This is a genomic window from Kocuria sabuli (assembly GCF_040981185.1).
Taxonomy (GTDB): Bacteria; Actinomycetota; Actinomycetes; order Actinomycetales; family Micrococcaceae; genus Kocuria; species Kocuria sabuli.
Window position 1 is genome coordinate 1 of sequence record NZ_JAVHZE010000018.1, and the last position, 57671, is coordinate 57671.

Sequence of the window (57671 nt, forward strand, 5' to 3'; positions counted from 1 at the left end):
GTCGAGGCGATGACCATGGGCGACCGGGTCGCGGTGCTCAAGGACGGGCACCTGATGCAGGTCGACACCCCGCGCAACCTCTACGACCGCCCCGCCACGGAGTTCGTGGCCGGGTTCATCGGCTCCCCGGCCATGAACCTCTTCCGGGTGCCCGTGGCCGGGAACACCGCGAGCTTCGGCACGATGCGCATCGACCTCACCGACACCCAGCGCGCGGCGATCACCGGCACCCACGTCACCATCGGGATCCGCCCGGAGGACCTCGCCCCGGCACCGGAGGGCACCGGGCTGCCGATCGTGGCCGACGTGGTCGAGGAGCTCGGTGCCGACGCGTTCGTCTACGGCCACCTGGCCCCGGTCACCGCCGCCAACACCATCGTGCAGGTCGACCCCACCGCCGAGGACGCCGCCCAGGACGATGGCCCCGGCGCCCACGAGATCGTGGTCCGCGTCGAGGGCCGCACCCCGCCCCGGCCCGAGTCCACGATCTGGGTCGCCCCCACCCTGGAGCACATCCACCTCTTCGACACCGGCACCGGCACCCGCCTGCCCGACTGACCGCCACCCGCACACCCCTACGCGCCACGGCGTCCTCCCCGGGGACGCCGTGGCGCCGCAGGCCCCGATCACCGGATCGGGGCCTGCGGCGCGCCGACGGCCGACCCGGCGCCCAGGTGTGACTCTTGACACACCGAAAGCCGGTCGATACGTTGGAAAGCGCATTCCCACTGCGTCCGAGGAGACTCCCGTGCATGCCCAGACCGCTCCCGCTCCATCCTCCGGCCTCGCCCGCGAGGCCTCCGTCCGCGTCTGCCTGGTCGGCATCGGCGGCTTCGGCGAGCGGCACCTGGAGAACATCCGCCGGCTCGAGGAGGAGGGCGGCGTCCGCCTCGTGGCGGCCGTCGACCGGCGCGCCGACGACGACGGGGCGCTCGGGCCCGAGGTGCCGATGTTCGGCGACCTCGAGCAGCTGCGGGCGGCGGGCCTCGACGTCGACGTGGTGGTGGTCTCCACCCCGATCGACACCCACTTCGAACTCGCCCTGACGGCCCTGGACCTGGGGGCCGACGTCCTGCTCGAGAAGCCGCCGGTGGCGAACCTCGAACAGTTCGGCCGCCTGCTCGCGGCCGCCGAGGACGCGGGCCGCCTGGTCCAGGTGGGGTTCCAGAGCCTGGGCTCCCATGCGCTGGAGCTCATCGACCGGCTGCTCGAGAGCGGGGAGATCGGGCGGCTGCGCGCGGTGGGCGCCACGGGGCTGTGGTCCCGGGACACCGACTACTTCACCCGGTCCCCCTGGGCCGGCCGGCGCCGCATCGGCGGCGTGGACGTGGTGGACGGGGTGGTCACGAACCCGCTCGCCCACGCCGTCATGACCGCCCTGCACATCGCCGGCGCCCGGACCGCCGAGGACGTCGCGCAGCTGCGCACCGAGCTGTACCGCGCCAACGCGATCGAGTCCGACGACACCTCGGTCGTGCAGGTCCGCACGGCGTCCGGCGTCCCCGTCACCTGCGCCCTGACGCTGTGCGCGGCCCAGCAGCAGGACCCCTTCATCACGATCGACGGCACGGAGGGGCAGGCCGTCCTCCACTACACCCGGGACGAGCTGGTCGTCTCGGGGCCCGAGGGCACGCGGACGATCACCTCGGGGCGCACGAACCTGCTGGAGAACCTGATCGACGCCCGTCGCCACGGCACCGCGCTGCTCTGCCCCCTGGCCGCCACGGGGGCGTTCATGCGGGTGCTCGACGCCGTGCGCACCGCCCCGGACCCCGTGCCGATCGCCCCGGAGCACGTGCGGTGGCACGAGGAGGGCGGTGCGCGGCGCGCCGTCCTGCCCGGGGTCGAGGACTGGGCGGCCCGCGCCGTCAAGGCCCAGGCGGGCTTCGCCGGGCTCGGCGCGCCGTGGGCGGCGCCCGCCCCGGCCGGGGAGCGCTTCGTCGTGGCGGGCCACGAGGTCGCCCGGGTCCGCACGGGCGAGGAGGTCGCCCCGACCTCCTCGCCGCGCCCCTTCCTGCACCCCGTGCGGACCCTCGGCGGCGTCACCGTCACCGACCAGCAGCCGTTGGACCACGTCTGGCACCTCGGCGTCTCGACCGCGCTCCAGGACGTCGACGGCCTCAACTTCTGGGGTGGGCGCACCTACACCCGCGAGGACCAGCGCTACGTGTGGCGGGACGACCACGGCCACGTCGCCCGCGTGGCGGCCCGGGCCACGGACGCCCGGCTGGACGAGGAGCTGTCCTGGATCGGCCCGGACGGCGCGGCGGTCCTGACCGAGCAGCGCCGCTGGACGTTCCGCCCGGTGGCCGAGCACGCCTGGGAGCTCGGCCTGCGCTTCGGCCTCTCCCCCGCCGGCGACCGCCCCGTGCAGCTCGGCAGCCCCGGGTCGAACGGGCGCGCCGGCGGCGGCTACGGCGGGTTCTTCTGGCGCCTGCCGGCCTGCGCGGACGCGGACGTGTTCACGGCCGACGCCGCCGGCGAGGACGCGGTGCACGGCAGCGTGTCCTCGTGGCTGGCCTTCTCGGCCGAGTTCTCCGGGCGCCCCGCCACGCTCGTCCTCCGCCACGGCGGGTCCTCGGCGGACCCGTGGTTCGTCCGCGTCTCGGGCTATCCGGGGGTGGGCCTCTCCCTGGCCTGGGACTCCCCGGTGACCACGTCGCCGGAGGCGCCGGTCGAGCGGGCGGTGCACGTGCTCGTCGTCGACGGCCGGCTCGACGCCGCCCGGGTGGAGGCCCTGCTGGACGGCGCGTCCGAGAGCCGCGGGACGTGAGCTCCCCGGTCGCCGACCGGGCGGAGAAGCGCCGCCGGGTCCTGCTGGTGCTGGAGGAGCACGGCGCCGACGCCGTGCTCCTGGAGAGCCACACGGCGGTGTCCTGGTATCTCGACGGCGCCCGCGTGCACGTCTCGCTCGCCGGCCCGCCGGTGGCGGGGGTGCTGGTGCACCAGGACGGGGACGAGGTGGTGACCTCCTCCAGCGAGGCGGCCCGGCTGGTGGCCGAGGAGCTGCCCGGGGACGTCCGGCTGCACGAGCTGCCGTGGCACGCGTCCCCCGCCGCCCCGGAGAGCTGGTTCCCCGGCGCCCGCTCGATGGCGGTGCTCGCCGAGGACTGCCTCGCGGTCCCCCTCCGGGCGGCCCGGGCCTCCCTGCTCCCGGGGGAGGCGCTGCGCTACGAGGCCCTGTGCCGGGTCGCCGCGGCCGTGCTCACGGACGTCCTGAGCCGGGCGACCCCGCGCACCACCGAGCGGGAGGTCGCCGCCGAGCTCGCCGCCGGGCTGGTGCTGCGCGGCGCGGAGCCGCTCGTGCTCCTGTGCAGCGGTGAGGAGCGCCTGGCGTACCGCCACCCCCTGCCGACCGCCGGACCCCTGGGGCGGCGGGCGATGGCCGTCGTCTGCGCCCGCCGCGGCGGCCTGATCGCCAACGTGACCCGCTGGGTGCGCTTCGGCCCGGCCCCCGCGGAGGAGACCGACGCGGAGGCACGGATCGCGGAGGTCGAGGCCGACGTGCTCGACGTGCTGCGTCCCGGGCTGCCCCTCGCGGACGTGCTGCCGGTGCTCCAGCAGGCCTATCCGCGCCACGGCTTCGACGCCGGCGAGTGGACCCGGCACCACCAGGGCGGCCCGGCCGGGTACGCGGGCCGCGACCCGCGGCTCGCCCCCGGGGTCCCCGACCGGGTGCACGAGCACCAGGCGTTCGCGTGGAACCCGTCCGCGCCCGGCGCGAAGATCGAGGACACGGTGCTGCTCGGCGCCGACGGCCCCCGGCCGCTGTCGGTGGACCCCCGGTGGCCCGTGCAGCGGGTGCGCGGCCGGGACCGGCCGGCCGTGCTCGAGCGCTGACCGACGCGCGGTCCCGGCCGGCACCGTGCACCGCTTCGCGACCGCCCGGGGTGCTCAGCCGCCGGTGACCCGGGAGCGGCGTCCTCCGGCCGCGAGCTGGCCCGCCAGGGCGACGACCGCGGCCGCGACCATGACGGTGGCCAGGGGCGCCGCGGTGCCGCCCCCGTCGATGCCCACCATGCCCGCGGCCCCGTTCAGGACCTGCACGAACCGGGCGGCGACGAGAGCCTCGACGGTCGGGGCCGGGACGGTCGCGGCTGAGGCCCGGGCGGGGCGGGCCCGGCAGGTGCTGGGCCGGGGCGCCGGCCCGGGGCACGTCCGCCGCCGCGGAGGCGGCCGGTCTGCAGCGCAGCGATCTCAGCGCGGCGCTGCGGAGCCTGGTCCAGAGGGGCACGGCCGAGCGCCGCCCCGACCCCGTGGACCGGCGCTGCCACAGCCTGCACCCCACAGCCTGCACCCCACTGCCGCGTCCGCGGAGAACCTGACCCGACTGCGCGCCCTCTGGACCAGGGTGCTACAGGAGGGCGTGGCATGTCGAGCAGGCCGACCGCCGTCACCGGGGGCAGCCGGGACACCGCCCGACGCCGGGGCCCGGCGTCAGACCAGGGCCTCCTGCGCGGCGGGCAGCGACTGCTGCTGCAGCGCCAGGCCCAGTCCGGGGCGGTCGAGGAGCTCCAGCCGGGAGCCCGTGACGCGCACCGGGGACGGCTCGGCGAGGATGCCGAGGTCGGCGAACCCGGCGTCCTCCACGATCTCCACCATGGTGGGCTCCGCGAGGGTCAGCGCCAGCTGCCCGGAGAGCTCCGGCAGGAGGTGGGGTGCGATCCCCACGTTGTGCGTGCGGGCCAGCTCCACGATCCGCCGGAAGGGCGTGATGCCGCCGACCCGCACGATGTTCGGCTGGACGATGTCCACGGCCCCGGCGGCGATGAAGTCCCGGAACCGGTAGACGTTGTGCAGGTTCTCGCCGAGCGCGATCGGGACCCGGCTGAACCGGCGCAGCTGGCGGTAGCCCTCGAGGTCGTCCGCGCGCAGCGGCTCCTCGAGCCACGACGGGGCGAACGGCTCCAGCGCGTCCAGGGCGCGGCGGGCGGTGGGCAGGTCCCAGCGCTGGTTGGCGTCGATCATCAGGCCCCGGTCGGGCCCGAGCAGCTCGCGCACGGCGGCCACGCGCTCGACGTCCTCGCGCAGGTCCGGGCGGCCGACCTTGATCTTGACCGCGCCGAAGCCCGCGGCGATCCAGCGGCGCACCTGCTCCTGCAGCTCGTCGAGCCCGTAGTGCAGGTTCACGCCGGACCCGTAGACGGCCACGTCCTGCTGGCGCCGGCCCAGCAGGTCGGCGACCGGCAGGCCGGCGCGCCGGGCCCGCAGGTCCCACAGGGCGAGGTCGATCCCGGCGAGGGCGATACCGGTCAGGCCCGTGCCGCCCTCGTGCAGGAACTTCCACGCGTCGTCCCACAGCACCTCGGGGTGCTCCGGGCGGCCCCGGACGAAGCCCGCGAGGTCGTCGTCGAGCAGCGCCTGCACGGCCCGGGCCCCGATGGTCGGGGTCCAGGAGAAGCCGGTGCCGGTGGCGCCGTCGTCGGCCACGACCGTGACGGCGATCAGGTGGTTGCGCGGGGCCTCCGGGCCCCAGCTGCGCAGCAGCCGGGCCGTGATCAGCTCCGTGTGCACGGCGGCGATGCTCATGCGGTGTCCTTTCCGTGCTGTCCGGCGCCCGCGAGCTGCCCGGGCGCCGGGTCGCCGGCGCCCTCCCGGAGCTCGGTGCGCCAGCTGCGCGCCGGCTCCCAGCCCAGGACCTCGCGGGCCTTGTCGATGCTGAAGGCGGGCGCCGTCCCGGTCAGCCCCGCGGCGAGCTCCTCGCTGCCGGGGACGAACTGCGGGATGAGCTCCGCCAGCGGGCGCCGCGCCAGGGCGTCGGCCGCGCCCACGAAGAAGGTGTCCCCGTTGCGGATCCCACCCATCCGCTCGAGCAGGGCCTCGAGGAAGGCGGTGACGTCCCGGGCGTCCACGTAGTTGAACAGCGCGGGGGCGGCGAGCGCGGGGTCGTCCAGGCGTTCCAGTACGGTGTGGCCCTGCTGGGTGGGCGCGCCCGCCCACTCCTCGGGGGCGATCACGTAGCAGGGGCGGAAGGACGCGTAGCGCACGGCCTCGCCCCGGGCGGCGGCGAACATCTGCGCGACCTGCTCCGCCACGTGCTTGGACAGCCCGTAGGCGTGCCACGGCCGCGGCGGCGTCCGCTCGGTCAGCGGGAAGGAGGGCGGCAGCCAGCCCGCCGGGGAGCCGTAGCCCAGCACCGTGGGGCTGCTGGCCATCACGATCCGCCGGGCACCGGCCTCGGTGGCGGCGCCGGCCACGTTGTGCGCGATCACCGCGTTGGTCTGCAGGATGACGTGCTCGGGGGCGCTGAAGGGCACCGCGATGGCCGCGAGGTTGACCACCGCCTCCGGGGCCGCGGAGCGCATCAGCGCGAGCGTGGCCTCCGGGTCGGTGAGCTCCGCGGCCCGGTGCTCGACGGCGGGGTGCTCGGCGGTCCGCTGGGCGTCCGCGGGCAGGGCGCGGTCGACGCTGACGACGTCGTAGCCGGCCTCCGCCAGCCCGGCGACGACGCTGCGCCCGAGCCGCCCGGACCCGCCGGTGACGACCACCCGGGTCATGCCGGGACCTCGCTGCGCTGCTCCGCGGCGGCCGTGCCGAGGTCGAGGTCGGCGATCCGCACGGGCGCGCCGGTCTCGAGGGACCGGTTGCCCGCGATGCCCACGGCGACGGCCGCCACGCCGTCGCGGTAGCCGGAGGGCCGGCCGTAGGGGTCCTCGCCGGGACCCCGGAAGACGTCGGCGAGCAGGAGGCGGTCCCCGCCCCCGTGGCTGCCGGCGCCGCGGCGGATGGGCACCTCCTCCGCAGCGCCCCAGTGCCGCTGGACGACCAGCCGCTCGCCGTGCCGCCGGGCCCCGCCCTGGTCCGCACCGGCGGTGACCGAGGGGTCCACCGGGGTCCCGCCGCTGGTGGGCAGCACGGCCGCTCGCTCCACGACCTCCAGCTCGGCCCGGCCCTCGGTCCCGTTGACGGCCACCCGGTAGCCCTCCCAGGGCGCGTGGGCGTTGAGGGAGTAGGACAGGGTGGCCCCGCGCGCGTAGTCGACCACGAGCGCGAGGTTGTCCTCGATGGTGATCCCGTCGGAGAACACGTCCTGGTCCCGGCGGTAGCCGTCGTGGTGCTGGTGGTCGAGGTAGAGCCGGCTCAGCCGCTCGTCGGCGCGCAGGTCCAGGGCGAAGGGGTCCCCGGCGGGGCCGTCGGGCCGGGGGGCGCCCGCGCGCGCCCGGGCCTCGGCGTTGTCCCGGCCGTAGAACCGGAGCCCGCCGGAGGCGAAGACCCGCTCCGGGGTGTCGCCCAGCCACCAGTTGACCAGGTCGAAGTGGTGGGAGGACTTGTGCACCAGCAGCCCGCCGGAGTTCTGCTTCTGCCGGTGCCAGCGGCGGAAGTAGTCGGCGCCGTGGACGGTGTCCAGCACCCAGCTGAAGTCCACGGACGTGACGGTGCCGATCGTCCCGGACTGCACGACGTCCTTGAGCGCGGTGTTGCGCGGGGAGTAGCGGTAGTTGAAGGTCACCACCACGTGCCGGCCGGTCTCCTCGACCGCCGCGGTGACGCGGCGGCAGCCCTCGGCGTCGATGGTCAGGGGCTTCTCCACGACGGCGTCCGCACCGGCGCGCAGGGTCTCGCAGATGTAGTCGGCATGGGTGGCGTCGGGAGTGGTGATGACGACCCGGTCGATCGCCTGCTCGCGGATCGTGCGGGTGAGCGCCGCGGGGTCGAAGACCTGCGCCTGCACCCCCCAGGTCTCCTGGACCAGCTGCCGGTAATGCTCCGCGCGCCCGGGGTTGCTGTCGCCCACGGCCACCAGCTCGGCGACGTCGGCGTGGTCGTCCAGCAGGGAGCGGACGTACATCTCGCACCGGTGGCCGGTGCCCACCACGAGGTACCGGGTCCGGCCTGCCGGCGGTGCCGTGCCGTCCGTGCCGGCGGGATCTGGGCTGCGCATCGAGTGCTCCTTGTCCTGGGGGTGGGGATCTCTGGTGAGGGGCTCCGTGCCGGCGGGTCTGCGCCCGCCGGCACGGAGCCCGGCCGGGCTACTTGATGCCCGTGGTGGCGATGCCCTTGACGAGGAACTTCTGCCCCACGAGGAAGGCGATGAACACCGGCAGCAGGGACACGATCGACATCGCGAACAGCGAGCCCCACGAGGACTCCCCCGTGGCGTCCACGAAGGCGCGCAGCGCCACCGGGACGGTGAACATGTTCGGGTCGGTCAGGTAGATCAGGGCGCTGAAGAAGTCGTTCCAGGTCCAGATGAACGTGAAGATCGTGGTGGTCGCCAGGGCCGGGACCATCATCGGCAGGATGATCTGCCCGAAGATCCGGGCGTGGCCGGCGCCGTCGATGCGGGCCGCCTCGTCCATGTCCCGCGGGATGCCGCGGATGAACTGCACCATGAGGAAGACGAAGAACGCGTCCGTGGCGAGCAGCTTCGGGACGATCAGCGGCCAGAAGGTGTTCACCCAGCCGATCTGGGAGAACATGATGTACTGGGGCACGATCACCACGTGGAACGGCAGCATGATCGTGAGGAGCATCAGCGCGAAGGCCGGCTTCTTGAAGCGGAACTCGAGCCGTGCGAAGGCGTAGGCGGCCATCGAGCAGGAGACCAGGTTACCCACGATGCACCCGAGGACCACGATCGCGGAGTTCAGCAGGTAGACGCTGAACGGGCTGGACAGGGCGTTCCACCCGCCCGTGTAGTTCGCGCTCTCGAAGGTCTCGAGCAGGATGCCCGGCTCCCGGAAGATGATGTCGTTGGGGCGCAGGGAGCTGGCCAGCATCCACAGCAGCGGATAGATCATCACGCCGCCCGTGAGGATCAGCGCCAGGTGCTTGAACAGGGAGCGGACCCTCCCCCGGACGCCGGGGCCGCGGGGCTTCCGCCGCGGCGCGTTCTGCGCGCCCTCGTGCTGCGCCGGGACGAGGTCCTGATCGGCGGCCCGGGCGGGGCTGTCGGTGATTGTCGGATTAGTCATCGTAGAACACCCAATACTTAGACGCGATGAAGTTGAGAGCGGTGAACGCCCCGATGATGACGAGCAGCAGCCAGGCCATGGCCGCGGCGTAGCCCATGTCGAACTGGCCGAAGCCCGTCTGGTACAGGTACAGCGTGAAGAACATCGTCGAGTCGGACGGGCCTCCACGGCCGCCGGAGACGATGAACGCCTGCGTGAAGGACTGGAACGCCTGGATGATCTGGAGCACCAGGTTGAAGAAGATGATGGGGCTCAGCAGGGGCAGCGTGATCCGGAGGAACTGCGTGATCTTGCCGGCGCCGTCGATGGAGGCCGCCTCGTAGTACATGGCGGGGATCTGCCGCAGGCCCGCGAGGAAGATGATCATCGGCGCCCCGAAGGTCCACACGTGCAGCAGGATGATGCTGCCGAGCGCGGTGCGGGGGTCCGAGATCCACCCGATGCCCTCGATGCCGACGAGGGCCAGCACCTGGTTGACCAGCCCGCTGGTCCCGAAGAGCTGCTTCCACAGGATCGCGATCGCCACGGAGGCGCCGAGCAGGGACGGCAGGTAGAAGATGGAGCGGTAGAACGCGAGGCCGCGCAGGCCCCGGTCGAGGACCATCGCGATCGCCAGGGCGAGTGCGAGCTGCAGCGGGACGCCCACGAACACGTAGGTGAAGGTCACCTTCAGGGAGTTGTGCAGCCGCTGGTCCTCGATCATCCGGGAGAAGTTCTCCAGGCCGATCCAATCGGGGGCCCGCATGAGGTTGTAGTCGGTGAACGAGAGGTAGAGCGACATCAGCATCGGGCCGAGCGTGATGACCACGAGCCCCACGATCCAGGGCGCCAGGAAGATCAGCGCCGCCTTGTTGTCCCGCCGGTCGGCGCGGGGCCGCTTCCGGCCGGCCGCGGGCTTGGCGCGGTCCCCCGGCAGCCCCTCCCGGGTGACCTCCTCGACGACGCTCATGCCGGGACCGCCTCTCGGCGCAGCCGCGGCCGGAAGGCCCGGCGCGGGTCGGTGTCGATGTGCCTCGTTGTCATCGGTCTCTCCTCGGGACGAGTGGGAAAGCGTTTTCCACATCTGCGTTGCCCCCCAGGCTAGTGATCGCAGGATGTGAGGTCAACCACAATTGTGCGGGGATCTCAGTGTGTCGTCGTGCTCCGTGGGCGGCGGGTCGCGCCCACGGTCAGGACGGGGCGGGCCCGAGCCGCCGGAGGGCCTCGGCCGCGGCCAGCGGCGCGTAGTGAGACGCCCGGGCCTGCGCGGCGTCCACGGACGGGGCGGCCTCCACGAGGGACGCGGCGGAGCCCACGCCGGCGGCGAGCAGCTGCCCGGCGGACAGGGACAGCCGGCCCGCCACCGCCGCCACGGGGATCCCCCGGGCGGCGGCGAGCGCCGCCGCGGCCAGCGGCGCCTTGCCCTGCAGGGACTGCTCGTCCAGGGATCCCTCCCCGACGAGCAGCAGGTCGGCGTCCCGCAGGTGCTCCTCGAGCCCCACGAGCGCGGCCACGAGGTCGAAGCCGCGCTCCAGCACGGCAGGGGTCAGTGCCAGGAAGCCGGACGGGAAGCCGCCGGCCGCCCCGGCGCCGGGGCGCAGGAAGGGACGGGACCCGGCCGTGCCGGCCAGCAGACCGGCCCAGCGCCGCAGCGCGGCGTCGAGCTCGTCCCGGGCCCGGGCGTCGGCGCCCTTCTGCCCCGCGAAGACGTGGGCGGCGCCGTCCGGCCCGTGCAACGGGTTCCGGACGTCCACCGCCAGCCGCAGCCGGACCGACCGCAGCCGCGGGTCCAGCGCGGAGGTGTCCAGCCGGGCGGCCTGCAGCAGGCCCGCCCCGCCGAGGGGCACGGGCACGCCGTCGGCGTCGAGCACCTCCAGTCCCAGCGCCCGCAGGGCACCGGAGCCCCCGTCGGTCATGGCCGAGCCGCCCAGCCCGACGACGACGTCCGTCGCCCCGGCGTCCAGTGCCGCCCGGATCAGCTGGCCGCAGCCGTAGCTGTGCGCCGCACGGGCCGTCGTGGGGCTCGGCCGGACCTGGTCGAGCCCGCTGGCCTGCGCGGACTCGACCACCGCGGTGGTGGCTCCGCTCCCGGAACGGAACAGCGCCCAGCGCGCCCGTACCCGGCCCTCGACGGCGCCGCGGACCGGTGTCCGGCGCAGCTGCGCGCCGGCCGCCACGGCGGCGTCCACCGTGCCCTCGCCGCCGTCGGCCAGCGGGACCGTGACGACCCGGGCGGCGGGCCAGTGCCGCCGGACCCCGGCCGCGAGGGCGCCGGCCGCCTCGGCGGCCGTGAGCGAGCCCTTGAACTTGTCGGGCGCCACGACCACCCGGGGGCGGTCGCCGAGCCCCCGGGTCCCCATCTCAGGCGGGGGCACGGGCGGGCTCGCCCGTCAGGGACGGGAGCACGAGGGACTCCCAGCGCTCCTTCATCACGGCGAGCGTGACGTCGGCCTCCTGGTCGAAGATCTCCTGGTTGAAGATCTCGACCTCCACCGGGCCCGTGTAGCCCGCCGCGGCGACCCAGCGCCCGATCGTGGCGAAGTCGATCACCCCGTCGCCCATCATCCCGCGGGAGAGCAGGGCGTCGGCGGCGATCGGCAGGTTGAAGTCGCACACCTGGTAGGACGCCAGCCGGCCCTCGGCCCCGGCGCGGGCGATCTGCGCCTCCAGCTCCGGGTCCCACCAGACGTGGAAGGTGTCGACCACCACGCCCACGGCCTCCGTGGGGTGCGGGGCGGCGTAGTCGAGCGCCTGCTTCAGGGTGGACAGCACGGCCCGGTCGGCCGCGTACATCGGGTGCAGCGCCTCGAGCACGAGGCGCACCCCGTGCTCCCGGGCGAAGGGCACGAGCTCGGCCAGGCGCTCGGCCACGCGCGCCCGGGCTGCGACGAGGTCCTTGTCGTCCCGGTCGCCCGTTCCGCCGAGCACGTGGGCGGCGGCGGGCAGCCCGCCGACGACCATGATCAGCTCGCCGGTGCCCAGGGCCTCGGCCTCGCGGATCGCGGCCCGGTTGTCCTCGAGGACCGCCCGCTGCCCCTCCTCGTCGGCCGCCGTGAGGAAGCCGCCCCGGCACAGGCTGGAGACCTGCAGGCCGGCGCGGGAGATGATCCGCGCCGCGCTCTCCAGCCCGGCCTCGGCCACGCGGTCGCGCCACACGCCGATGTGCCCGAGCCCGGCCCGGGCCGTGGCGTCGACGGCCTGCTGCAGGGTGAGGTGGCGGGTGGTGCCCGTGTTCAGCGACAGCTGGAAGTCCGCGCTCACGCCGCGCCCCCGGTGCTGCCGGCCGGCACCAGGGCGGGCGCCCCGAGTCCGGCGACGTCCAGGAAGGCGCTCATCCGCCGCGCCGCCAGCTCGGGGTCGAGCAGCAGCCCGGCCCCGTCGGCCAGCTCGAAGACCCGCACGAGGTGCGGCACCGAGCGCCCGGAGTGCAGCCCGCCGACCATCTGGTAGCCGGGCTGGTGCCCGTTGAGCCAGGACAGGAAGGCGATGCCGGACTTGTAGTAGAAGGTCGGGGCACCGAAGACGTGGCGCCCGAGGGCCTCCGTGGACTCGAGGATCGCGCGCGCCCGGTCCGGCTGCCCGGCGTCGTAGGCCTGCAGCGCGGTGGACGCGGCCGGGTAGATGCCCGCGAAGATGCCCAGCAGGGCGTCGGAGTGGCGGGTGCCGTCGCCGTGGACGAGCTCGGGGTAGTTGAAGTCGTCCCCGGTGTAGAGGCGGACCCCGTCCGGCAGCGCCGCCCGCAGCCGCGTCTCGTGCTCGGCGTCCAGGAGGGAGACCTTGACGCCGTCCACCTTCTCCGGGCGGGACCGGATGAGCTCGAGGAACGTCTCCGTGGCGGTGCCGACGTCGTCGCTGCCCCAGTACCCGCCCAGGGCGGGGTCGAACATCGTGCCCAGCCAGTGCAGGACCACGGGGTGGCGGACCTCGTCCAGCAGGCCCGTGTAGACCCGCAGGTAGTCCTCCGCACCCCGGGCGGCCCGCACGAGGGCGCGGGAGGCCATCAGGACCACCTTGGCCCCGGCACCCTCGACGACGGCGAGCTGCTCGCGGTAGGCGGCCTCGACGGCCTGCAGCCCCGCCTCGCCCGGCGCGATCCCCGCCGGGTCCAGCTGGTCCGTGCCGGCCCCGCAGGCGATGAGGTCGCGGACCGTGCGGCCCGCCAGGGCCGGGGCCCCGGCGCTCAGCACGGAGGCGGCCTCGGCGGTCGAGCGGCGGATCAGCTCCTGGGTGGCGGCCCAGTCCAGGCCCATGCCGCGCTGGGCGGTGTCCATGGCGTCGGCCACGCCCAGCCCGTAGGACCAGACGTCGTGGCGGAAGCCCAGTGTCGCGTCCCAGTCCAGCCGCGCCGGCGCCCCGGGGGTGTTGTCCCCGAGGGCGTGCGGGACGACGTGGGCCGCCGCGTAGGCCTTGCGCGAGCTGATCGGGGCCTGGGGCCGGGTCCAGGCCCCCGGCCCGGAGAGCACGTGCTCGGCCAGGGAGCCGCTGCCGTCCGGCAGGAGCACGGCGCTCATCGGACGGCCTCGGCGATCTCGGGGGCCGCGGTGGTCGTCGCGGACCCGGCGGCCGGCTCCGCCGCCCGGGCGAGGTCGAGCTCCGGGATGTCGACGGTGCGGCGCTCGGCGGAGGACTGCAGACCGAGCTCCGCCAGCTGCACGCCGCGGGCGGCGGAGAGCAGGCCGAAGCGGTGCTCGCGCCCGGCGACGACGTCGGCCAGGAACTCCTCCCACTGCGCCTTGAAGCCGTTGTCCAGCTCGGCGTTGGCGGGCACCTCCAGCCACTGGTCGCGGAAGGACTCGGTGACCGGCAGGTCCGGGTTCCACACCGGCTTGGGCGTGTGGGCGCGCTGCTGGGCCACGCACTTGTTCAGCCCGGCGACCGCCGAGCCGTGGGTGCCGTCCACCTGGAACTCCACGAGCTCGTCGCGGTACACGCGCACGGCCCAGGAGGAGTTGATCTGCGCGATCACGGGGTCGCCCTCGGGCGTCTCGAGCTCGAAGACGCCGTAGGCGGCGTCGTCGGCGGTGGCCGGGTACTCGTGACCCTGCTCGTCCCAGCGGGCCGGGATGTGCGTGACGGCCTTCGAGGTGACCGACTTCACCGGTCCGACGAGACCCTCCAGGACGTAGTTCCAGTGGCAGTACATGTCCGTGGTCATGGACCCGCCGTCCTCGCGCCGGTAGTTCCACGAGGGGCGCTGGGCCTCCTGGTGCTCGCCCTCGAAGACCCAGTAGCCGAACTCGCCGCGCACGGAGAGGATCCGGCCGAAGAAGCCCTCGTCGACCAGCCGGCGCAGCTTCACCAGCCCCGGCAGGTAGAGCTTGTCGTGGACGACCCCGGCGGTGACCCCGCACTCCTGGCCGATGCGCGCGAGCTCCACGGCCTCCTGGAGGGTCTCGGCGGTCGGCTTCTCGGTGAAGACGTGCTTGCCGGCGAGCATGGCCTTCTTCAGCGTGGCCGCCCGCAGGCTGGTCATGGAGGCGTCGAAGACGATGTCCACGGTGGGGTCCGCGATGAGGGCGTCGAGGTCGGTGCTCCACTGCTCCACCCCGTGCCGGCGGGCCAGCTCCTCGACCTTGGCGGCGTTGCGGCCGACGAGGATGGGCTCCACGACGACGCGGCTGCCGTCGGGCAGCGTGATCCCGCCCTGGTCCCGGATGGGCAGGATCGAGCGCAGCAGGTGCTGCCGGTAGCCCATGCGGCCGGTGATGCCGTTCATGGCGATGCGAAGGACTCGAGGTTGGGACATCGTCCACTCCAAGGGGTTGAGAAAATTTGCAGGAAAGCGCTTTCCACTCTAGAGTTGCCTCAGTGTGACTGTCAACACTTTTCCGGTCCCGGCTCCTTGGCGGACAGGACGAGAGACCCGCCGTCAGCGGCGGGGAGGAAGCGGGACCGAACGATGAGCGCAGTGACCCTGTCGCAGGTGGCGCGGGAGGCCGGGGTGTCCCTGGCCACGGCCTCCCGGGTGCTCAACGGGTCGGACCGCCGGCCGGCGGAGGGGATCGCGGAGCGCGTGCGCCTCGCCGCGGAGACCCTCGGCTACGTGGCCAACGCGCAGGCCCAGGCGCTGGCCCGCTCCACCACCGGGCTCGTCGGCCTCGTGGTCCACGACATCGCCGACCCCTACTTCTCGTCGATCGCCAAGGGCGTCCAGCGCCGGTCCCGCACCCACCGGCACCAGCTGCTGCTGGCGGCGACCAGCGGCACCGACCAGCTCGACGCCGTCTCCGCCTTCGCCGCCCACCGCACCGACGCGATCATCATGGCCGGCTCACGCCGGGAGGACATCGACCCCCGGCTGCTCGCGGAGCTCGAGCGCTACCAGAAGAACGGCGGCCGCGTGGTGACCATCGGCCAGGACTGGCTCGAGGGCGCCGGTGCGGTGACCATCGACAACCGCAGCGCGGGGGCGGAGCTGACCGCCACGCTGGTCGAGGCCGGACGGACCCGGTTCGCCTTCCTGGGCGGACCCGACGACCTCACCACCGCGGTCGAGCGCCGCGCCGGCTTCCGGGCGGCCGTCGCCCGGGCCGGGCTGACGCCCGAGGCGGAGACCGTGCAGAGCTTCGACAGCCAGGGCGGCTACGAGTCGGTCCGGGACCTGGTGGCGCGCGTCGGTCTCGGCCGCCTGCGCGGGCTCACCCTCGTCGCCGCCAACGACATCATGGCGCTCGGCGCGATCGCCGCCCTGCGGCACGCCGGCCTGCACGTGCCGGACGACCTCTGGGTGGCCGGCTTCGACGACATCCCGAACCTGCGGGACTTCTCCCCCGGCCTGACCACGGTCCGCTTCCCCCTGGAGGAGATCGGGGAGACCGCGGCGGACATCGCGCTCAGCGGCGACCGCCCCCGGGTGGAGCACGTCGTCGGGGAGTTCGTCCGGCGCGAGAGCGCCTGAGCCGCTCCTCGCCCCCGGACCGGGGGTGCCGCGGCAGAGGGCCGCAGGTGCCGCCCGGCCGCACCATGCCCTGTGTGCATCAAACCATGCCTATTAGGGCTTGGACAAGCATCACGCATAGTTCCTACGCTCAGAGCCGAGAAGTTTCCGTGTGATCCGTCTCACGAACCAAGGGACGTGGTCCCACTTCAGCTCAGCGCTCTACAAGGAGAGAACATGCTCGCATCCGCTCGCATCCGCCGATCCATGCTGGTGACCAGTACTGCGATCGTCTCGGTGATCTCGCTGTCCGCCTGCGGCAACATCACGAACGGAGGAGGAGCCGGCGACGGCTCCGACTTCCCGACGGGTCCGGTCACCCTCAACGTCGGCCAGGCCGCCGGGGGCAGCACGGACCTGATCGCCCGCGCCGTGGCCTCCGGGGTCTCCGAGGACCTGGGCGTGGCCGTGCCGGTGGTCAACAAGCCGGGCGCCAACGGGGCCCTGGCCACCCAGGAGGTGATCGGCCAGCCCGCCGACGGCCACAGCCTCATTCTGCTCAACGCCTCCCTGCTCACCGTCACGCCCCTGGCCGTCGGGGAGAACGAGGCCGTGGACATGGAGGACCTCGACATCATCGCGGGCCTGTCCCGCGACGACTACGTGCTGATCACGCACGCGGACACCGAGTACGAGACCGTGGAGGACGTCGTGTCGGCCGACGGCGAGATCACCTACGGCACCGCCGGGGTGGGCACCGCCAGCCAGCTCGCCCAGGCCGCGCTGTTCGCCCAGGCGGACGTCCAGGGCCGTGACATTCCCTTCGACAGCGGCGCGCCCGCGATGGCCGCCGTGCTCGGCAAGCAGGTCGAGCTGGCCACGGTGCAGCTGGGCGAGGCGATGCCGCAGATCGAGGCGGGCACGCTGCGTCCCATCGTGGTGTTCTCCGAGGAGCGCAACGAGTACCTCCCGGACACCCCGACCGCTGTCGAGGCCGGCTACGACGTCCCGGTGTCCCAGTACCGTGCCATCGCCGCTCCTGCCGGCACTCCCGAGCCCGCGAAGGAGCGACTGCGGGAAGCCCTGGAGGCCACGTTCGAGACCGAGGAGTACCAGCGGTTCAACGAGCAGAACATGCTCACCCCCGAGGAGATCTCCGGCGAGCAGGTCAAGGAGGACTGGGCCGAGTACGCCGAGCGGTACCGGACCATGGCCGAGACCTACGACATCGACCTGGGCGGGGGGAACTAGTGTCCAGCTCCTTCGACAGTGCCCCGGCGCGCTCCGGGTCGACGCCGGCCGAGCGCCAGGACACGGACATGACGCCGGCCGAGCACCGGGACGAGGACACCCTCCCCGACGCGGTGCTCGCCGCGGAGGACGGCTACATCCCCGACGAGGACGCTCCTCGCGCCGGCCCCCTCGCCAACGTGGGAGCCGCCGTGGTGGTGATCGCCTTCGGCGCGTTCGGCATCATCAGCTCCCTCTCCCTGGGCATCGGCTCCGCGGCAGGTCCGTCCGCGGGCACCTGGCCCTTCGCGATCTCGGTGGTCATCACGCTGCTGGGCATCACGCTGCTGTTCACCGGACGCCGGCTGCAGGACGCGGAGAAGTTCACCCGGCAGAGCGCGGCCGTGATCGTGGGCGTCGTCTCGCTGGTCGGAGCCACGTTCCTGCTGCCGGTCATCGGTTTCGAGATCCCGTCGTTCCTGCTCCTGCTCGTGTGGATGAAGTTCCTCGGCGGGGAGTCCTGGCGGCTGTCGATCGTCATCGGCGCACTCATCACCGCGGCCTTCTACGCCATCTTCCTGCTGGCGCTCCGCGTGCCCCTTCCTCACCTCTTCTAAGGAACATCCCATGGACAACCTGACTCCGGTTCTGGAGGGCTTCGGCGTGGTGCTGGATCCTGGGAACCTGCTGTTCTGTCTGATCGGCGTGGTGGTGGGCATGGTCATCGGCGTGCTGCCCGGCCTCGGCCCGGCCGCCACGATCGCCATCCTCCTGCCGATCTCCTACGGCATGGAACCGGTCACAGCGATCATCATGCTGGCCGGGATCTTCTACGGCGCCCTCTACGGAGGAACCATCACGGCGGTCCTGCTCCGTCTTCCCGGGGAGGCGTCGTCCGCGGTGACCGTCCTGGACGGGTACGCGATGGCCAGACAGGGACGGGCCGGCACGGCACTGGGCATCGCCGCCGTCTCCTCCTTCATCGGCGGCACCGTGTCGATCATCGCGCTGAGCTTCGTGGCCCCCGTGGTGGCCGGGTTCGCGCTGGACTTCGGACCACCCGAGTACGCCGCACTAACCCTCCTGGGCATCCTGCTGGTGGCGACCATCAGCAGCGGTCACATCGTCAAGGCGCTCATCGCCGCCTGCCTCGGACTGCTGCTGGCCACGGTGGGCCGCGACGCCTTCACCGGAGCTCCTCGTTTCACGTTCGACAACCTCAGCCTGGCCGACGGCCTGCAGTTCATTCCCATCGCCATGGGCGTCTTCGGTCTGGGCGAGATCCTCTACAACCTCGAACAGCGCCACAAGGCCACCTCGGCACCGGCCAACGTCAAGAACGTGTGGCCCTCGCGCCACGACTTCAAGGAGGCCTCCGGGGCGATCGGCCGCGGAAGCGTTCTCGGCTTCTTCCTGGGCATCCTGCCCGGCGGTGGCGCGACGATCTCCTCGATGGCCTCCTACGGCATCGAGAAGCGCCGAGCCAAGGACCCGTCCCGGTTCGGCCGGGGCGCCATCGAGGGCGTCGCCGGGCCGGAGACGGCCAACAACGCCGCCGCCACCTCGTCCTTCATCCCGTTGCTGACGCTGGGCATCCCCGCCAACGCCACGATGGCGGTGATGTTCGGTGCGCTGCTCATCCAGGGGATCACACCGGGGCCCCAGCTCGTCGACGAGCGCCCTGAGCTGTTCTGGGGCGTGGTGAACTCGATGTACATCGGCAACATCCTGCTGCTCATCATGAGCATTCCCCTGGTGGGGCTGTTCGTGAAGATCCTGCAGGTGCGCCCCTCGATCCTGGCCCCCATCACGGTGCTGATCACCTTCATGGGCGCCTACACGATCAACAACAGCATCTTCGACATCCTGCTGGTCATCCTGTTCGGCGTCCTCGGCTATGGCATGAAGAAGTTCGGGTTCGAGCCGGGCCCGCTCGTGCTCGCGTTCGTGCTGGGATCCCTGCTCGAGGAGAGCATGCGCCGGTCGCTGCTCGTCTTCGGCGGTGACGTCACCGGGTTCCTGGACCGGCCCATCGCCGCGACACTGCTCACGGTGTTCCTCGTCGTCGCGCTCCTGCCCGCCGCCAAGGCCCTGTTCAAGAAGTTCCGATCCCCCAAGACCGCCTCTGACGAGGCGCGCACCAAGGAGAACGTGGAATCATGACCATTCTCGTCGGATACGTCCCCACCCCCGAAGGAGAAGCCGCCCTGACGGCCGGACTCGAAGAGGCACGGCTGCGGAGCACCGGCCTCGTCATCCTCAACTCGCCACGGCAGGGAGCGACGGTCGACGCGGCGCTGGCGACCGATGAGGAGATCGAGGAAATTCTCGATCGGGCTCGTACCGCCGGGGTCGAGGCCACGGTCCGCCGCTCCGAGCACGGCGCGGACCTGGCCGAGGAGTTCCTGCGGCTGGCCGAGGAGACGGAGGCGTCCCTGGTGGTCATCGGACTCCGCCGCCGCTCCCAGGTCGGCAAGTTCATCATGGGCAGCCACGCCCAGCGCATCCTGCTGCAGATGGACCGGCCGGTGCTGGCCGTCAAGGTCTCCGAGAAGCACTGACCCCCGGAAGAGGCCCTCCGGCCGCTGCGCCCCTCGCAGCGGCCGGAGGGCCTCTTCGTCGTCGAGTAGCATGCAGAGGCAGGACAGGCACAGCGGGAGGTCATCGTGTTCACCCTGGACCAGGCCCGCAGTTTCATCGCCGTCGCGGAAGAGCTGCACTTCGGCCGCGCCGCGGCACGGCTCAACATGACGCAGCCTCCTCTGAGCCGGCAGATCCAGAAGCTGGAGAAGTCGGTGGGGGTGGAGCTGCTGGAGCGGGACAACCGCCGTGTGGCACTCACCGCCGCCGGCCGGGCGTTCCTGGCCGAGGCCCGCAAGCTGGTGGTCGCCGCCGACCGGGCCCCCCTCCTCGCTCGGCGCATCGCCGCCGGGCGATCGGGGGTGCTGCGGATCGGCTTCACCGCCGCCTCCGGGTTCAGTCTCCTGGGCCACCTGCTCAGCGAGATCGAGCAGGTGCTGCCGGACGTCGACGTCGACCTCCAGGAACTGGTGACCGGCGAGCAGGTGCAGGCGCTCGAGAACGGCGACCTCGACCTCGGGCTCGCCCGGCCGCCCTTCGACACCGAGCTCTTCGAGTCGCAGTTGCTGCTGGCCGAGGACCTGTACGTGGCCGCTCCGGCCGACCACCCCCTGAGCACCCTCAAGCGGGCGGTCACCTCGGCCGACCTCAAGGACCTGCCGCTGATCATGCACTCCCCCATCAAGGCGCGGTACTTCTACGACCACGTGGTGCGCATCGTGGAGGTGGAGCACAGCAACGTGGTCCACACCGTCAGCCAGGTGCTCACCATGGTGGCGCTCGTGGCCGCCGGGCGCGGGATCGCCTTCGTCCCGGAGTCGGCCCGCCTCCTCGGCATCGACGGTGTCGCCTATCTCCGGCTGGCAGGCGGATCCGCGGGCGCCGTCGAGCTGCATGCGCTCTGGGACCGTTCCTCCCGGAACCCCGCCCTGCATCATCTGCTCGAGCTGCTCCGCACCCAGTCCTACTGACCCGCCGGATCAATACCTTCACAGCATCACCTCATATAAAAATGGGCTTGGACGGCATCGAAAGTCGTCCCTAGGGTGAGACGTGATTCACAGGCAGACCGCCTCATCACGACCCCATGAAAAGGACGACGACCGTGGCCACACACACGCCCCAGGAACTGGCGGACAAGCTCAAGGACGGCCTGCTGTCCTTCCCCGTCACCGCGTTCGACCAGGACCTGCTCTTCGACGAGACCGCCTACCGCGAGCACCTGGCCTGGCAGGCCTCCTACCCCGTGGCCGGCCTGTTCGCCGCGGGTGGGACCGGAGAGGGCTTCTCCCTCACCCCCGAGGAGACCGCCACCGTGGTGCGCGCCGCGGTCGACGAGGTCGGGGAGACCGTCCCCGTGCTCGCCCCGGCGGCCGGCAACACCGCCCAGGCCGTGCGCAACGCCCACGACGCGGCCGCCGCCGGCGCGGAGGGCCTGCTGCTGCTGCCCCCGTACCTCACCGAGTGCGACCAGGACGGTCTGCTCGCCCACGCCTCGGCGGTCTGCGCGGCCACCGACCTCGGGGTGATCGCCTACAACCGGGCCAACGCCATCTACTCCGCCGAGACCATCGCCCGCCTCGCCGAGCGCCACGAGAACTTCATCGGCTTCAAGGACGGCATCGGCGACATCGAGCACCTCACCAAGGTCTACGCCCGCAACGGGGACCGGCTGTTCTACCTCGGCGGGCTCCCGACCGCCGAGACCTTCGCCCTGCCCCTGCTGCAGCTGGGCATGAGCACCTACTCCTCGGCCATGTACAACTTCGTCCCCGAGTTCGCCCTGGAGTTCTACCGCGACGTCCGGGCCCAGGACCGGGCGGCCGTGACCGAGAAGCTCAACAGCTTCGTGCTGCCCTACCTGGAGATCCGGGACCGGGCGAAGGGCTACGGGGTCTCGATCATCAAGGGCGGGCTGCGGGCCGTGGGGCGCGACGCCGGCGGCGTGCGCCCCCCGCTGCAGGACCTCACCGAGCAGGACCTCGCCGACCTCAAGGATCTCATCGAGGCCCTCCCCGCCGGAGCCCCGGCGGACGCCCTGCAGCGCGCCTGACGCGCCGCCGACCAGCAGAGACAGCATCCACAGACAGCGAAGGAAACCCATGTCCGTGAGCACCCAGACCACCGCCCTCTCCGGCCACTCGATCGTCGCCGGCCGCGAGGTCGCCGGCAACGGCGGCACCACCCGCGGCATCGACCCCGCGACCAACGCCGAGCTCGAGCCCGCGTACTCCCTGCTCGACGAGGCCCAGCTCGCCGAGGCCACCGCGGCCGCCGAAGAGGCCTTCGCCTCCTTCAGCAGCCTCGACCCCGAGACCCACGCCGGTTTCCTCGAGAGGATCGCCGCGAACATCGAGGCCGTCGGCACCGAGCTCGTCGACCGGGCCTCCACCGAGACGGGCCTGCCGAAGCCGCGCCTGCAGGGGGAACTGGCCCGCACCACTGGGCAGCTGCGACTGTTCGCCCGCGTCGTGCGCCAGGGCGACCACCGCGGCGTGCGGATCGAGCCGGCCCTGCCCGAGCGCACCCCGCTGCCCCGCCCGGACCTGCGCCAGCGCAAGGTCCCCCTCGGCCCGGTGGCCGTCTTCGGCGCCAGCAACTTCCCCTTCGCGTTCTCCACCGCGGGCGGGGACACCGCCTCCGCGCTGGCCGCCGGCTGCCCCGTGATCTTCAAGGCCCACAACGCCCACCCGGGCACCGGCGAGATCGTCGGCCGGGCCCTCACCGACGCCGTGGCCGAGTCCGGCCTGCACCCCGGGGTGTTCTCCCTGATCTACGGCCCCGGCGCGAGCATCGGCCAGGCACTGGCCAAGGACCCCGCCGTCAAGGCCGTCGGCTTCACCGGCTCCCGCGGCGCCGGCACGGCGCTGATGGCCACGGCCGCCGCCCGGCCGGAGCCGATCCCGGTCTACGCGGAGATGAGCTCCATCAACCCCGTGTTCCTCTTCGACTCCGCCCTGCGCGGCGACGCCGAGGAGTTCGCCCGCGCCTACGTCACCTCCCTGACCGGGTCCTCCGGGCAGCTGTGCACCAACCCGGGGCTGCTCTTCGTCCCCGCGGGGGAGGCCGGCGACGCGTTCCTGGCCGCCGTCGGGCGCGTGCTGGCCGACGCCGAGGGCGCGACCATGCTCACCCCGGGCATCGCCCGCTCCTGCCGGGACGGCATCGACGCCCTGGGCTCCCAGGAGGGCGTCGAGATCGTGGCCCGCGGCAAGGAGGGCTCCACGGAGAACGCCCCTGCCCCCGTGGTCTTCGGCACGGGAGTCCCCACCTTCCTGGCCAACCCGGTGCTGCAGGAGGAGATCTTCGGCGCCTCGTCCCTGGCGATCCGCTACGGCTCCGCCGAGGACCTGGTGGCCGCGGCGAGCCGGATGGAGGGCCAGCTGACCGCGGGCCTGTTCCTGTCCGAGGAGGACCACGCCACGGCCGCCCCGCTGCTGCCGGTGCTCGAGCGCAAGGTCGGGCGGATCCTCGCCAACGGCTGGCCCACCGGCGTCGACGTCGGGGAGGCCATGGTCCACGGCGGTCCGTTCCCGGCGACCTCCGACTCGCGGACCACCTCCGTGGGCACGCTCGCGATCGAGCGGTTCCTGCGCCCGGTGGCCTACCAGAACATCCCGGACGCCCTCCTGCCCGCCCCGGTGCAGGCGGCCAACCCCTGGCAGCTCAACCGCCGCGTCGACGGCCGGATCCAGCTGGCGGAGCACTCCGCGGGGGACCAGGCATGAGCGGCCGCCCCACGATCGCCGGGGTCGAGGTCGTGCCCGTCGCCGGGCACGATTCCATGCTGCTGAACCTCTCCGGGGCCCACGGGCCCTTCTTCACCCGCAACGTCGTGATCGTGACGGACTCGGACGGGCGGACCGGCCTGGGCGAGGTCCCCGGCGGTGAGAAGATCCGCGCCACGATCGAGGAGGCCGGGTCCCTGATCGCCGGGGAGCCGGTGGCCCTGTACCGGAGCCTGCTGCGCCGGATCGCCACGGTCTTCGCGGACCGCGACGCCGGGGGCCGGGGGCTGCAGACCTTCGACCTGCGCACCACCGTGCACGCAGTGACGGGCCTCGAGTCCGCCCTCCTGGACCTGCACGGTCAGTTCCTGGGCGTGCCCGTGGCGGAGCTGCTCGGCGACGGCCAGCAGCGGGCCTCGGTGCCCATGCTGGGCTACCTGTTCTTCGTGGGCGACCCGGACAGCACCGACCTGCCGTACCTGCGCGAACCGCACGGCGCGGACGCGTGGGAGCAGGTGCGCCGGGAGGAGGCGATGACCCCCGAGGCCGTCGTGCGCCTGGCCGAGGCCTCCCGGGAGCGCTACGGCTTCAAGGACTTCAAGCTCAAGGGCGGGGTCCAGTCCGGGGACGTGGAGGTCGACGCCGTCACCGCGATCAAGGAGCGCTTCCCCGAGGCCCGGGTGACCCTGGACCCCAACGGCGGCTGGCTCCTGGAGGAGGCCGTCCGACTGGGCCGGCGGATGCAGGGCGTCGTCGCGTACGCGGAGGACCCGTGCGGCGCGGAGGGCCGCTTCTCCGGCCGCGAGGTGATGGCGGAGTTCCGGCGGGCCACGGGGCTGCGGACGGCCACGAACATGATCGCCACCGACTGGCGGGAGATGTCCCACGCGGTGCGCGGCAACGCCGTGGACATCCCCCTCGCGGACCCGCACTTCTGGACGATGGCGGGCTCCGTGCGCGTGGCGCAGCTGTGCCACGAGTTCGGCCTGACGTGGGGCTCCCACTCGAACAACCACTTCGACATCTCCCTGGCCATGTTCACCCACGTGGGCGCGGCGGCCCCGGGCGAGATCACCGCGCTGGACACCCACTGGATCTGGCAGGACGGCCAGGGGCTCACCCGGGAGCCGCTGCGCATCCGCAACGGTGAGATCGACGTCCCGGCCGCCCCGGGGCTGGGCGTGGTGCTCGACCGCGAGCGCCTGGCCGAGGCGCACGAGCTCTACCTCGAGCACGGGCTGGGCGCCCGCGACGACGCCGCGGCCATGCAGTTCCTGATCGAGGGCTGGAGCTTCGACCCCAAGCGCCCCTGCCTGGTCCGCTGACCCGGAGGGCGACGACCGGATGACGGGGGTGCTGCTGGGCTTCGGTGTGGTGGCCGTGCTCACGGCCACCGGTTTCGCCACCGCCGCGCTGCTGCCCGGTGAGGCCCGCACCATGCGTGCGGGCCTCACCCCCGTCATCTACTACATCACCAACCCGGCGCTGATGCTGGTGCTCGTCGCGCGCACCGACCTCGGCGCCGTGCTCGGGATCTACACCCCCATCGCCCTCGCCACCGCCGCGGTGGCGGGGGCGTTCTTCGCCCTGCTCAGCGGAGTGCTCCTGCGCCGCGGGGCCGCCCGTACAGCCGTGGGTGCCATGGCTTCTTCCTACGTCAACGCCGGCAACATCGGGCTGCCCATCGCCCTGTACGCCGTGGGCAGCGCCGCACCGGTGGTCTCCGTCCTGCTGGCCCAGCTGCTCGTGATCGCCCCGCTGTACCTGCTGGTGTTCTCCTGGGCCACTCGCCCCTCCCGGCGATCCGGACCGGGGGCGGCGACAGCGACCGGGACATCGGCCTCCGAGCGGGAGGGCGCCTCAACTCTGCGCACAGTCGTCAGATCGGTGGCCAATCCGGTGACGATCGGCACTGCCGGAGGCGCGATGCTCTCGGCCACCGGCGTGCAGGTGCCGGAGGTCCTGTGGATCCCCCTGGAGATGCTCGGCGAGGCGTCCATCCCGATGCTGCTGCTGCTGTTCGGGATGAGCCTGCACGGTCAGCGGCCGTTCCGGAACCGCGCGCTCGTCCCGGACGTGATCGGCGGGACACTGATCAAGCTCACGGTGATGCCGGCCGCGGCGTGGGGGATCGGGCGGTTCGGCTTCGGCCTGGACGGCACCGAGCTGCTGGGGGTCGTCGTCATGGCGGCGCTCCCCACGGCGCAGAACGTGTTCCTGTTCTCGTCCCAGTTCCGCATGCCGGCCAACGCCGCACGGGACATCATCTTCATCAGCTCGTTCCTGTCCTTCCCGGCCATCCTCCTCATCAGCCTGCTCCTGCACTGACGACGACACTGACGACGGCGGTGCGGCTCCGCCGGCGGCGGGCGCGCCGGGCCGTGTCGACACCGGACGACGCGTGAGGTCAGACCTCCTTCGACGTACCCTGGGACCCGGCCCGGGCCGCGCGTGGCGCCGGGGTGAGCCCCGACGCCCGAGGAGACCGACCCGTGCCGACCCCGCCCGCCGTGCCGCCCCCCGCCCCGACGTCCCGTCGCGCGCTGGTCTACCTGGGGGTGTGCGTGGTCCTGGTGGGGCTGAACCTGCGCACGGTCTTCTCCAGCTTCTCCGCGATCCTGCCGGAGATCACCGCCGCCGCCGGGCTGCCCGGGTGGTCGGTGACCGTGCTGACCACCGTCCCGGTGACGCTGCTGGGGGTCTTCGCCCCCCTCGCCCCCCGGCTGGCCCACCGGTTCGGGCCGGAGAACGTCCTGCTGGGGGCCATGGCCCTGCTCACCGCCGGGCTGCTGATCCGCGGGCTGCCCCTGCCGGGAGCCGGCGCCGTGCCGCTGCTGCTGGCGGGCACGATCGCGTGCGGGGCGGCGATCGCCCTGGGCAACGTGCTGCTGCCCTCGATCGTGAAGCGGGACTTCGCCCACCGCCTCGGGCTGATGAGCGGGCTCTACACCACGGCGATCTGTGCCTCCGCCGCCCTCGGCGCGGGCCTGACCTACCCGGCGTTCCAGGCGAGCGGGTCGTGGCGGGCGGCCCTGGCGGTCTGGGCCGCACCCGCCGCGCTGGTGGTCGTGCTGCTCGTGCCGGTGGCCCTCCGTCGCCGCGCCGCCGGGTCCCGGCCGCCGGCCCCGGGCGGGGACAGCCCCTGGCGGTCGCCGGTGGCCTGGCAGATCACGCTGTTCATGGTCTTCCAGGCGATGATGTCCTTCAGCGTCTTCGCCTGGCTCGCCCCGATCCTGCGCGACCGCGGGATCGACGGGGCCACCGCGGGGCTCATCGTGGCCGTGTCCATCCTGCTGCAGATGACGGGCTCCCTGTTCGCCCCCGTCCTGGCGGTGCGCCTGGCCGACCAGCGGGTGCTCAACGCCGTGGTGGCGCTGATGGCCGGCGGCGGGTTCGTGCTCTCGATCTTCGGCCCCACCGAGCTCATCTGGGTCTGGACCGGGCTGCTGGGGCTGGGCCAGGGCGCCCTGACCGCCGTGGCGCTGACGATGATCGCCCTGCGCACGCGCAGCAGCCACATGGCCGTGCGGCTGTCCGGGATGATGCAGGGCGTGGGCTACGGGCTGGGCTCCTCCGGCACCCTCCTGGTGGGGCAGCTGCTGCACTGGACCGGGGGTTTCGCCGCGGCGGGCGTCATGTTCGCCGTCGTCGGCACGCTCGCCGCGGTGTTCGGCTGGCAGGCCGGCAGGGACCGCTTCGTCCGGGAGCGGTGAGCGCTCAGCCCAGCCGGTCCTCCAGGACCCGGATCACCTCGGACCTGCTGCGCGCCTCGAGCAGGGAGTTCCGGAACTCGGTCCTCGTCAGCGCCCGGGACAGGGTGGCCAGGATCCTCAGGTGCTCGTCCCCCGCCTGCTCCTGCGGCACCGCGATGAGGAAGACCAGGTGGACGGGTTCGCCGTCCATGGACTCCCACTGCACCCCCTCGGTGCTGCGGGCGAAGGCCACCAGGGGCGCCGCGACCTCGGCGGACTTGGCGTGCGGGATCGCGATGCCCTGCCCCACCCCGGTGGTGCCCTGCCCCTCCCGGGCCAGGGCGGCGGCGACGACGGCGTCCACGTCCCGCACCTGTCCCGTGGCGGCACCGAGCTCGACGAGCCGGCGGACGACGTCGTCCCGGCGCGCGCCGTCGACGTCGAGCAGTACGGTGTCCTCGCTCAGGTAGTCGAGGACGGAGCCGGTGCTGCGCTCCTCGGAACGGGCCCCGGCCGCAGGACCGGACGGTGCGGGAGCCGGCGGGGCGGCAGGTGCGGGGGACGCCGCCGCGGCGGCGGTGGAGCCTCCCGCCGCACCGACCGCCACGGGCTCGCGCTCCCCCGCGCCGATCCGGTCGCCCTCGGTCCCGGTGCTCTCGCCGTGGTCCGCCGCGGCACCCTCGCCCCCGTTCCGGCGCGCGCTCAGCCCGAGCAGGAACAGGGCCGTCAGCGCGGTCACGACCAGGCCGACGACGATGGCCGCGAAGAACCCGGCGACGTTCTCGACGGCCCCCAGGACGGCGACGATCGGGCCGCCGTGCATGACGTTGTCCTCGACGGCCAGCACCGCGGCGACGGCGCCGGCGACCGTCCCGCCGAGCATGTTGGCGGGGATGACCTGCAGCGGGCGGGCGGCGGCGAAGGGGATGGCGCCCTCCGTGATGCCGAAGAAGCCCATGAACAGGGCTGCGATCCCGGACTCGCGCTCCTGGACGGTGAAGTAGCGACGTCGCAGGAGCGTGGCCAGCCCCATGCCCAGGGGCGGGACGGCGATGGCCGCGGCGACCATGCCCATCGGTGCGGCGTTGCCGGCCGCGATGAGCCCGCCCCCGAACAGGAACGCGGTCTTGTTGACGGGCCCGCCCATGTCGAACGCGATCATCGCACCGAGAACGGCACCGAGCAGGATCACGCTGCCGCCCTCGAGCCCGGCGAGGAACGCCGTGAGGGCGGCGAATGCTCCGGCGATCGGGGCGCCGAGGACGTAGACGAACAGCAGCGCGACCACCAGGGTGGTCAGCACCGGAATGACGATGATGGGCCAGATCGGGGCGATGTAGCGGTGCACAGGGATCTTCTTGATCGCCAGCGCCACGTAGCCGGCCAGGAAGCCCGTGACGATCGCACCGATGAACCCGGCGCCGGAGTCGGACCCGTACAGCGCTCCGGTGTTGGCGATGAACCCCCCGATCATCCCGGGGGCGAGCCCGGGCCGGTCGGCGATCGCGTAGGCGATGTAGCCGGACAGGACGGGAACCATCAGCGTGAACGCGAGAGCCCCGACCTGACTGATGACGTACCAGAAGCTGTCCTCCGGGATGACCAGGCCCTCGGGGGTGGGGGTACCGCCGAGGGACAGCGAGACGGCCAGGAGCAGGCCACCTGCCACCACGAACGGGATCATGTGCGAGACGCCGTTCATGAGCGCCTTGTAGACGGTCGTGCCGACACCGGGGCGGGCGTCGTCCCGCGCCTCCTGGCGCGGCGCCTCGGCCCTGGGCGTCGCGGCCAGCGCCTCGCGGATGAGTTCCTCGGGCCGGCGGATCCCGTCGGCCACGGGGGCGGTGACCACCCGTTTGCCGGCAAAGCGGGTGAGGTCCACCTGCTTGTCGGCGGCGACGACCACCGCGGCGGCCCGGTCGATGTCCTCCGCGGTGAGGGCGTTCTCGACGCCGATCGAGCCGTGGGTCTCCACCTTGATCTCGTGGCCGAGCCGCTGCGCGGCCTGTCCCAGGTTCTCGGCGGCCATGAAGGTGTGCGCGATGCCGGTGGGGCACGCGGTGATGGCGAGGATCCGCTGCGTGTCGCTCATGTCTGTTCCGATCGACGTGGTGGGCGGTGTCCGGGTTGCGGGACGGGGCCGGTGCGCGGCAGGCGCCGCAGGAGCGGGAGATCGATGGTCTCCAGGCTATCCACGACGAGGCGCCGGGGCGCGTGTTCCACGGGTATGACGCCTCGGACCGCGACGACCCACGCCCCGGCCGCGGTGCCCGCGGCGACCCCCGTGGGCGAGTCCTCGACGACGACGCAGTCCGCGGCCGCCACGCCCAGCTGCGCGCACGCCGCCAGGTAGGGAGCCGCGTGCGGCTTGGGCCGGTGCCCGTGGTCGCCCGCGACCACCGCCGAGAAGACGCCGGCGGGCAGGGCGCGCACGGCGGCGTGGAGCAGCGAGGCGGGCGAGGAGGAGACGAGCGCCGACGGCACGCCGGCGCTCCCGAGCTCCTCGAGCAGCCGTTCGGCGCCCGGCTGCCACCGGACCGCTCCCCCACCGAGGTGCCCGTGCATGGCGCGCTCGAGCCGGCCGGCGACCTCCTCGACCGCCTCCGCGGTGGCGTCCGGGCGGCCGGCGTGGCGGAGCAGGATCCCCGCAGTGGCCGCCATGGTGGTCCCGACGAGCTCGTCCGCGAGCGCGGGGCTCCACGTGCCGCCGAGCGCCTCGAGCTCCTCGCGCTCGAGCTCCAGCCACAGCGGCTCGGTGTCCATGAGCGTGCCGTCGAAGTCCCACAGGACAGCCGCGGGAAACCCCTGCGCGCTCACGGCGCCACGCCCTCGGCGGAGGCGCCGCCGTGCCGGGGCGGCGCGGTCGAGGAGCGCTCCACCAGCGAGGTCTGCAGCTGGAGGGGATGGGTGCGGCGTGATCCGCCGGCCAGCAGGGTGACCGCCTGCTCGACCGCCATCTCCCCCATGGCGTGCAGGGGCTGGCGCACCGTGGTCAGCTTCGGCGAGGCCCAGCGGGCGATCAGCGTGTCGTCGAAGCCCACGACGCTCAGGTCCTCGGGCACTCGCCGGGACGCCTGCCGCGCGGCCTCGAACGCCCCCAGGGCGGCCTCGTCGGAGGCCGCGAACAGGGCGGTGGGCGGGTCCTCGAGCTCGAGCAGCTGCTGGGCCGCGGCGAAGCCCGCCTCGTAGCTGAACCCGCCCCCCGCCACGAGCTCCGGGTCGTGCGGAAGGTCCGCGCTCTCGAGGGCGCTGCGGTACCCGGCCAGGCGCTCGCGCGCCGGGACCGACCCGCCGGCGCCGCTGAGGTGGCCGATCCGGCGGTGCCCGAGCTCCGCCAGGTGGGCGGTCGCCGCGTAGCCGCCGGCCCAGTTGGTGGAGCCGATGCTGGGCACCGTGGAGGGCAGGCTGTTGACGGGGTCGATGGCCACCAGCGGGACCTGCGCGTGGGCCGCGGCCGCGACCTGCTCCGCGGTCAGCGGCGTGGTCACGGCGACGACCGCGGTCTCCCCCTTCCGGCCGCAGTGGGCGAACCACTCGTCGGAGAAGGGTGGGAGGTCGCCCTGCTCGAGGGCGGGCAGGGTGTTGAGCAGCAGGTCGGCGTCGGCGCGGCCGCAGGCGTCCACGGCACCGGCCATGACCTGCAGCGAGTAGTTGCTCTCCAGGGTGTCGAACACGAGCACGATGGCCGTCCGGGGCCGCCGCGCCGCGGAAGCCGTGTAGCCGAGCACCGCGGCCGCGGCCCGGACCTTCTCCCGGGTGTCCTCCCCGACGTCGGGGCGCCCGTTGAGCACCTTCGAGACGGTGCCCTTGGACACGCCCGCCTGCGCGGCGACCTCGCTCAACGTGGTTCTCTTCATCAGGCCGGTCTCCTCGGGCGACACGGGCACCGCCGGGGCGGCACGAAACGTTTCGTTGCGTCGACCACAGTGGCGCCGCTCACACCTGGGGGTTGACGGGTGTGAAACACGCCACTTAGTCTTCTCGCAACGAAACGCTATACGAAAAGTTTCGTAGGCGCAAGGTATCACTCAACGCTGAGGAGAACGCCATGACCACCGCCCGCACCCGCCGCACCGCCCCTGCCCCGTGGACACCCTTCTCCCGCCGGTCGCTGTCGCGGGCCGCGCTCGTCGGTGCCGCGGCCCTGGCCCTGACCGGGTGCGGCGGCGGCGCGCAGCCGGGCCAGGCCGGCGGCGCCACCGCCTGGACCCTCACCGGCGGCGCCGAGGAGACCTTCCGCACCTCCTTCCAGGAGTGGAACGAGAACAATCCCGAGAATCCCGTCGACGCGGAGTACTTCGCCAACGACGCGTTCAAGGAGAAGATCCGCACCAGCGTGGGCTCCGGCAACGCCCCGACCCTCGTCTACAACTGGGGCGGGGACAATCTCGAGAGCTACGTCGAGAACGGCAACGTGGTGGACCTCACCGGCAGGATCCCGGAGATGGAGGAGCGCGCGCTCGACTCCGTCCTGGAGACCGGCAAGGTGGACGGGAAGCTGTACGCCGTGCCGAACAACAACACCCAGCCGGTGGTCCTGTACTACAACACCAAGCTCTTCGAGCAGGCCGGGGTGGAGGTCCCCACCACCTGGGAGGAGATGCTGGCCGCGGTGGAGGCCTTCGAGGCCGAGGGCATCACGCCGATCTCCGTGGCCGGCTCCAGCCAGTGGCCGTACCTGATGTGGATCCAGTACCTCACCGACCGGATCGGCGGCCCCGAGGTCTTCCAGGCCGTCGTGGACGGCGAGGAGAACGCCTGGTCCGACCCCGCGATCACCGAGGCCCTGGAGAAGATCCAGGAGCTCGTCGAGGCCGGCGGCTTCGGCGACACCTACGGCTCGGTGGTGGCCGACGCGGGCGCCGACGTCGCCCTCCTGCACACCGACCAGGCGGCCATGATGCTGCACGGCAGCTGGGTCTACTCCAGCTTCCTCACCGACGCCCCCGAGTGGACCGCCGAGGGGAACCTGGGCTACACCACCTTCCCGGAGATCGAGGGCGGCCAGGGCGACCCGCAGAACATCGTGGGCAACCCGGCGAACTTCTGGGCGGTCTCCGCGGATGCGAGCGAGGAGGAGCAGGCCACGGCCTTCGAGTACCTCAACGAGATGAACCTCGACGGGACGGCCGTCGACACGCTCTTCGACGCCGGCCTGATTCCCGCCGTGGACGGCGTGGAGGAGAAGATCGCCGACACCGAGCACCCGGAGTACCTCGACTTCGCCTACTCGATGGTCCAGGACGCGCCCCACTTCCAGCTCTCGTGGGACCAGGCGCTGCCGGCCGACCAGGGACAGGCCCTGCTGACCAACCTCAGCCAGGTCTTCGCCGGCGAGATGACCCCCGAGCAGTTCCAGACCGCGATGAACGGCACGCTGTGATGCTGAAGCGCACGCCGTCGAGGCGGACGCGCCGGGCGGGAGCCGGCCCCAGCAACTGGTTGCTGGCCCCTGCCCTGGTCTTCTTCGGGATCTTCTCGATCGGCCCGCTGCTGGGGGTGCTGGTGCTGTCCTTCATGCAGTGGGACGGGCTGGGCACGCCGCAGTGGGCGGGGGGCGAGAACTGGGTGTCGGTGCTCGAGAACCCGGTCTCGCGCCAGGCGATGTGGCTGACCGTCAAGCTCACCCTGCTGAGCTACGCCGTGCAGTTCCCGCTGAGCCTCCTGCTCGGCGTGTTCATGGCCGGCCGCCAGCGGTACCGGGAGTTCCTCTCCGTCCTGTACTTCCTGCCGATGCTCTTCTCCGCAGCGGCGGTCGGCATCGCCTTCAGGGCCCTGCTCGACCCGAACTTCGGGCTCTCGAGGGCGTTCGACGCGGCGCTGCTCAGCCAGGACTGGCTGGGTGATCCGAACCTGGCGTTCTACGTCGTCGTGTTCGTCATCTCGTGGTCCTTCATCCCGTTCCACTCGCTGCTCTACCAGGCAGGGGTCCGGCAGATCCCGCAGAGCATGTACGAGGCCGCCACGATCGACGGCGCCGGCACCGTGCGCAAGTTCTTCTCGATCACGCTGCCGCAGCTGAAGTACACGATCGTGACGTCCTCGACGCTGATGCTGGTCGGCTCCCTGACCTACTTCGACCTCGTCTTCAGCCTCACCGGGGGCGGGCCGGGGACAGCGACCCGGATCCTGCCCCTGGACATGTACCTGACCGGATTCCGCAGCAACCAGATGGGCGAGGCCAGTGTCCTGGCGGTCATCCTCGTCGCCGTGGGGCTCACGCTCGCCCTCGGCCTGCAACGGCTCACCGGTGCCGACAAGATGGAGAGCCAGGCGGAAGGTGCGTAGTCCCATGAGCACACGACTCGCGGACACCCGTCCCGAGAGCACACCTCCTGAGAGCACCCGTCCCGTGGGCGCGCGCCGCTCCCGTTCGCGCCGCCGGGGCGTCCCGAACGTCCCGGCGGCCGTCGGCGGGTGGCTGTGGCTGGCCGCGATCATCATCCCGATCTACTACATGGCCATCACGAGCCTGAAGCCCCGCGATGACTACTACTCCACGAACCCGCTGGTGCCCTCGTCCCCGACGCTGGCGCCGTACGTCACGGTCCTGGAGAACCAGTTCGCCCAGTACTTCCTGAACAGCGTGGTGGTGGTCGTGTTCACGGTCGCGGGGATCGTGTTCCTGTCCCTGCTCGCCTCGTACGTGATCGTGCGCAGCAGGACCGGGCTGGCCGTGTTCTCGAACCAGCTGTTCCTGCTGGGCATCGCCATCCCCATCCAGGCGACGATCATCCCGATCTACCTGATCATCGTCCAGCTGGGCCTCTACGACACCCTGACCGCCCTGGTCCTGCCCGGCATCGCCTCGGGGATCCCGATCACGGTCCTGATCCTGACCAACTTCATGCGGGACATCCCCAACGAGCTCTACGAGTCCATGACCCTCGACGGCGCGGGCGACTGGAAGGTCTTCCTCCGGCTCGTCCTGCCGCTGAGCGTGCCCGCCATCACCACCGTGGGCGTCTACAACGCCCTGAACAGCTGGAACAACTTCCTGTTCCCGCTGATCCTCACCCAGAGCTCCCAGAAGCGCACGCTGCCCCTGTCCCTGTGGACCTACCAGGGGGAGTTCCAGGCGGACATCCCCGCCGTCCTGGCCGCCGTCGTCCTGTCGGCGCTGCCGATCCTCGTCCTCTACATCTTCGGGCGCCGCCACCTCGTGGCCGGGCTCACCGCCGGCTTCGGCAAGTGACGCGCCCACCGACCAGAAGGAACACCTCCATGACAGCACCGTGGAACGACCCTGCCCGCCCCGTCGCCGAACGCGTCGACGCCCTGCTGCAGGAGCTGACCCTCGAGGAGAAGGCCGGCCAGCTCGGCAGCTACTGGCTGCGCCCGGACCCGGAGGAGGCCACCGGCGGCGCGGCCCCCATGGAGTCCGCCTTCGCCGACGACCGCTCGAGCTTCGAGGCCGCGATCGCCCACGGGCTGGGCCACATCACCCGGGCCTTCGGCAGCGCGCCGATCTCCGCGGCGGACGGGGTGGAGCACCTGCGCACCCTGCAGCGCCAGGTGGTGGCGACCTCCCGGCTCGGGATCCCGGCCATCGCCCATGAGGAGTGCCTCACCGGGTTCACGACCCTCGGGGCCACCTGCTACCCGGCCGCGATCGCCTGGGGGGCCGCCTTCGACCCCGAGCTGGTCCGCACCATGGCCCGGCACATCGGGACGGACATGAAGGGCGTGGGCGTTCACCTCGGCCTGTCCCCCGTGCTCGACGTCGTGCGCGACTACCGGTGGGGCCGCGTCGAGGAGACCGTCGGCGAGGACCCCTACCTCGTGGGCACCCTGACCACCGAGTACGTCCGCGGGCTGCAGGAGGCCGGCGTGATCGCCACTCTGAAGCACTTCGCCGGCTACTCGACCTCCCGCGCCGGACGCAACCACGCCCCCGTCTCGATCGGGCCGCGGGAGTTCCGGGACGTCGTCCTCGTGCCCTTCGAGATGGCCGTCAAGCTCGGCGAGGTCGGCGCGGTGATGAACTCCTACGCGGACGTCGACGGCGTCCCGCCCGTCGCCGACCCCGAGCTGCTCACCACGCTCCTGCGGGAGACGTGGGGCTTCGAGGGCACGGTCGTCTCCGACTACTGGGCCGTGAGCTTCCTCGAGTCCATGCACCACGTCGCGGCAGACCCCCGCGACGCCGGTGTCCAGTCGCTGTCGGCCGGGATGGACGTCGAGCTGCCCGAGACCAGCTGCTTCGCGGACCTCGCCGCGGCGGTGCGGGACGGCGAGCTCGAGGAATCGCTGCTCGACCACGCGGTGCGCCGCGTGCTGACCCAGAAGGTCGAGCTCGGCCTGCTGGACGCGGGCTTCGACCCCGGCACCGCCGGCGGTGCCGTCGACCTCGACTCCGCCGAGAACCGCCGGCTCGCCCGGCGCATGGCCGAGGAGTCCGTCGTGCTGCTGAAGAACGAGGGCGTCCTGCCGCTGCCCCGCCACGCCGCCCGGAAGGTCGCGGTCATCGGCCCCAGCGCCGACCAGCCCCGCTCGTTCCTCGGCTGCTACAGCTTCACGAACCACGTCCTGTCCCGGTTCGGCGAGTCCGGCACCGGCATCGAGATCACCTCGATCGTCGACGCCCTCGCCGAGGAGTTCGCGGACGGGGAGACCGTGTTCAGCCACGCCCGTGGGGTCGACTTCACCGACCCGGACACCAGCGGCATCGCCGAGGCCGTGGCCGCGGCCGAGGACGCCGACCTCGCGGTCGTGACCGTGGGCGACCTCGCGGGGCTGTTCGGCACGGGCACCTCCGGGGAGGGCTGCGACGTGGTGGACCTGTCCCTGCCCGGGCGGCAGGCCGAGCTCGTGGAGGCGGTGCTCGCCACGGGCACCCCGGTGGTCCTCGTGCTCGTGACGGGGCGCCCCTACAGCCTCGGCGCGTTCGACGAGCGCTGCGCCGCCGTCGTGCAGGCCTTCATGCCGGGCGAGGAGGGCGGGCACGCCCTCGCCGGGGTGCTCTCCGGGCGGGTGAACCCGTCCGGGCGGCTGCCCGTGGGGATCCCCCGGCACGTCGGCGGCCAGCCGGGGACCTACCTCACACCGGCCCTGGGCGGCTGGGCGGAGGGCGTGTCCAACCTCGATCCCCGGCCGCTGTACCCGTTCGGCCACGGCATCGGGTACTCGTCCTTCTCCTACGACGCGCTCGAGCTGTCCGCGGCGGAGATCGGCACCGACGGCACCGTGGACGTCGCCGTCACCGTGACCAACACCTCCGACCGGTCGGGCCAGGAGGTCGTCCAGCTCTACCTGAGCGACCCCGTCGCCCAGGTCGTCCGGCCGGTCAAGATGCTCGTCGGCTTCGCCAAGGTCGCTCTGGAGGCCGGGCAGAGCGCCCGTGTGGTCTTCTCCCTCCACGCCGACCGCACCTCGTTCACGGGCCGGGCCATGCGCCGGATCGTCGAGCCGGGCGAGTTCGTCCTGCGCGCCGGACCCTCCAGCGAGGACCTCCCCCTGGAGGACCGGTTCACGGTCACCGGCGCGGTGCGCGACGTGGAGGACGTCGAGCGCGTCCTCACGACCCCCGTCGACGTCGAGGTCGTCGACCGCGCCCTCGCCGCCGACCCCTCCTGAGCCCCGGGCGCGGGCCGCGCGGCGGCCCGCGCCCGGTCCCACCCTCCCCGTGAGAACCCCCGCAGTGCCCCCCGAGACGTCCTCCGGGACACCCCCCGAGAAAGGAAACCCCGAGATGAGCCGACGAATCCCCGTCCTGCGGATCGGCGCGGCGAGCGCCGTCGCCGTCCTGTGCCTCACCGCGGTCCCCCAGGCCGCGACCGCCGCCCCCGAGACCCGGCCGCCCGGCCTGGCCAAGCAGGACACCCTGCGCTGGAACACCCCCAAGGACTTCTACATCGGCAGCGCCGTGGCCGGCGGAGGCCACCACACCACCGCCGACTACCCGGAGCCCTTCCCCTCCGACCCCGAGTACCGGTCGGTCCTGGCGCGGGAGTTCAGCTCCCTGACCCCGGAGAACCAGATGAAGTGGGAGTTCATCCACCCCGAGGAGGGCGTGTACGAGTTCGGTCCCGCCGACGCCATCGTCGACTTCGCCGAGGCCAACGGGCAGGTCGTGCGCGGCCACACGCTGTTCTGGCACAGCCAGAACCCGGACTGGCTGGAGAACGGGGACCACACCCCGGAGGAGCTGCGCGCCGTCCTCAAGGACCACGTCCACACGGTGGTCGGCCACTACGAGGGGCGGATCCAGCAGTGGGAGGTCGCCAACGAGATCTTCGACGACAGCGGGAACCTGCGCACTCAGGACAACATCTGGCTGCGCGAGCTGGGCCCGGAGATCATCGCCGACGTCTTCCGCTGGGCCCACGAGGCCGACCCGAACGCCAAGCTCTTCTTCAACGACTACAACGTCGAGGGCCCCAACGCGAAGTCCGACGCCTACTACGCGCTGATCCAGGACCTGCTCGCGCAGGGTGTTCCCGTCCACGGCTTCGGCATGCAGACCCACCTGGGCCTGCAGTACGGCTTCGACGGGCGCATGCAGCAGAACCTCCAGCGCTTCGACGACCTCGGCCTGGAGACGGCCGTCACCGAGATCGACGTCCGCGGACCGGTCGACGAGGACGACCGGATGACCGAGGAGCTGCGCCGGAAGCAGGCCGACTGGTACCGCATGGCCCTCGAGGCCTGCCTGGCCGTGGAGGACTGCAACTCCTTCACCGTGTGGGGCGTGCTCGACGAGCACTCCTGGGTGCCCAACACCTTCCCCGGCCACGGTGACGCCCTGACCATGGAGGGCGACTACGAGCGCAAGCCCGCCTACGACGCCCTGCAGGAGACCCTGGTCCGGGCGCACCCGGGCGGCGAGGCGAAGTGGAAGCACCACCCCGCCTTCCGCTGACCCGGCCGGACCGGCACGACGACGGGCCCGTTCCCCAGGAGCGGGCCCGTCGTCGTGCGCGGTCGGCTCAGCGCCGGTCGATCCACCGGGCCGGGGAGGCCAGGATCGGTTCGAGGGCCGTGGCGGCCGCGCCGCTGAGCGCCGGGTGGGCGTCCGCCGCCGAGCGCTGGATCTCGATCGGTCCCACCTCCGCGGTCAGCGCGTGCGCCTCGACGACCTCCCGCAGCACGGGCTCCAGCTCCGCCGCGATGGGGGCGAAGTACCCCGAGAGCACGACCGTCGAGAGGTCCAGGACGTTCATCGAGTTCGCGAGCACCACCCCGAGGGGGCGCCCGATCATCTCCATGACCGCGTCCCGGCTCCGCAGCCGCTCGGCCGTGGCCGCCACGAGGTCCTCGATCCGGACGTCCTCCGGCAGTCCCGTCCGCGCCCGCAGCGCGTGGTAGCTGACGTAGGCCTCGAGGCAGCCCCGCCGCCCGCACCGGCACAGCTCCCCGCCGGGGGTGATCGTGAGGTGCCCGAGCTCCCCGGCCCAGCCGTGCTCGCCCCGGTGGATCCGCCCGTCCAGGACCACGGCGCCCCCGATGCCGGTCTCGCCGTGCAGGAAGAGGAAGGACTCCCCGGGCCGGTGCAGGACCTCGGTGCGCGCGGCGAGCATGCTGTCGTTGCCGGCCGTCAGCGCGGGGCCCCGGAAGGGCGGCAGCCGCCGGAGCCGCTCGACCAGCGGGACGTGCTCCCAGGCCAGGTTCGGCGCGGAGAGCACGGTGCCCCGGTCCGGGGCGAGCCGGCCGGGGACCGAGACGCAGATGCCGGCCACGGGCACGTCCGGGCGGGGGGACAGGGCGTCGTCGAGCAGTCCGGACAGCGCGGCGGCCACCTCGTCCACGGACGCCCCGGCGTACGCCCCGAACCGGGTGTCCTCGTGGAGCACCCGGCCCCCGAGGTCGGTGACGAGGCAGGCCAGGTGGTCCGCGGCGATCTCGAGCCCGACGCCCAGCACGCTGCCCCGGGCGATGCTCAGCGGGATCATCGGCCGCCCCGAGGACCGCACTGCCGTCTGCTGCCCCTCGACCAGCAGGCCGGCGTCGAGCAGCTCCTGCACGAGCTTGGAGACGGTGGGCTTGGTGAGGCCCGTGCCCTTGGCGAGCGCGGCGCGCGAGAGGGGTGCCCCGGCACCGGCGACCGCGCGCAGGACGGTGGAGAGGTTGTGCTCCCGCAGGTGGCTCGACTGCACGGACGGCTCTCCTTCGACGCTGACGGGACCGGGCCCGGGCAGGCGCGCGGCCCTCCGGCGGGAAAGAAAAACGGCCACCGGTCTTTCCCCACGGTATCCCACGACCTATAGTAAGTAACGGTAACTAACCTATCTGGGAAAGGACCTGCCATGTCCCTCACCTCACCCGCGACCTCTCTCGCGTCCTCCGTGGCGCCGTCGCCCGAGGACAAGTTTTCCTTCGGCCTGTGGACCGTCGGCTGGGCGGCGCGCGACCAGTTCGGCACGGCCTCCCGCCCGGACCTGGACCCGCTCGAGTCCGTGCGCCGGCTCGCGGAGCTCGGCGCCTGGGGCTTCACCTTCCACGACAACGACCTCATCCCCTTCGACGCCTCCGAGGCCGAGCGCGAGAAGCTCGTCGGGCGGCTGAAGCGGACGATCGACGAGACCGGCATGGTCTGCGAGATGGTCACCACCGACACCTTCGCCGAGCCCGTCTTCAAGGACGGCGCGTTCACCTCCAACGACCGGCGGGTCCGCCGCTACGGCCTGCGCAAGGTGCTGCGCAACGTCGACCTCGCCGCCGAGCTCGGCGCCACCACCTTCGTGATGTGGGGCGGGCGCGAGGGCACCGAGTACGACTCCTCCAAGGACCTCTACGCCGCCCTGGACCGCTACGCGGAGGGCGTCGACACCGTGGCCGGCTACATCAAGTCCCAGGGCTACGACCTGCGGATCGGCATCGAGCCGAAGCCGAACGAGCCCCGCGGCAACATCTTCCTGCCCACCATCGGGCACGCGCTCGCGTTCATCGACCGGCTGGACAACGGCGACGTCGTGGGCGTGAACCCGGAGACGGGCCACGAGCAGATGGCGACCCTCAACTACACCCACGGGCTCGCCGAGGCGCTGTGGTGCGGCAAGCTGTTCCACATCGACCTCAACGGCCAGAACGGGCCGATGTACGACCAGGACCTGGTCTTCGGCCACGGCAACCTGATCAGCGCCTTCTTCACGGTCGACCTGCTGGAGAACGGCTTCCCGTCGAAGCCGGGCGCCTACCAGGGGGCCCGCCACTTCGACTACAAGCCCTCGCGCACCGAGCACCTCGACGGCGTCTGGGACTCGGCGGCCGCGAACATGCAGATGTACCTGCTCCTGAAGCAGCGCGCCGTCGCGTTCCGCCAGGACCAGGAGGTCCAGGAGGCCATGGCGCAGTCCGGGATCCTCGAGCTCGCGGAGCCGACGCTCGCGGAGGGCGAGGACCTCTCCTCGTTCCTGGCCGACCGCAGCTCCTACGAGGACCTCGATCTCACCGGCCCCTCGGAGCGCAACTACGGATTCGTGCGCCTGCACCAGCTCGCCGTCGAGCACCTCATGGGCGCCCGCGGCTGACGCACCCGGGTGCGGCCCCCGCCCCGGGGGCCGCACCCGTCCCCGGCCGGCCCGGCGCACATCCCCCCTGCGCCGGGCCGGCCCCCTCCGGCGGCCCGGCCGCCGTCCTGCCCCGCACCCGCTCCCTCCCCCGGAGGTTCCTCATGGCACGCACCACCGTCCTGGGCATCGACTCCTCGACCCAGTCCACCAAGGCGCTCCTGGTCGACGCCGGCAGCGGCGAGGTGCTCGGGCAGCGCCGGGCGCCCCACCCCGCCGGCACCGAGGTGGACCCGCGGGCCTGGCTCGCCGCGCTCGACGACGCCGCCGGACCCTTCCTCGAGGCGGCCGCCGCCGTGGCCGTCGGCGGCCAGCAGCACGGGATGGTGGCCCTCGACGAGCACGACGCCGTGGTGCGCGACGCCCTGCTGTGGAACGACACCCGCTCGGCGCCGCAGGCCCGTCAGCTCGTCGAGGAGCTGGGCGGTCCCGCGGCGTGCGCCGAGGAGCTGGGCAGCGTGCTCGTCGCCTCCATGACCTCCACCAAGCTGCGCTGGATGGCCGAGCACGAGCCGGAGCACGCCGCCCAGACCCACCGGGTGCTGCTGCCCCACGACTACCTCTCCTGGCACCTCGCCGCGGACAAGGGGACGTTCTTCACCGACCGCGGCGACGCCTCGGGCACCGGCTACTTCTCCACCCGCACGGAGAGCTGGAACCACGACCTCGCCCGCCGCGCCCTCGGCCACGACGTCGAGCTGCCCGAGGTCGCGCCGCACCCCCGGGCCGTGCTGGGCCGCACACCCGGCGGGGTGCAGCTCGCGGCGGGCACGGGGGACAACATGGCCGCCGCCCTGGGCGTCACGCTCGGCCCGGGGGACGTCTCCCTGTCCATCGGCACCTCCGGGGTCGCGGCCATGGTCTCGGACACCCGCACCGCCGACCCCAGCGGGCTGGTGACCGGCTTCGCCGACGCCACCGGCCGGTACCTGCCCATGGCCACGACGCTCAACGCCGCGCGGATCCTCGAGTTCGGGGCCCGGGTCCTCGGGGTCGACCACGCCGGGCTCTCCGCCCTGGCCCTGGCCGCCGGCCCCGGGGCGGGCGGCGTCACGCTGCTGCCCTACCTCGACGGCGAGCGCACCCCCGACCGCCCCGAGGCCCGGGCCACCCTGCACGGGATGTCCTCGGCCACGACCCGCGAGGACGTCGCACGGGCCTGCGTGGAGGGCCTGCTCTGCTCCCTGGCCGACGGCGTGGACGCCCTCGAGCGCGCCACGGGGGTCTCCGCGGAGCGGATCTTCCTGATCGGCGGCGGGGCGCGGTCCGAGGCCGTGCGCCGGCTGGCCCCCGCCGTGCTCGGCCGGCCCGTGCTCGTGCCCGCCCCCGGGGAGTACGTGGCCCTCGGCGCGGCGCGGCAGGCCGCCTGGGCGCTCTCCGGCGCCGGCGAGCCCCCGGCCTGGGCGCTGCCCGGGATGCAGGAGCACACGGCGGACGCGACGCCCGCGGTCCTGGAGGAATACCGGCAGCTGCGCGACCGGACCACCGACTGGTCCTGACCGCGCAGCAGCGCGTCCGGCGGCCCGGGGAGGACCCCCGGAGGCTATGATCGGCGCGTCCGCCAGCACCGCCCCGCCCAGCTCCCGGAGGACCCCGTGACCCGCGACACCCCCACCACCCCGCAGACGTTCGGCACGCTGCCCGACGGCAGGGCCGTCACCGCCCACACCCTGACCGCCCCGAGCGGGCTGAGCCTGTGCGTGCTGGATCTCGGCGCCACGGTGCAGAGCCTGCACGTGCCCGGCCCCGCCGGGAGCACGACCAACGTGGCCCTGGGCTTCCCGGACGCCGGCGGCTACGCGGAGCACGCGGACACCTTCATGGGCGCCGTGGTCGGGCGCTACGCCAACCGGATCGGCGGCGCCCGCTTCCGGCTCGACGGCGAGGTCGTGGAGCTGGGGGCCAACGAGGGCGGCAACACCCTGCACGGGGGCCCGGACGGGTTCCACCGCCGGACCTGGCAGGTGCTGGAGGCCCGGGCGGACGCGCTCGTCCTCGAGCTCGTCAGCCCGGACGGGGACCAGGGCTTCCCCGGGGAGCTGACCCTGCGCGCGAGCTACGCCGTGGCGGACGACGGCGTGGTCCTCGACCTCGAGGCCCGCACGGACGCCCCGACCGTCGTGGGCCCGGCCAGCCACGCCTATTTCAACCTGGCCGGCGAGGGCTCCGGGACGGTCGACGACCACCTGCTCACCGTCGAGGCCGACCGCTACCTCCCCGTCGGCCCCGGCTCCCTGCCCCTCGGCGGGCCGGCCGAGGTCGCGGGCACGCCGTTCGACTTCACCGCCCCGGCCGTCCTCGGCGACCGGGTGCGGGCGGCCCACCCCCAGGTGGCCGCGGTGCGGGGCGTCGACCACTCCTTCCACCTGCGGGGCGCGGGCCTGCGCCGGGCCGCGCGCGTGGAGGACCCGGCGAGCGGACGGTGGATGGAGCTGCACACGGACCAGCCGGCGCTGCAGGTGTACACCGGCAACTCCCTGGACGCCGTCGCGATCGGCACGGGCGGGCGGCGCTACCGGCAGGGCGACGGCATCGCGCTGGAGCCGCAGCGCCACCCGGACTCGCCCAACCGCCCGGAGCTGTCGGACCCGGTGCTGCGCCCCGGGGAGCTGTACCGCTCCCGCACGCAGTGGCGCTTCGGCCACCGCTGACCCGCGGGCGGAACCCCGCTCCGCAATATTGTTGAACAATCTTCGGGGAGGGGGCATGCTGGAGGGACCGACGTGACAAGGAGCACAGCATGCCCCCCTCCGACATCGACCTCAACGCGGACTGCGGCGAGTCGCTCAGCGCCTGGGCCATGGCCGGCGACGAGGCCGTCCTGGGCGTGGTCACCAGCGCGAACGTGGCCTGCGGCTTCCACGCCGGGGACCCGACGGTCGCCCGCCGCACCTGCACCGTGGCCGCCGAGCAGGGGGTCGTCGTGGGCGCCCAGGTGTCCTACGACGACCTCAAGGGCTTCGGCCGCCGCTTCATCGCCGTGCCCCGCACGGAGCTGACCGACCAGCTCGTCTACCAGATCGGCGCCCTGGAGGCCCTGGCCCGGGCCTCCGGCACCGGGGTCCGCTACGTCAAGCCGCACGGCGCCCTCTACAACGCGATCGTCCACCACGAGGAGCACGCGGGCGCGGTCGTCGACGCCGTGCGCGACATCGACGAGGCGCTGCCCCTCCTGGTGCTGCCCGGCTCCGAGATCGAGCGGCAGGCGCGCGCGGCCGGACTGCGCACCGTCCGCGAGGCCTTCGCCGACCGCGGCTACACGCCGCAGGCCACCCTCGTCCCCCGCTCCGAACCCGGCGCCGTGCTGCACGACGCCGGGCGGATCGCCGCGCGCGTGGTCCGGATGGCCACGGAGCGCGTCGTCGAGGCCGTCGACGGCTCGGTCGTGGCGGTGGACGCGCAGAGCATCTGCGTGCACGGGGACACCCCGGGCGCGCTGGCCATCGCCGAGCGCGTGCGCGGCGCCCTCGAGGAGGCCGGCCTGCGCGTCGGCAGCTTCCTGTGAGCGCGCCCGCCGGGACCCGGACCGTCCGTCCCCTGGGCCCCCGCGCGGCCCTGGTCGAGTGCGCGGACCTGCACGACGCCGTGGCCCTGCACGCCCGGCTGAGCACGGCCGGGCTGCCCGGGCTCGTCGACTGCGTCGCGGGGGCCCGCACCGTGGTCGTGCAGGCGCGCACCCCGGCCGCCCTGCGGGACATCGTCCGCACCGCGCTGGCGGCCCCGCGCGGCGGCGCCGGGACGGGCGAGGCGCGCACCGTGACGATCGACGTCGTCTACGACGGCGAGGACCTCGAGGCCGTCGGCGAGCTCACGGGCCTGGGCGCGGACGGGGTCGTGCGCGCCCACTCCGGGCAGCAGTGGACCGCGGCCTTCGCGGGCTTCGCCCCGGGCTTCTTCTACTGCGTGGCCGAGGACGGCCTCGACGTCCCGCGCCGGGAGACCCCGCGCACCGCGGTCCCGGCGGGGTCGGTGGCCCTGGCCGGCCGCTTCTCCGCCGTCTACCCCCGGCGCTCCCCCGGCGGCTGGCAGCTGATCGGCCGCACCGCGGCCCGGATGTTCGACCTCGACCGGGACGACCCCGCGCTGCTGCGCCCGGGGGACCGCGTGCGGTACCGGCCGGTGCGCGAGCTCGTGGAGGCGGCTCCCCGCACCGCCGGCCCGGCGCCGGTCCGCGGCGCGCACCTGGTCGTGGACCGGCCCGGTCTGCAGACCCTCGTCCAGGACCGGGGGCGCGCCGGCTCGGCCGGACTGGGCGTCTCCCCGTCGGGCGCCCTCGACGCCGGAGCCGCGGCCTCGGCCAACCGGCTCGTCGGCAACGCCGCGGGGGCGGCCGTGCTGGAGAACCTGCTGGGCCGCCTCGAGCTGAGCGCCCACGGGGACCACGTCCTGGCGGTCACCGGCGCCCGGGCACCCCTCACGGTCGAGGGTCCCGCCCCGTGGTGGCCGGTGCCCGGCACGCCGTTCGCCCTGCGGGACGGCGAACGGCTGGCCGTGGGTGCCACGGAGTCCGGCGCGCGCGTCTACGTGGCGGTGCGCGGCGGCGTGGCGGTCCCGCCCGTGCTGGGCAGCCGCTCCACCGACGTCCTCGCCGGGCTGGGCCCCGACCCGCTCGCCGCCGGGGACGCCCTGCCCGTCGGCCCCGCCCCCGGCACGGCCGTCCGGCCGCCCGAGCCCCCGCCCGAGCCGGCCCGTGCGCCGGCGGTGCGGGTGGTGCCCGGCCCCCGCGACGACTGGTTCGCCCCCGCCGCGGTGGAATCGTTCTTCGCCCAGGAGTGGGAGCTGACCGCCTCGTCCGACCGGGTGGGCGCCCGGCTGGACGGGTCGCCCCTGGAGCGCACCCGCACGGACGAGCTCCCCAGCGAGGGCACGGTGCCCGGCTGCGTCCAGGTCCCGCCCTCGGGCCTGCCCGTGGTCCTGCTGCAGGACTCGCCCACGACCGGCGGGTACCCCGTGATCGGCGTGGTGCACCCGCAGGACCTGGCCGTGCTGGCCCAGCTGCCCCCGGGCGCCCGGCTGCGCTTCGAGCGGGCCCCCGCCCCGGAGCTCGCCCCGCCCGCCCCGGGGGGCCCCGACACCGTGGCGCCCGAGCCGCACGCCACCGACCAGCCCGCCACCGACACGCCCCTGGCAGACGGGCCCGCCACCGAGAACCCTCTGGAGTAGCACCGTGCGCAAGATCCTGATCGCCAACCGCGGCGAGATCGCCGTCCGCGTCGTCCACGCCTGCGCGGAGGCCGGGCTGTCCTCGGTCGCCGTCTACGCCGACCCCGACGCCGACGCCCCGCACGCCCTGCTGGCCGACGAGGCCTACGCGCTCGAGGGCAGCTCGGCCGCCGAGACCTACCTGGACGGGGGGAAGGTCCTCGCCGTCGCCGAGCGGTGCGGGGCCGACGCCGTGCACCCCGGCTACGGGTTCCTCTCCGAGAACGCCGACTTCGCCCGGGCGGTGATCGAGGCCGGCCTCACCTGGATCGGCCCCTCCCCGGAGACGATCGTGCTGCTCGGGGACAAGGTCGCCGCCCGGGAGATCGCCCGGCGGGCCGGCGCCCCGCTCGTGCCCGGCAGCGACGGCCCGGTGGAGTCCCCCGAGGACGCCCGCGCATTCGCCGAGAAGCACGGCCTGCCCGTGATCGTGAAGGCCGCCCACGGCGGCGGCGGACGCGGCATGCGCGTGGTCCGGGAGCTCGAGCAGGTCGAGGACGCCTTCGTCTCGGCGGCCCGCGAGGCGCAGGGCGCGTTCGGGCGCGGCGAGTGCTTCGTGGAGCGCTTCCTGGACCGGCCGCGGCACGTGGAGGCGCAGGTCATGGCCGACACCCGCGGGAACGTCGTCGTGCTGGGGACCCGGGACTGCTCCCTGCAGCGCCGCCACCAGAAGCTCGTCGAGGAGGCGCCGGCCCCCTTCCTCACGGACGAGCAGCGGGAGCGGATCGCCGCCGCCGCCGAGGGCATCTTCCGGGAGGCCGGCTACGTGGGGGTGGGCACCGCCGAGTTCCTCGTGGCGCAGGACGGGCTGATCTCGTTCCTGGAGGTCAACACGCGCCTGCAGGTGGAGCACCCGATCACCGAGGAGGTCTACGGCGTGGACCTGGTCCGCGCGCAGCTGGCCGTCGCGGCCGGGGACCCCCTGCCGGTGCTCGCGACCCCGCCCGCGCGCGGGCACGCCATCGAGTTCCGGATCAACGCCGAAGACCCCGGCCGCGGCTTCCTGCCCTCCGGCGGGACGGTCGAGGCCGTGGACACCCCCACGGGCCCGGGCGTGCGCGTGGACTCGGGGGTGCACCGCGGCAGCCGGGTGGCCACGACCTTCGACTCGCTGCTGCTCAAGCTCGTGGTCAGCGCGCCCACCCGCGAGCAGGCGATCGTGCGGGCCCGCACCGCCCTGCGGGAGCTGCGGGTGCACGGCGTGGCCACCACGATCCCGTTCCACCGCGCCGTGCTGGACGCCCCCGCCTTCGCCGGCGGCGACGGGCTCGGGGTGTGGACCACGTGGATCGAGGAGGAGTTCGCCGATCGGCTCGCCCCGGACGCCGGCTACGCCCGCGCGGGCGAGCAGAGGCGCACCCGCTTCACCGTGGACGTGGACGGGAAGCGGGTGCGCCTCGGGATCCCCGACGCCCTGGCCGCCGCCCTGGGCTCCGTCGCCCCGGGGGACGCCTCCCCCGTCCCTGCGGCCGCGGCCGACGACGGCGCCGTCACCGCACCGTTCGCGGGGACGCTGGTCTCGTGGCTGGTCGCCGAGGGGGACGCCGTGGACGCGGGCCAGGACGTCGCCGTGCTCGAGGCCATGAAGACGGAGTCCCGGGTGGCCGCGCCGCGGGCCGGGACGGTCCGGGAGCTGACGGCGGGTCCCGGGGACGCCGTGAGCGCCGACCAGGTGCTCGCCCGCCTCGGCTGAGCGCCGTCACGCTCGGGGAGAACCTGGTCGGCCCGCCCCCGGGTGTCCTATCGTCGGTACCACCCAGCGCGCCGTCTCCCGCCGCGACGGCGGTGGACGGCACCCAGGTGCCGGGGTCCCGTACGCGCGTTCAGGCACCACGACCCGAAGGAGAGAGGTCCCATGACCGACACCACGACGGACGGGCGGGGCACGGATGTCGTCGACATCCTCACCGCCGACCACCGGGACATGCTCGAGCTGATCGGCCGGATCAAGGAGACGCCGGAGGCCGACCGGCGCAGGGACCTGGCGGACACCCTGATCGCGGAGGTGATGCGCCACGCCGTCGCCGAGGAGATGTACGTCTACCCCGCGGTGGAGGAGCACGTCCCCAACGGCGCCGAGGAGGTCGAGCACGACAAGAAGGAGCACGACGAGATCGTGCAGGTGATGAAACGGCTGGAGGACGCCGACGCCTCCGGTCCGGGCTTCCTGGAACTGGTCGGGGAGCTGGAGGCACAGCTGCGCCACCACATCGACGACGAGGAGTCCGACCAGTTCCCCAAGCTGCGGGCCGGCATCCCCGCCGACCAGCTCGTCGACCTCGGGGAGAAGGTGCAGACCGCCAAGAAGCTCGCACCGACCCGGCCGCACCCCCACGCCCCGCACTCCGAGCTGTTCCACAAGACGGTCGGTCCGGGCGTCGGGATGATCGACCGGCTCCGGGACAAGCTCACGGGACGCCGGACCGGCTGAGTCCGCCCGGGGCGGACCGCTGACGGTCCGCCGCACGGCCCCGGCGGGCGGGCCCGCCGCCCGCCGGGACGCCTCACGGCACACGGCCCCCGCCCCGGACTCCGCGGCGGCCGCCGTCGGTGATGTCAGGATGGTGTCCTGATGAACACCGTGGAGAACGAGTTCCTGCTGACCGCCGTCGGCCTGGCGGGGCCCGCCCCGCAGGGCGAGGCCACCCCCTGGGCCGCCGACGTCCTGCGCCAGGGCATCGTCGCCGGCCGGCTGCCCCCGGGGACCCGGCTCTCGGAGGCCCGGGTCAGCGAGGTGCTCGGGATCTCCCGCAACACCCTGCGCGAGGTGTTCGCGGTGCTGGGCAACGAGAACCTGCTGCACCGGATCCCCAACCGCGGCGTCTCGGTGGCCCGGCCGGGCGCGGACGACGTGCGGGAGATCTACCGGGTGCGGCTCGCCCTGGAGACCTCGGCGCTGCGCTGGACGGACCCCGGACCGCAGCCCGGGCTGCACGCCGCCGTCGAGGAGGGGCGCGCCGCCCGGCGGCAGGAGGACGTCGGCGGCATGGCCGACGCGAACCAGTGCTTCCACCGCGCCGTGGTGGAGCTGGCGGGCTCGGCCCGGCAGAACGAGCTGATGTCCCGGATCCTCGCGGAGATGCGACTCGTCTTCTTCTCCATGCGGCAGGACCCGTCCTTCCACGCGCCCTACATCGAGCGCAACGCCCGGATCCTCGAGCTCTTCGAGCTGGGCCGCCGGGAGGAGTCCGCCGCGCGGATGCACCGGTACCTGCAGGACTCCCGGCAGCAGCTGCTCACCGCCCTGGAGGGTCCCGGGGCGCTCTGACCGGCCGGTCGGGGCACCGGGCACCGCCGGTCCGGCGCGTCCGTGGCCGGCCTGCGCCCGGCCGCGGCGCTCACGACCACAGCGCGGCGATGCCGCTGAGGGACTGGTAGCCCAGGTAGATGGTGAGCAGCCAGATCACGGTGCCCAGCAACGCCAGCCACGTGGGGTAGTCGTAGCCGCCCAGCAGGTCCCGGCGGCGCCAGGCCACCCACAGCAGCATGGCGAAGCCCAGCGGGAGGATCAGCCCGTTGACCGCGCCCGCCACGATGAGCAGCGTGGACGGCGCCTGGCCCAGCAGCGCGAACACCGTCGCGGAGACGGCGATGAACGCGATGGTCATGAGGTTGCGCGTCCGGGGCGTCGTCCGGGAGGTCGTGAGGAAGGACACCGAGGTGTAGGCGGCACCGATGACGGAGGAGATGGACGCGGCCCACAGGATGACCCCGAACAGGCGCAGCCCCACCTCCCCGGCGGCCGACCGGAACGCCTGCGCGGCCAGGTTCTCCCCCGTGAGCTGGGCGCCGCCGGCGACCACGCCGAGGATCGCGAGGAAGAGCAGGAAGCGCATCACGCCGGTGAGCACGATGCTCATCACGGAGCCGCGGGAGATCTGCTTGACGCTCTCCACGCCCGTGATCCCGGCGTCGACGATCCGGTGGGCGCCGGCGTAGGTGATGTAGCCGCCCACGGTGCCGCCGATCAGGGTGGTGATGACCAGGAAGTTCACGTCCTCGGGCAGCACCACGTTGCGCAGGGCCTCCCCCACCGGGGGCCGGGACACGACCGCGACGTAGGACGTCACGAGGATCATGAGCACGCCGAGGACCACCACGATCCGGTCCAGGGCCACGCCGGCGCGCTTGCTGACGAACACGCCCACCGCGATCAGGGCCGTGACGAGCCCGCCCCACGTCGCGTCCAGACCCAGCAGCGCGTTGAGGCCGAGGCCGCCGCCGGCGGTGTTGCCGATGTTGAAGACGAGACCGCCGACCGCCACCAGCGCGGCGATGAACCAGCCGAGCCCGGGCAGCACGCGGTTGCCCAGCTCCTGGGCCTTGAGGCCGGAGACGCCGATGATCCGCCACACGTTAAGCTGCACGGCGATGTCGACGACGATGGAGATGACGATGGCGAACGCGAAGGCGGCGCCGAGCTGGACGGTGAAGTTGGCCGTCTGCGTGATGAACCCGGGGCCGATGGCGCTCGTGGCCATCAGGAACAGGGCCCCGAGCAGCGCGGAGCGGTTCACGGCCCGCATGGCGGCGGGGCCGGTGACGGGACCCCGGCCCTCGGGGGCGGACGGGGCGGGGGCAGAGCTGGACATGCGGCCTCCTCGGGACGGGTGCGACCTGCGCCGGCCACCCGGCACCGGCCACCCTGGACGTGGCCGCGGTCACTTCTCGGCCAGTGTAGTGATTGTTGAACAATCTGAACAGAGTGGGTCCTCCTGCGTCGTCTGGACAGCCGGACGTCCGCGGGACAGGGTGTTCCCGGGGGCGGCCGCTCCCGGGAACACCGGGAGGACCGCATGCGCGACGACGAGATCGGCACCACCCCGGGGCGTGCGCCGTGACCGGGCGCAGGGCCCTCCACCGGGGCCCCTGTGCCGCCCCGTGCACGGTGACTTCCTGCGCGGCCACCCCCTGTACGGCCGCCGCCGATGACCCGCCCGGACCGCGGGCCCGCGGGCGCCGTGGACGTCGTGCTCCCGCCGCCCACGTCCCCGCGGTTCCTCCGGGACTTCCTGGCCTCCCAGGCCGTGCCCGGCTGTGACGACCTCTCGGGAGGCACCCACCGGCGGCCCGTCGTCGTGGACGGGTGGGTGCGCACGGTCACCGTCGACTGGGACCGCCTCACACCCGCCGGCCTCCCGGTGCGCGTGGAGCCCGGAGCGGGGGACGCCCTGGAGCCCGTGCTGCGCCGGGTGCGCCGCTGGCTGGGCGAGGGCACGGAGTCCTCCGCGGCGGACCGCGCCCTGGCGGCCGACCCCGCGCTGGCCGCCGACGTGCGCTCCTGGCCCCTGATCCGGCTGCCCGGTTCGCCGGACGGCTTCGAGACGGCGGTCCTGACCGTGCTCGGGCAGCAGGTCTCCCTCGCCGCGGCGCGCACGTTCGCCGGACGCCTGGTCCGCCACTACGGCACCCCCACGGCCGGCGGTCTCGGCGTCTTCCCGCCGGCCCACCGGATCGCCGCCGCGGACCCGGCCCGGCTGCAGCAGGACGTGGGCATCACGACCCGCAGGGCCGCGACCGTCCGCGCGCTCGCCGGAGCGGTCCTCGACGGTCTCGCCCTGGACGCTCCGGCCGGGGCCGGCGGCCCGGGTGCCGGGCAGGACGCCGCCCGGCTGCGCCACCGCCTGCTCGCCCTGCCCGGCATCGGCCCGTGGACGGCGGGGTCGATCACCCTGCGCGTCCTGGGCGACCCGGACGTCTTCCTGCCCCAGGACCTCGTCCTGCGCCGCGCCCTCGGCGTGACGGGGACGGCCGCCGCGGCGGAGATCTCCGCCGCCTGGAGCCCCTGGCGCAGCTACGCCGTGATGCGGCTGTGGGCCCGCGCGGCGTTCCCGGACTCGGCCGGCACCGCTGGAGTCGGGTGAGCCTGCACTGCGACCGTCCCGGCACGTGGAACACCGGAGGGGTCCCGGTGACGGGTGCGGCCGGGACCCCTCTCATGTGGCGGTCGGCTACGTCACCCCTTCCGCCGGGTCGAGACTTCCGCCGCCGTGCCGGTGCGCTAGCTCAGACGGCGGCCGGCAGTGCCGTCGTGTCCACGACGTCCAGCACGGCGCGCAGCTCCCGGACCTCGAGCGCGGACACCTCGGCGAGGACCGCGAGCGGGACCCCGTGCCGGGACGCGGCACGGATCTCGGCGTGCAGCACGCTCGTCGCCTGGTCCAGGGCCCACCGGGCCGTCTCGAGGGTCCCGTCGACGGGGGCGATGTCCAGCCCGACGCCGATCTCGTCGTCGGAGACCGCCGCGTCGTCGAGGGCCTGGTCGAGCGCCCACTCGGCGGACTCGACCTCTCCGGCCGCCGTGAACACGCGCCGGGCGAGCTCCGCGTGGTGGAAGCGCGGATCACCGGCGAGGCTGCCGGCCTCGGCCGGGACCTCCGGAGAGAGCGGGAGGAGGAGGGTGCGGGCGAGATCCGTCGACCGGGTCGTCGACCGCGGGAACGCTGCCTTGCTCATCGTCGAACCTTCCTGGAGTCCTGCTGCTGCGGGCCCCCGGCAGAGGGCCACGGTCGGAGCCGACGCTCCCACCGTGAGTTCCATGCAAGCCGAAAAAGCCTAGAAAGTCTAGCTATCAGCCGCATGGTTGTTACGATCGAGGAGCGGGCACCGGGAACTGCTTCCATTCCACCATCCGCCCACCCCGCTCCTCCAGGAGGTGCCGATGAACAATCCGCCAACTCCTGCCACGCCCTCGGGCTACTGGTACGGGCACGACGAGAACTCCCGCGCGGCGGTGTGCGTGCTGGAGGCCCTGCGCGAGTACCGCTCCGCCGAGACGGCGATGCGCCGGCGGACGAGGACCTCGATGGGGATGGGCGAGACCGACCTGCTCGCCGTCCGCTACCTCCTGGAGGCCGCCCGCACCGGCCGCACGATGGGCCCCCGCGACCTGGCGGCCCGGCTGGGCATCTCCTCGGCCTCGACCACCACCCTGCTGGACCGGCTGACGAAGAGCGGGCACGTCCGGCGGGAGCCGCACCCGACCGACCGGCGGGCCCTGATCGTCACGGCCACCGAGAGCGCCGACCGCGAGGTGCGCGCCACCCTCGCCGCGATGCACGCGCGCATGAAGGCCGCCGCCGAGAGCCTCACCCCCGAGGAGGCCGAGGTCGTGGTGGGCTTCCTGCACCGCATGCGGGACGCGGTGGAGGGAACCGGGGAGCCGGGCGACCGACCGGCGCGGCAAGCCCCGCCTCCGGGGCAGAACCGGCTGTGACCTGGGACAACACCGTCCTCTGGACGGTGGACAAGGAGCCTCGCGGCTCCTAGGGTACGAAGGGGCCCGAGGGGGATTCGGGACCGCCGGCGGACCGGGGACCCCATCCCGGCCCGCCGATTCCCGGACCGGACCCGCACCCCCGGGACCGGCGGGGATCGCGCACGGCCGACCATGTCCCCGTGAGGACCCCCGCGTGCGTCCCCGCGCACGGACCACCGGCGCCCCTGCCGGCGGCGCCCACCCCCCCCTGCCCCTCCCTCCCCCGGAGACCCCCATGACCAGAACGTCCGAAGCTCCCCCCGCCCCGAGCACCCGGCACGACCGCGCACCGCGGAGTCCGGGGCGCCGCCCCCGCCTCGTCGCCGTGGACGCGGCCCGTGGCCTGGCGCTGATCGGCATGATCGCCGTCCACATCCTGCCGGCCCACGACCCCGAGACCTTCGAGCCCACCCTGCAGTGGACCCTCTTCGGCGGCCGCGCGGCGGCGCTGTTCGCCCTACTGGCCGGGCTCAGCCTGGCCTTCTCCTCCGGCGGGAGGACCCCGCACCGCGGCCGGGAGCTGACCGCCACCCGCGCCGGCCTGGTGGTCCGCGCCCTGCTCATCGCCGTCGTCGGGCTGGGCATCAACGAGCTCATGCCCTCCCCGGCCCCGGCCCTGGGCATCCTCGCCTACTACGGCGCGTTCTTCCTGCTGGCCGTCCCGCTGCTGGGCCTGCGCCGCAGGACCCTCGCCGCCGGCGCGGCGCTCTTCGCGGTCCTGGGCCCCGTGCTGGTGCACGTCCTGGGGCCCGTCCTCCCCCAGCCGGCGGCGGTCAACCCGACCCTGGGCAGCGTCGTGGCGGATCCGGGGGCGTCCCTGGCCCAGGTGCTGCTGACGGGCACCTACCCCGCCGTGCCCTACCTGACCTACCTCTGCGCGGGGCTGCTCATCGGCCGCCTCGACCTGCACGACGTCGTCGTCCGGGTCCGGATCGCGGTGCTCGGCGTGCTCCTGGCCCTCGGCGCCTGGTTCGTCTACTGGGTGCTCGTGCTGCAGACCGGCGGCTACGGCCGGCTGATGCAGCACACCCCCTGGCTGGGCGAGGACCAGATCGACGAGATCCTCGTCTGGGGCCCGAGCCCGGACCTGCCCACCTCGACCTGGTGGTGGCTGCTGACGGCGGGCCCGCACAGCAACACCCCGGTGACGCTGCTCATGGACCTGGGCACCGCCCTGGCCGTGCTCGGGGCCTTCCTGCTGCTGGCCCGGCCGAACCTGCTGTGGAGTGCCCTGGGGGCCATGGGCGGGCGCACTCTGACCCTGTACTCGGCCCACCTGCTGGCCCTGGCCACGACCCTGCACTACGACCACCCCGTGCTCTGGTTCGCGGTGCACGTGGCGGTGGCCGCCGGCTTCGCCGTCCTGTGGCAGAGGTGGTTCGGCCAGGGCCCGCTCGAGCGGGTGGTCGCGGCCGCGGTCCGCGGCACCCGCCACCGGGTGCTGGGCCCGCGCTCCCGCGCGGCGGAGACCCCGCGGGCCTAGCCGCGCAGCGCCCGTAGGTGCTCGACGGCCTGGGGCAGCACCTTCTTCAGGTCGCCCACGATCCCGAGGTCGGCGATCTCGAAGACGGGCGCCTGCTCGTCCTTGTTGACCGCCACGACGAGCCGGGCGGTCTGCATGCCCGCGCGCTGCTGCACGGCCCCGGAGATCCCGCACGAGACGTAGAGCTGCGGGGAGACGGTGCGGCCGGTCTGCCCCACCTGTGCCTCGGGACCGATCCAGCCGGCGTCCACGGCCGCGCGGGAGGCGCCGATCGCCCCGCCGAGAGCGTCCGCGAGCTCCTCGAGCGGGCCGAAGTCCCCGCCCGTGCCGCGGCCGCCGGCCACGACGACCCGCGCCTCGGTCAGGGCCGGCCGCCCGGAGGCGGGCAGCTCGGTGCGCCCGACCACGCGGGCGGCGGGCACCGTGTCCTCCGGCTCGTGCGTGCGCACCGGCGGCCGCCCCGCCCCGGCCGGCTCCGCGGCGGGCAGCTCGACCGAGTGCGGCCGGACGGTGACGACCAGCACCGGGCTCGTGGCCCGGCACCGGGTGGTCCAGCCCCCGGCGAGCACGGACTTGGTCACGACGAGGTCCGCGTCCAGGCCCGTCGCGTCGGTGACCACCCCGGCCCCGAGGCGCACGCCCAGGCGTGCGGCGACGTCCTTGGCCTCCGGGGTGTTGGGCAGCAGGACCGCCCGCGCGCCGGTCTCCCGGGCCGCCGCCGCCGCGAGCGCGACGGCCGGGGCGGTCAGCCGGTCCCCCGGTCCGGCCGCGGCGGCGTGCACGGTGACCGCCCCGTGGGCGCCCAGCTCGTCGAGCAGGGCGTCCGGGGGGACCGCGGGCACGACGACGTGCGCCTCGCCCAGGGCGCTCGCGAGCACGAGCAGCTCCCGGTCGGCGCGGCCCAGCCGGTCCGTGCGGTCCAGCACCACCAGGGTCGTGGTCGTGGTCGTGGTCTTGGTCATGGTCGTCCTCCTCCTGCCCGGCGGCCGGGCGAGACGTGATGGTGCTCAGACGAGCTTCTGCGCGACGAGGAACTCGGCGAGGCGGATCCCGCCCTCGCCCTCGTCCCGGACGACCTCCCCGGCGGCGCGGGGCGGGCGGGGCACGGCCTCGAGCACGCGGGTGAGGGACCCGGCCAGGCCCACGTCGCCGGGACCGAGCCCGAGGTCGGCGGCGGACCACGTCAGCACGGGCTTCTTCTTGGCCGCCACGATCGCCTTGAAGTTCGGGTAGCGCGGGGTGTTGATCCGGTCGGTGACGGCCACGAGCGCCGGCAGCTCCGCGACGACCTCGAGGACCTCGGTCTCCGTGTGCCGGGTGGCCGTGAGCGAGGTGCCGTCCTCGGCCAGGGCGAGGGAGCTCGCGAAGCCGACGTGGGCGAGGCCGAGCCGCTCGGCGAGCTGGCCGGGGACCAGGGAGCTCTCCCCGTCGGTGGAGGCCATGCCGGTGAGCACGAGGTCCACGGGACGGGACTCCGCCTCGGCGATCCGCCGGGCGGCGGCGGCGAGCACCCGGGCGGTGACCCAGGCGTCCGAGCCGGCGAGGGCGTCGTCGAGCATGTGGAAGCCGGCGTCGGCGCCCAGCTGCAGGGCACGCTTGAGGGCGGCCGTGGCGTCCGCGGGACCCATGGTCAGCGCGAGCACGCGGTGACCGGCGGCGGTCCCGCCGGAGGCCTCGACGAGCTGGAGGGCGGCCTCGAGCGCGTACTCGTCGAGCTCGGAGAGGATCCCGGCGCCGCGCCCGAGCACGGGCGGATCACCGGTGAGGACGCGCTCCTCCTGGGCGTCGGGGACGTGCTTGACGGGGACGAGGACGGTCAGGGGCCGGTTCATGGTCTCCTCCGGGCGGGGTGGGCGGGGCGGAACGGGGACACGGGTCTCAGCCGCCCGCCCGGCGCACGAGACGCTCGGCGTGGCGGAGCAGGGGCTCGTCGACCATCCGCCCGCGGAACGTGAAGACGCCGGCCGCGCCCCGGGCGGCCGCGAGCAGCGCACGGGCGGCCGCGAGCTCCTCCTCGCCGGGGCGGTAGGCGGCGCGGACGGTCTCCACCTGGCCGGGGTGGATGCACGCGGTGGCCGCGAAGCCGGCGGCCACCGCGTCGAGGGCCTCCTCGCGCAGCCCGTCGAGGTCGGCGATGTCGAGGTGCACGGCGTCGATCGCGGGCTTGCCGGCGGCCCCGGCGGCCAGCAGGACGGCCGAGCGGGCGTGCCGGGCGACGTCGCGGTAGGCGCCGTCCGGGCGGCGGGACGAGCTGCCCCCGAGCGAGGCCACCAGGTCCTCCGCGCCCCACATCAGCGCCACCACGTTGGGGGCCCGTGCTATGCCCGCCGCGTTGACGACGCCCTCGGCCGTCTCGCACAGGGCGACCACCCGCTCGAGGCCCAGCTCTGCGGCGACGGCGAGGCGCTCGGCCGAGGCGGCCTTGGGCAGCATCACGGTCGTGTAGCGGGTGCGCCGCAGGGCGACGAGGTCGTGGGCGAAGTCCTCGGTGTCCTCGGCGTTGACCCGCACGACGGTCCGGGCGGGATCGAGCGGGGTGGCCACGAGGGCGTCCCGGGCGGCGGGCTTGTCGCGGCCGGCCACGGCGTCCTCGAGGTCGAGGACCACGGTGTCGGCCCGCACGGCGGCCTTGGCGTAGCGCTCGGGGCGGTCGGCCGGGCAGAACAGCAGGGCCGGGCCGAGGGCGAGGTCGTCGGTCACGGTCAGCTCCTTCGGACGGGCGGCACGGCGGGCCGGGGCGGGGTCACTGCGGGGCGGCGCCGCGGCGCCAGACCAGCACGGAGCGGGTGCACTCGGCGACGACGACGCCGTCCTGGTTGCGGCCGACGTGCTTGACGCGCACGATCCCCTGCCCCGGCCGGGACGCGGACGGGCGGGTGCCGAGGATCTCGGAGGAGGAGTAGAGGGTGTCCCCGTGGTGCAGCGGGTGCGGGAAGGCCACCTCCTCGAAGCCGAGGTTCGCCACGATGGTGCCCTGGGTCAGCTGCGCCACGGACGCGCCCACCAGGGTGGAGAGCGTGAGCATCGAGTTCACGAGCCGCTGCCCGAAGGGCTGGCGCGCGGCCCACGCGGCGTCGAGGTGCAGGGACTGGGTGTTCATGGTGAGGGTCGTGAACAGGACGTTGTCGGCCTCGGTCACGGTCCGGCCCGGGGCGTGCTCGTAGACCGTGCCCTCCTCGAACTCCTCGAACCACAGCCCGCGCTGGCGGACCACCTTGC

At 73.8% G+C, this 57671-nt stretch carries 50 protein-coding genes (1 of these 50 running past the window's edge); 30 read left to right on the plus strand and 20 right to left on the minus strand.

Annotation, left to right across the window (positions count from 1 at the left end; translation table 11 throughout):
- The 3 genes from RE027_RS14695 to RE027_RS14705 all read left to right on the plus strand — a co-directional run.
- The coding region (locus RE027_RS14695; protein ID WP_497795574.1) for an ATP-binding cassette domain-containing protein at nt 1–558 on the plus strand (558 nt) is incomplete at its 5' end.
- A gap of 190 nt (nt 559–748) precedes the next feature.
- Nucleotides 749–2773: a DUF6807 family protein gene (locus RE027_RS14700; RefSeq protein ID WP_368809020.1), complete on the plus strand. Its 2025-nt coding sequence runs from the start codon at nt 749–751 to the stop codon at nt 2771–2773.
- The gene (locus RE027_RS14705) at nt 2770–3840 is read left to right on the plus strand and encodes a M24 family metallopeptidase (RefSeq protein WP_368809021.1); all 1071 of its coding nucleotides are present in this window, start codon (nt 2770–2772) and stop codon (nt 3838–3840) included. The genes RE027_RS14700 and RE027_RS14705 overlap by 4 nt, the downstream gene beginning before the upstream one ends.
- A gap of 54 nt (nt 3841–3894) precedes the next feature.
- Here RE027_RS14705 and RE027_RS14710 read toward each other — a convergent pair whose 3' ends face one another.
- The 10 genes from RE027_RS14710 to RE027_RS14755 all read right to left on the minus strand — a co-directional run bounded on the left by RE027_RS14710 (nt 3895) and on the right by RE027_RS14755 (nt 14640).
- On the minus strand, nt 3895–4047 hold the full coding sequence (locus RE027_RS14710) for a hypothetical protein (RefSeq protein WP_368809022.1): 153 nt from the start codon (nt 4045–4047) through the stop codon (nt 3895–3897).
- A 390-nt stretch (nt 4048–4437) separates the two neighbouring features.
- Nucleotides 4438–5529 carry a mandelate racemase/muconate lactonizing enzyme family protein gene (locus RE027_RS14715; protein ID WP_368809023.1) on the minus strand — a complete coding sequence of 364 codons (1092 nt, stop codon included), beginning with the start codon at nt 5527–5529 and terminating at the stop codon, nt 4438–4440.
- Entirely contained in the window at nt 5526–6497 is a 972-nt protein-coding gene (locus RE027_RS14720; protein ID WP_368809024.1) for an NAD-dependent epimerase/dehydratase family protein, read from the minus strand. The genes RE027_RS14715 and RE027_RS14720 overlap by 4 nt, the downstream gene beginning before the upstream one ends.
- The gene (locus tag RE027_RS14725) at nt 6494–7882 is read right to left on the minus strand and encodes a Gfo/Idh/MocA family protein (RefSeq protein WP_368809025.1); all 1389 of its coding nucleotides are present in this window, start codon (nt 7880–7882) and stop codon (nt 6494–6496) included. Before RE027_RS14725 ends, RE027_RS14720 begins: the two co-directional genes overlap by 4 nt.
- 88 nt (nt 7883–7970) lie before the next feature.
- The gene (locus RE027_RS14730; protein WP_368809026.1) at nt 7971–8915 is read right to left on the minus strand and encodes a carbohydrate ABC transporter permease; all 945 of its coding nucleotides are present in this window, start codon (nt 8913–8915) and stop codon (nt 7971–7973) included.
- Complete coding sequence (locus RE027_RS14735; protein WP_368809027.1) at nt 8908–9864, minus strand: carbohydrate ABC transporter permease; 957 nt, start codon at nt 9862–9864, stop codon at nt 8908–8910. Before RE027_RS14735 ends, RE027_RS14730 begins: the two co-directional genes overlap by 8 nt.
- Before the next feature lie 220 nt (nt 9865–10084).
- Entirely contained in the window at nt 10085–11254 is a 1170-nt protein-coding gene (locus tag RE027_RS14740; RefSeq protein WP_438612443.1) for a glycerate kinase, read from the minus strand.
- Nucleotide 11255: 1 nt separating this feature from the next.
- Nucleotides 11256–12155: a sugar phosphate isomerase/epimerase family protein gene (locus RE027_RS14745; RefSeq protein WP_368809029.1), complete on the minus strand. Its 900-nt coding sequence runs from the start codon at nt 12153–12155 to the stop codon at nt 11256–11258.
- Nucleotides 12152–13405: a dihydrodipicolinate synthase family protein gene (locus RE027_RS14750; protein ID WP_368809030.1), complete on the minus strand. Its 1254-nt coding sequence runs from the start codon at nt 13403–13405 to the stop codon at nt 12152–12154. The genes RE027_RS14745 and RE027_RS14750 overlap by 4 nt, the downstream gene beginning before the upstream one ends.
- A complete protein-coding gene (locus RE027_RS14755; protein WP_368809031.1) occupies nt 13402–14640 on the minus strand; it encodes a Gfo/Idh/MocA family protein in 1239 nt (412 codons plus the stop codon). Before RE027_RS14755 ends, RE027_RS14750 begins: the two co-directional genes overlap by 4 nt.
- Nucleotides 14641–14793: 153 nt before the next feature.
- Between RE027_RS14755 and RE027_RS14760 the strand changes: the two genes are divergently transcribed.
- The 11 genes from RE027_RS14760 to RE027_RS14810 all read left to right on the plus strand — a co-directional run bounded on the left by RE027_RS14760 (nt 14794) and on the right by RE027_RS14810 (nt 27022).
- A complete protein-coding gene (locus RE027_RS14760; protein ID WP_368809032.1) occupies nt 14794–15792 on the plus strand; it encodes a LacI family DNA-binding transcriptional regulator in 999 nt (332 codons plus the stop codon).
- Between the two features lie 216 nt (nt 15793–16008).
- Nucleotides 16009–17022 carry a tripartite tricarboxylate transporter substrate binding protein gene (locus tag RE027_RS14765; protein WP_368809033.1) on the plus strand — a complete coding sequence of 338 codons (1014 nt, stop codon included), beginning with the start codon at nt 16009–16011 and terminating at the stop codon, nt 17020–17022.
- A 68-nt stretch (nt 17023–17090) separates the two neighbouring features.
- Nucleotides 17091–17618: a tripartite tricarboxylate transporter TctB family protein gene (locus RE027_RS14770; protein WP_368809034.1), complete on the plus strand. Its 528-nt coding sequence runs from the start codon at nt 17091–17093 to the stop codon at nt 17616–17618.
- 10 nt (nt 17619–17628) lie between these two features.
- Nucleotides 17629–19164, plus strand: coding sequence for a tripartite tricarboxylate transporter permease (locus RE027_RS14775; protein ID WP_368809035.1), 1536 nt, complete (start codon nt 17629–17631; stop codon nt 19162–19164).
- Nucleotides 19161–19562: a universal stress protein gene (locus RE027_RS14780; protein WP_368809036.1), complete on the plus strand. Its 402-nt coding sequence runs from the start codon at nt 19161–19163 to the stop codon at nt 19560–19562. Before RE027_RS14775 ends, RE027_RS14780 begins: the two co-directional genes overlap by 4 nt.
- A 105-nt stretch (nt 19563–19667) precedes the next feature.
- Nucleotides 19668–20552: a LysR family transcriptional regulator gene (locus RE027_RS14785; RefSeq protein ID WP_368809037.1), complete on the plus strand. Its 885-nt coding sequence runs from the start codon at nt 19668–19670 to the stop codon at nt 20550–20552.
- A 134-nt stretch (nt 20553–20686) separates the two neighbouring features.
- Nucleotides 20687–21634 (plus strand): 5-dehydro-4-deoxyglucarate dehydratase, encoded by a 948-nt coding sequence (gene kdgD / locus RE027_RS14790; protein ID WP_368809038.1) that lies wholly within the window; start codon nt 20687–20689, stop codon nt 21632–21634.
- Between the two features lie 49 nt (nt 21635–21683).
- Nucleotides 21684–23309, plus strand: coding sequence for an aldehyde dehydrogenase (NADP(+)) (locus RE027_RS14795; protein WP_368809039.1), 1626 nt, complete (start codon nt 21684–21686; stop codon nt 23307–23309).
- Nucleotides 23306–24634: an enolase C-terminal domain-like protein gene (locus RE027_RS14800; RefSeq protein WP_368809040.1), complete on the plus strand. Its 1329-nt coding sequence runs from the start codon at nt 23306–23308 to the stop codon at nt 24632–24634. Before RE027_RS14795 ends, RE027_RS14800 begins: the two co-directional genes overlap by 4 nt.
- Nucleotides 24635–24653: 19 nt before the next feature.
- On the plus strand, nt 24654–25637 hold the full coding sequence (locus RE027_RS14805) for an AEC family transporter (protein ID WP_368809041.1): 984 nt from the start codon (nt 24654–24656) through the stop codon (nt 25635–25637).
- A gap of 164 nt (nt 25638–25801) precedes the next feature.
- The gene (locus tag RE027_RS14810; RefSeq protein ID WP_368809042.1) at nt 25802–27022 is read left to right on the plus strand and encodes an MFS transporter; all 1221 of its coding nucleotides are present in this window, start codon (nt 25802–25804) and stop codon (nt 27020–27022) included.
- Nucleotides 27023–27026: 4 nt separating this feature from the next.
- On the opposite strand, the gene RE027_RS14815 is transcribed toward RE027_RS14810, so the two are convergent.
- Genes RE027_RS14815 through RE027_RS14825 form a run of 3 tightly spaced genes read right to left on the minus strand, consistent with a single transcriptional unit; the run spans nt 27027 to nt 30858 of the window.
- Nucleotides 27027–29093 (minus strand): fructose-specific PTS transporter subunit EIIC, encoded by a 2067-nt coding sequence (locus RE027_RS14815; RefSeq protein ID WP_368809043.1) that lies wholly within the window; start codon nt 29091–29093, stop codon nt 27027–27029.
- On the minus strand, nt 29090–29818 hold the full coding sequence (locus RE027_RS14820) for an HAD family hydrolase (protein ID WP_368809044.1): 729 nt from the start codon (nt 29816–29818) through the stop codon (nt 29090–29092). Before RE027_RS14820 ends, RE027_RS14815 begins: the two co-directional genes overlap by 4 nt.
- Nucleotides 29815–30858 (minus strand): LacI family DNA-binding transcriptional regulator, encoded by a 1044-nt coding sequence (locus tag RE027_RS14825; protein ID WP_368809045.1) that lies wholly within the window; start codon nt 30856–30858, stop codon nt 29815–29817. Before RE027_RS14825 ends, RE027_RS14820 begins: the two co-directional genes overlap by 4 nt.
- Before the next feature lie 191 nt (nt 30859–31049).
- On the opposite strand from RE027_RS14825, the gene RE027_RS14830 reads away from it, so the two are divergent.
- The 5 genes from RE027_RS14830 to RE027_RS14850 all read left to right on the plus strand — a co-directional run bounded on the left by RE027_RS14830 (nt 31050) and on the right by RE027_RS14850 (nt 37862).
- Nucleotides 31050–32384 carry an extracellular solute-binding protein gene (locus RE027_RS14830; protein WP_368809046.1) on the plus strand — a complete coding sequence of 445 codons (1335 nt, stop codon included), beginning with the start codon at nt 31050–31052 and terminating at the stop codon, nt 32382–32384.
- The gene (locus RE027_RS14835) at nt 32384–33289 is read left to right on the plus strand and encodes a carbohydrate ABC transporter permease (RefSeq protein ID WP_368809047.1); all 906 of its coding nucleotides are present in this window, start codon (nt 32384–32386) and stop codon (nt 33287–33289) included. The genes RE027_RS14830 and RE027_RS14835 overlap by 1 nt, the downstream gene beginning before the upstream one ends.
- Before the next feature lie 4 nt (nt 33290–33293).
- On the plus strand, nt 33294–34196 hold the full coding sequence (locus tag RE027_RS14840; RefSeq protein ID WP_368809048.1) for a carbohydrate ABC transporter permease: 903 nt from the start codon (nt 33294–33296) through the stop codon (nt 34194–34196).
- Nucleotides 34197–34225: 29 nt separating this feature from the next.
- Nucleotides 34226–36577, plus strand: coding sequence for a glycoside hydrolase family 3 N-terminal domain-containing protein (locus tag RE027_RS14845; protein WP_368809049.1), 2352 nt, complete (start codon nt 34226–34228; stop codon nt 36575–36577).
- 115 nt (nt 36578–36692) lie between these two features.
- Entirely contained in the window at nt 36693–37862 is a 1170-nt protein-coding gene (locus tag RE027_RS14850; RefSeq protein ID WP_368809050.1) for an endo-1,4-beta-xylanase, read from the plus strand.
- A gap of 67 nt (nt 37863–37929) precedes the next feature.
- Here the strand turns inward: RE027_RS14850 and RE027_RS14855 are convergent, their stop codons facing one another.
- A complete protein-coding gene (locus RE027_RS14855; protein ID WP_368809051.1) occupies nt 37930–39096 on the minus strand; it encodes an ROK family transcriptional regulator in 1167 nt (388 codons plus the stop codon).
- 150 nt (nt 39097–39246) lie between these two features.
- Here RE027_RS14855 and xylA point away from each other — a divergent pair, with 150 nt between their 5' ends.
- The 8 genes from xylA to RE027_RS14895 all read left to right on the plus strand — a co-directional run bounded on the left by xylA (nt 39247) and on the right by RE027_RS14895 (nt 48979).
- Entirely contained in the window at nt 39247–40470 is a 1224-nt protein-coding gene (gene xylA / locus RE027_RS14860; RefSeq protein ID WP_368809052.1) for a xylose isomerase, read from the plus strand.
- 143 nt (nt 40471–40613) lie between these two features.
- Nucleotides 40614–42008, plus strand: a complete 1395-nt coding sequence (gene xylB / locus RE027_RS14865) for a xylulokinase (protein ID WP_368809053.1) — start codon at nt 40614–40616, stop codon at nt 42006–42008.
- A gap of 96 nt (nt 42009–42104) precedes the next feature.
- Nucleotides 42105–43160, plus strand: coding sequence for an aldose epimerase family protein (locus RE027_RS14870; protein ID WP_368809054.1), 1056 nt, complete (start codon nt 42105–42107; stop codon nt 43158–43160).
- An 89-nt stretch (nt 43161–43249) separates the two neighbouring features.
- Nucleotides 43250–44014 carry a LamB/YcsF family protein gene (locus tag RE027_RS14875; RefSeq protein WP_368809055.1) on the plus strand — a complete coding sequence of 255 codons (765 nt, stop codon included), beginning with the start codon at nt 43250–43252 and terminating at the stop codon, nt 44012–44014.
- Complete coding sequence (locus tag RE027_RS14880) at nt 44011–45672, plus strand: 5-oxoprolinase subunit B/C family protein (protein ID WP_368809056.1); 1662 nt, start codon at nt 44011–44013, stop codon at nt 45670–45672. The genes RE027_RS14875 and RE027_RS14880 overlap by 4 nt, the downstream gene beginning before the upstream one ends.
- 4 nt (nt 45673–45676) lie before the next feature.
- Nucleotides 45677–47404, plus strand: coding sequence for an acetyl/propionyl/methylcrotonyl-CoA carboxylase subunit alpha (locus RE027_RS14885; RefSeq protein ID WP_368809057.1), 1728 nt, complete (start codon nt 45677–45679; stop codon nt 47402–47404).
- Between the two features lie 162 nt (nt 47405–47566).
- On the plus strand, nt 47567–48142 hold the full coding sequence (locus tag RE027_RS14890) for a hemerythrin domain-containing protein (protein ID WP_368809058.1): 576 nt from the start codon (nt 47567–47569) through the stop codon (nt 48140–48142).
- Nucleotides 48143–48283: 141 nt separating this feature from the next.
- Complete coding sequence (locus RE027_RS14895; RefSeq protein ID WP_368809059.1) at nt 48284–48979, plus strand: GntR family transcriptional regulator; 696 nt, start codon at nt 48284–48286, stop codon at nt 48977–48979.
- 70 nt (nt 48980–49049) lie between these two features.
- Here the strand turns inward: RE027_RS14895 and RE027_RS14900 are convergent, their stop codons facing one another.
- Nucleotides 49050–50303 (minus strand): NRAMP family divalent metal transporter, encoded by a 1254-nt coding sequence (locus RE027_RS14900; RefSeq protein WP_387921499.1) that lies wholly within the window; start codon nt 50301–50303, stop codon nt 49050–49052.
- A gap of 336 nt (nt 50304–50639) precedes the next feature.
- On the opposite strand from RE027_RS14900, the gene RE027_RS14905 reads away from it, so the two are divergent.
- On the plus strand, nt 50640–51575 hold the full coding sequence (locus tag RE027_RS14905; RefSeq protein ID WP_368809060.1) for a DNA-3-methyladenine glycosylase family protein: 936 nt from the start codon (nt 50640–50642) through the stop codon (nt 51573–51575).
- A gap of 142 nt (nt 51576–51717) precedes the next feature.
- Here the strand turns inward: RE027_RS14905 and RE027_RS14910 are convergent, their stop codons facing one another.
- A complete protein-coding gene (locus RE027_RS14910) occupies nt 51718–52167 on the minus strand; it encodes a hypothetical protein (protein ID WP_368809061.1) in 450 nt (149 codons plus the stop codon).
- A gap of 205 nt (nt 52168–52372) precedes the next feature.
- Here RE027_RS14910 and RE027_RS14915 point away from each other — a divergent pair, with 205 nt between their 5' ends.
- Complete coding sequence (locus tag RE027_RS14915) at nt 52373–52927, plus strand: MarR family winged helix-turn-helix transcriptional regulator (RefSeq protein WP_368809062.1); 555 nt, start codon at nt 52373–52375, stop codon at nt 52925–52927.
- A 277-nt stretch (nt 52928–53204) separates the two neighbouring features.
- The gene (locus RE027_RS14920) at nt 53205–54452 is read left to right on the plus strand and encodes a heparan-alpha-glucosaminide N-acetyltransferase domain-containing protein (RefSeq protein ID WP_368809063.1); all 1248 of its coding nucleotides are present in this window, start codon (nt 53205–53207) and stop codon (nt 54450–54452) included.
- Here RE027_RS14920 and RE027_RS14925 read toward each other — a convergent pair.
- The 4 genes in view from RE027_RS14925 to RE027_RS14940 are tightly spaced (at most 46 nt apart) and all read right to left on the minus strand, a layout consistent with a single transcriptional unit that may run on beyond the window.
- Nucleotides 54449–55414, minus strand: a complete 966-nt coding sequence (locus tag RE027_RS14925) for an electron transfer flavoprotein subunit alpha/FixB family protein (protein WP_368809064.1) — start codon at nt 55412–55414, stop codon at nt 54449–54451. The genes RE027_RS14920 and RE027_RS14925 overlap by 4 nt on opposite strands.
- A gap of 45 nt (nt 55415–55459) precedes the next feature.
- Nucleotides 55460–56284 (minus strand): electron transfer flavoprotein subunit beta/FixA family protein, encoded by an 825-nt coding sequence (locus tag RE027_RS14930; protein WP_368809065.1) that lies wholly within the window; start codon nt 56282–56284, stop codon nt 55460–55462.
- A gap of 46 nt (nt 56285–56330) precedes the next feature.
- The gene (locus RE027_RS14935) at nt 56331–57152 is read right to left on the minus strand and encodes an HpcH/HpaI aldolase/citrate lyase family protein (RefSeq protein WP_368809066.1); all 822 of its coding nucleotides are present in this window, start codon (nt 57150–57152) and stop codon (nt 56331–56333) included.
- Nucleotides 57153–57195: 43 nt separating this feature from the next.
- Nucleotides 57196–57671 carry the 3' portion of a MaoC family dehydratase gene (locus RE027_RS14940; RefSeq protein ID WP_368809067.1) on the minus strand. Its footprint extends 28 nt past the window's final position, so only the last 476 of its 504 coding nucleotides appear in the window; the start codon falls outside the window, past its right edge; the stop codon is at nt 57196–57198.

Coding starts and splice junctions, on each gene's coding strand:
- RE027_RS14715 (WP_368809023.1), bottom strand. CDS start 5,529: ATGAGCATCGCCGCCGTGCACACGGAGCTGATCACGGCCCGGCTGCTG.
- RE027_RS14720 (WP_368809024.1), bottom strand. CDS start 6,497: ATGACCCGGGTGGTCGTCACCGGCGGGTCCGGGCGGCTCGGGCGCAGC.
- RE027_RS14725 (WP_368809025.1), bottom strand. CDS start 7,882: ATGCGCAGCCCAGATCCCGCCGGCACGGACGGCACGGCACCGCCGGCA.
- RE027_RS14730 (WP_368809026.1), bottom strand. CDS start 8,915: ATGACTAATCCGACAATCACCGACAGCCCCGCCCGGGCCGCCGATCAG.
- RE027_RS14735 (WP_368809027.1), bottom strand. CDS start 9,864: ATGAGCGTCGTCGAGGAGGTCACCCGGGAGGGGCTGCCGGGGGACCGC.
- RE027_RS14740 (WP_438612443.1), bottom strand. CDS start 11,254: ATGGGGACCCGGGGGCTCGGCGACCGCCCCCGGGTGGTCGTGGCGCCC.
- RE027_RS14750 (WP_368809030.1), bottom strand. CDS start 13,405: ATGAGCGCCGTGCTCCTGCCGGACGGCAGCGGCTCCCTGGCCGAGCAC.
- RE027_RS14755 (WP_368809031.1), bottom strand. CDS start 14,640: ATGTCCCAACCTCGAGTCCTTCGCATCGCCATGAACGGCATCACCGGC.
- RE027_RS14760 (WP_368809032.1), top strand. CDS start 14,794: ATGAGCGCAGTGACCCTGTCGCAGGTGGCGCGGGAGGCCGGGGTGTCC.
- RE027_RS14765 (WP_368809033.1), top strand. CDS start 16,009: ATGCTCGCATCCGCTCGCATCCGCCGATCCATGCTGGTGACCAGTACT.
- RE027_RS14770 (WP_368809034.1), top strand. CDS start 17,091: ATGACGCCGGCCGAGCACCGGGACGAGGACACCCTCCCCGACGCGGTG.
- RE027_RS14775 (WP_368809035.1), top strand. CDS start 17,629: ATGGACAACCTGACTCCGGTTCTGGAGGGCTTCGGCGTGGTGCTGGAT.
- RE027_RS14780 (WP_368809036.1), top strand. CDS start 19,161: ATGACCATTCTCGTCGGATACGTCCCCACCCCCGAAGGAGAAGCCGCC.
- RE027_RS14795 (WP_368809039.1), top strand. CDS start 21,684: ATGTCCGTGAGCACCCAGACCACCGCCCTCTCCGGCCACTCGATCGTC.
- RE027_RS14800 (WP_368809040.1), top strand. CDS start 23,306: ATGAGCGGCCGCCCCACGATCGCCGGGGTCGAGGTCGTGCCCGTCGCC.
- RE027_RS14805 (WP_368809041.1), top strand. CDS start 24,654: ATGACGGGGGTGCTGCTGGGCTTCGGTGTGGTGGCCGTGCTCACGGCC.
- RE027_RS14815 (WP_368809043.1), bottom strand. CDS start 29,093: ATGAGCGACACGCAGCGGATCCTCGCCATCACCGCGTGCCCCACCGGC.
- RE027_RS14825 (WP_368809045.1), bottom strand. CDS start 30,858: ATGAAGAGAACCACGTTGAGCGAGGTCGCCGCGCAGGCGGGCGTGTCC.
- RE027_RS14830 (WP_368809046.1), top strand. CDS start 31,050: ATGACCACCGCCCGCACCCGCCGCACCGCCCCTGCCCCGTGGACACCC.
- RE027_RS14835 (WP_368809047.1), top strand. CDS start 32,384: ATGCTGAAGCGCACGCCGTCGAGGCGGACGCGCCGGGCGGGAGCCGGC.
- RE027_RS14840 (WP_368809048.1), top strand. CDS start 33,294: ATGAGCACACGACTCGCGGACACCCGTCCCGAGAGCACACCTCCTGAG.
- RE027_RS14845 (WP_368809049.1), top strand. CDS start 34,226: ATGACAGCACCGTGGAACGACCCTGCCCGCCCCGTCGCCGAACGCGTC.
- RE027_RS14850 (WP_368809050.1), top strand. CDS start 36,693: ATGAGCCGACGAATCCCCGTCCTGCGGATCGGCGCGGCGAGCGCCGTC.
- xylA (WP_368809052.1), top strand. CDS start 39,247: ATGTCCCTCACCTCACCCGCGACCTCTCTCGCGTCCTCCGTGGCGCCG.
- xylB (WP_368809053.1), top strand. CDS start 40,614: ATGGCACGCACCACCGTCCTGGGCATCGACTCCTCGACCCAGTCCACC.
- RE027_RS14875 (WP_368809055.1), top strand. CDS start 43,250: ATGCCCCCCTCCGACATCGACCTCAACGCGGACTGCGGCGAGTCGCTC.
- RE027_RS14890 (WP_368809058.1), top strand. CDS start 47,567: ATGACCGACACCACGACGGACGGGCGGGGCACGGATGTCGTCGACATC.
- RE027_RS14895 (WP_368809059.1), top strand. CDS start 48,284: ATGAACACCGTGGAGAACGAGTTCCTGCTGACCGCCGTCGGCCTGGCG.
- RE027_RS14900 (WP_387921499.1), bottom strand. CDS start 50,303: ATGTCCAGCTCTGCCCCCGCCCCGTCCGCCCCCGAGGGCCGGGGTCCC.
- RE027_RS14905 (WP_368809060.1), top strand. CDS start 50,640: ATGACCCGCCCGGACCGCGGGCCCGCGGGCGCCGTGGACGTCGTGCTC.
- RE027_RS14910 (WP_368809061.1), bottom strand. CDS start 52,167: ATGAGCAAGGCAGCGTTCCCGCGGTCGACGACCCGGTCGACGGATCTC.
- RE027_RS14915 (WP_368809062.1), top strand. CDS start 52,373: ATGAACAATCCGCCAACTCCTGCCACGCCCTCGGGCTACTGGTACGGG.
- RE027_RS14920 (WP_368809063.1), top strand. CDS start 53,205: ATGACCAGAACGTCCGAAGCTCCCCCCGCCCCGAGCACCCGGCACGAC.
- RE027_RS14925 (WP_368809064.1), bottom strand. CDS start 55,414: ATGACCAAGACCACGACCACGACCACGACCCTGGTGGTGCTGGACCGC.
- RE027_RS14930 (WP_368809065.1), bottom strand. CDS start 56,284: ATGAACCGGCCCCTGACCGTCCTCGTCCCCGTCAAGCACGTCCCCGAC.